50 protein-coding genes (1 of these 50 running past the window's edge) are annotated in these 57671 nt (G+C 70.4%); 32 read left to right on the top strand and 18 right to left on the bottom strand.

All coding sequences use genetic code 11. The annotated features are described in order from the left end of the window. From I004_RS0126040 to I004_RS0126015, 6 genes are all read right to left on the bottom strand, one after another. Positions 1-704, bottom strand: the 5' portion of a protein-coding gene (locus I004_RS0126040) for a lipase family protein (protein WP_037977854.1). It extends 487 nt beyond the left edge of the window; the window shows 704 of its 1191 coding nt (coding positions 1-704); it begins with the start codon at positions 702-704; its stop codon lies off the left edge, out of view. A 406-nt stretch (positions 705-1110) separates the two neighbouring features. Beyond that, positions 1111-2046, bottom strand: coding sequence for a TauD/TfdA family dioxygenase (locus tag I004_RS0126035; protein WP_028437904.1), 936 nt, complete (start codon positions 2044-2046; stop codon positions 1111-1113). A 289-nt stretch (positions 2047-2335) separates the two neighbouring features. Next, positions 2336-2788, bottom strand: a complete 453-nt coding sequence (locus tag I004_RS0126030) for a thioesterase family protein (protein WP_028437903.1) — start codon at positions 2786-2788, stop codon at positions 2336-2338. A gap of 143 nt (positions 2789-2931) precedes the next feature. Continuing rightward, complete coding sequence (locus tag I004_RS36110; protein WP_051345447.1) at positions 2932-3960, bottom strand: 3-hydroxyacyl-CoA dehydrogenase NAD-binding domain-containing protein; 1029 nt, start codon at positions 3958-3960, stop codon at positions 2932-2934. A 145-nt stretch (positions 3961-4105) separates the two neighbouring features. Further along, positions 4106-4999 carry a beta-keto acid cleavage family enzyme gene (locus tag I004_RS0126020; protein ID WP_028437902.1) on the bottom strand — a complete coding sequence of 298 codons (894 nt, stop codon included), beginning with the start codon at positions 4997-4999 and terminating at the stop codon, positions 4106-4108. A gap of 134 nt (positions 5000-5133) precedes the next feature. Continuing rightward, the gene (locus I004_RS0126015) at positions 5134-6072 is read right to left on the bottom strand and encodes a TetR/AcrR family transcriptional regulator (protein WP_028437901.1); all 939 of its coding nucleotides are present in this window, start codon (positions 6070-6072) and stop codon (positions 5134-5136) included. Between the two features lie 288 nt (positions 6073-6360). On the opposite strand from I004_RS0126015, the gene I004_RS0126010 reads away from it, so the two are divergent. Further along, complete coding sequence (locus I004_RS0126010; protein ID WP_028437900.1) at positions 6361-6846, top strand: hypothetical protein; 486 nt, start codon at positions 6361-6363, stop codon at positions 6844-6846. Between the two features lie 212 nt (positions 6847-7058). Here I004_RS0126010 and I004_RS0126005 read toward each other — a convergent pair whose 3' ends face one another. From I004_RS0126005 to I004_RS0125995, 3 genes are all read right to left on the bottom strand, one after another. Then, on the bottom strand, positions 7059-7772 hold the full coding sequence (locus I004_RS0126005) for a hypothetical protein (protein ID WP_028437899.1): 714 nt from the start codon (positions 7770-7772) through the stop codon (positions 7059-7061). A gap of 417 nt (positions 7773-8189) precedes the next feature. Beyond that, positions 8190-9578 (bottom strand): MFS transporter, encoded by a 1389-nt coding sequence (locus tag I004_RS36105; RefSeq protein ID WP_051345461.1) that lies wholly within the window; start codon positions 9576-9578, stop codon positions 8190-8192. 107 nt (positions 9579-9685) lie between these two features. Continuing rightward, the gene (locus I004_RS0125995; protein ID WP_028437898.1) at positions 9686-10471 is read right to left on the bottom strand and encodes a DeoR/GlpR family DNA-binding transcription regulator; all 786 of its coding nucleotides are present in this window, start codon (positions 10469-10471) and stop codon (positions 9686-9688) included. A 159-nt stretch (positions 10472-10630) separates the two neighbouring features. Here I004_RS0125995 and I004_RS0125990 point away from each other — a divergent pair, with 159 nt between their 5' ends. From I004_RS0125990 to I004_RS0125970, 5 genes are all read left to right on the top strand, one after another. After that, the gene (locus tag I004_RS0125990; RefSeq protein ID WP_028437897.1) at positions 10631-11302 is read left to right on the top strand and encodes an HAD-IA family hydrolase; all 672 of its coding nucleotides are present in this window, start codon (positions 10631-10633) and stop codon (positions 11300-11302) included. Then, positions 11299-12375 (top strand): 2-hydroxyacid dehydrogenase, encoded by a 1077-nt coding sequence (locus I004_RS0125985; protein ID WP_028437896.1) that lies wholly within the window; start codon positions 11299-11301, stop codon positions 12373-12375. Before I004_RS0125990 ends, I004_RS0125985 begins: the two co-directional genes overlap by 4 nt. After that, positions 12372-13835: an FGGY-family carbohydrate kinase gene (locus I004_RS0125980; RefSeq protein WP_028437895.1), complete on the top strand. Its 1464-nt coding sequence runs from the start codon at positions 12372-12374 to the stop codon at positions 13833-13835. The genes I004_RS0125985 and I004_RS0125980 overlap by 4 nt, the downstream gene beginning before the upstream one ends. Beyond that, a complete protein-coding gene (locus I004_RS36100; protein WP_051345446.1) occupies positions 13832-15682 on the top strand; it encodes a dihydroxyacetone kinase family protein in 1851 nt (616 codons plus the stop codon). Before I004_RS0125980 ends, I004_RS36100 begins: the two co-directional genes overlap by 4 nt. A gap of 80 nt (positions 15683-15762) precedes the next feature. Then, positions 15763-16251 (top strand): ribose-5-phosphate isomerase, encoded by a 489-nt coding sequence (locus tag I004_RS0125970; protein ID WP_051345445.1) that lies wholly within the window; start codon positions 15763-15765, stop codon positions 16249-16251. 88 nt (positions 16252-16339) lie between these two features. Here the strand turns inward: I004_RS0125970 and I004_RS0125965 are convergent, their stop codons facing one another. Continuing rightward, entirely contained in the window at positions 16340-16543 is a 204-nt protein-coding gene (locus tag I004_RS0125965) for a cold-shock protein (protein WP_028432886.1), read from the bottom strand. A gap of 301 nt (positions 16544-16844) precedes the next feature. Between I004_RS0125965 and I004_RS36095 the strand changes: the two genes are divergently transcribed. The 5 genes from I004_RS36095 to I004_RS0125940 all read left to right on the top strand — a co-directional run bounded on the left by I004_RS36095 (position 16845) and on the right by I004_RS0125940 (position 22527). Next, a complete protein-coding gene (locus tag I004_RS36095; protein ID WP_037977877.1) occupies positions 16845-17735 on the top strand; it encodes a menaquinone biosynthesis protein in 891 nt (296 codons plus the stop codon). Between the two features lie 93 nt (positions 17736-17828). Next, complete coding sequence (mqnC, locus tag I004_RS0125955; protein WP_028437893.1) at positions 17829-19025, top strand: cyclic dehypoxanthinyl futalosine synthase; 1197 nt, start codon at positions 17829-17831, stop codon at positions 19023-19025. 932 nt (positions 19026-19957) lie between these two features. Continuing rightward, the gene (locus tag I004_RS39665; protein ID WP_158677101.1) at positions 19958-20332 is read left to right on the top strand and encodes a hypothetical protein; all 375 of its coding nucleotides are present in this window, start codon (positions 19958-19960) and stop codon (positions 20330-20332) included. Between the two features lie 75 nt (positions 20333-20407). Continuing rightward, positions 20408-21100 (top strand): demethylmenaquinone methyltransferase, encoded by a 693-nt coding sequence (locus I004_RS0125945; protein WP_028437892.1) that lies wholly within the window; start codon positions 20408-20410, stop codon positions 21098-21100. A 143-nt stretch (positions 21101-21243) separates the two neighbouring features. Then, positions 21244-22527, top strand: a complete 1284-nt coding sequence (locus I004_RS0125940; RefSeq protein ID WP_028437891.1) for a geranylgeranyl reductase family protein — start codon at positions 21244-21246, stop codon at positions 22525-22527. 148 nt (positions 22528-22675) lie between these two features. On the opposite strand, the gene I004_RS0125935 is transcribed toward I004_RS0125940, so the two are convergent. Beyond that, a complete protein-coding gene (locus I004_RS0125935) occupies positions 22676-23440 on the bottom strand; it encodes a C40 family peptidase (protein WP_028437890.1) in 765 nt (254 codons plus the stop codon). 882 nt (positions 23441-24322) lie between these two features. Here I004_RS0125935 and I004_RS0125930 point away from each other — a divergent pair. The 15 genes from I004_RS0125930 (at position 24323) to I004_RS0125860 (ending at position 41490) form a co-directional block, all read left to right on the top strand. Then, positions 24323-24682 (top strand): NADH-quinone oxidoreductase subunit A, encoded by a 360-nt coding sequence (locus tag I004_RS0125930; RefSeq protein WP_028437889.1) that lies wholly within the window; start codon positions 24323-24325, stop codon positions 24680-24682. 13 nt (positions 24683-24695) lie between these two features. Further along, positions 24696-25250: a NuoB/complex I 20 kDa subunit family protein gene (locus tag I004_RS0125925; RefSeq protein ID WP_028437888.1), complete on the top strand. Its 555-nt coding sequence runs from the start codon at positions 24696-24698 to the stop codon at positions 25248-25250. Further along, complete coding sequence (locus I004_RS0125920; RefSeq protein WP_028437887.1) at positions 25247-26014, top strand: NADH-quinone oxidoreductase subunit C; 768 nt, start codon at positions 25247-25249, stop codon at positions 26012-26014. The genes I004_RS0125925 and I004_RS0125920 overlap by 4 nt, the downstream gene beginning before the upstream one ends. Then, entirely contained in the window at positions 26014-27345 is a 1332-nt protein-coding gene (locus I004_RS0125915) for an NADH-quinone oxidoreductase subunit D (RefSeq protein ID WP_028437886.1), read from the top strand. Before I004_RS0125920 ends, I004_RS0125915 begins: the two co-directional genes overlap by 1 nt. Continuing rightward, the gene (gene nuoE / locus I004_RS0125910) at positions 27342-28238 is read left to right on the top strand and encodes an NADH-quinone oxidoreductase subunit NuoE (protein WP_028437885.1); all 897 of its coding nucleotides are present in this window, start codon (positions 27342-27344) and stop codon (positions 28236-28238) included. The genes I004_RS0125915 and nuoE overlap by 4 nt, the downstream gene beginning before the upstream one ends. Continuing rightward, positions 28238-29587 carry an NADH-quinone oxidoreductase subunit NuoF gene (gene nuoF / locus I004_RS0125905; RefSeq protein WP_028437884.1) on the top strand — a complete coding sequence of 450 codons (1350 nt, stop codon included), beginning with the start codon at positions 28238-28240 and terminating at the stop codon, positions 29585-29587. Before nuoE ends, nuoF begins: the two co-directional genes overlap by 1 nt. Next, complete coding sequence (locus I004_RS0125900; protein ID WP_028437883.1) at positions 29584-32124, top strand: NADH-quinone oxidoreductase subunit G; 2541 nt, start codon at positions 29584-29586, stop codon at positions 32122-32124. Before nuoF ends, I004_RS0125900 begins: the two co-directional genes overlap by 4 nt. Before the next feature lie 29 nt (positions 32125-32153). Next, on the top strand, positions 32154-33551 hold the full coding sequence (nuoH, locus tag I004_RS0125895) for an NADH-quinone oxidoreductase subunit NuoH (protein WP_051345460.1): 1398 nt from the start codon (positions 32154-32156) through the stop codon (positions 33549-33551). A gap of 16 nt (positions 33552-33567) precedes the next feature. Next, positions 33568-34317 (top strand): NADH-quinone oxidoreductase subunit NuoI, encoded by a 750-nt coding sequence (nuoI, locus tag I004_RS36085; RefSeq protein WP_078511831.1) that lies wholly within the window; start codon positions 33568-33570, stop codon positions 34315-34317. Between the two features lie 2 nt (positions 34318-34319). Further along, entirely contained in the window at positions 34320-35270 is a 951-nt protein-coding gene (locus tag I004_RS0125885) for an NADH-quinone oxidoreductase subunit J (RefSeq protein WP_486580375.1), read from the top strand. After that, on the top strand, positions 35267-35566 hold the full coding sequence (gene nuoK, locus I004_RS0125880) for an NADH-quinone oxidoreductase subunit NuoK (protein WP_028437880.1): 300 nt from the start codon (positions 35267-35269) through the stop codon (positions 35564-35566). The genes I004_RS0125885 and nuoK overlap by 4 nt, the downstream gene beginning before the upstream one ends. 13 nt (positions 35567-35579) lie before the next feature. Next, positions 35580-37469, top strand: a complete 1890-nt coding sequence (gene nuoL, locus I004_RS0125875; protein WP_028437879.1) for an NADH-quinone oxidoreductase subunit L — start codon at positions 35580-35582, stop codon at positions 37467-37469. A gap of 5 nt (positions 37470-37474) precedes the next feature. Then, positions 37475-39139: an NADH-quinone oxidoreductase subunit M gene (locus I004_RS0125870; protein WP_037977849.1), complete on the top strand. Its 1665-nt coding sequence runs from the start codon at positions 37475-37477 to the stop codon at positions 39137-39139. A 5-nt stretch (positions 39140-39144) separates the two neighbouring features. Then, positions 39145-40803 (top strand): NADH-quinone oxidoreductase subunit NuoN, encoded by a 1659-nt coding sequence (gene nuoN, locus I004_RS0125865; protein WP_106965444.1) that lies wholly within the window; start codon positions 39145-39147, stop codon positions 40801-40803. A 144-nt stretch (positions 40804-40947) separates the two neighbouring features. Beyond that, positions 40948-41490: a hypothetical protein gene (locus I004_RS0125860; protein WP_158677100.1), complete on the top strand. Its 543-nt coding sequence runs from the start codon at positions 40948-40950 to the stop codon at positions 41488-41490. Positions 41491-41906: 416 nt separating this feature from the next. Here the strand turns inward: I004_RS0125860 and I004_RS0125855 are convergent, their stop codons facing one another. Next, on the bottom strand, positions 41907-42830 hold the full coding sequence (locus tag I004_RS0125855; RefSeq protein WP_028437875.1) for a fumarylacetoacetate hydrolase family protein: 924 nt from the start codon (positions 42828-42830) through the stop codon (positions 41907-41909). A 325-nt stretch (positions 42831-43155) separates the two neighbouring features. On the opposite strand from I004_RS0125855, the gene I004_RS0125850 reads away from it, so the two are divergent. Together I004_RS0125850 and I004_RS0125845 are read left to right on the top strand one after the other, a co-directional pair. Further along, positions 43156-44505: an enolase C-terminal domain-like protein gene (locus tag I004_RS0125850; protein ID WP_028437874.1), complete on the top strand. Its 1350-nt coding sequence runs from the start codon at positions 43156-43158 to the stop codon at positions 44503-44505. 5 nt (positions 44506-44510) lie between these two features. After that, positions 44511-45287, top strand: coding sequence for a FadR/GntR family transcriptional regulator (locus tag I004_RS0125845; RefSeq protein WP_158677099.1), 777 nt, complete (start codon positions 44511-44513; stop codon positions 45285-45287). A gap of 68 nt (positions 45288-45355) precedes the next feature. Here the strand turns inward: I004_RS0125845 and fahA are convergent, their stop codons facing one another. Then, a complete protein-coding gene (fahA, locus tag I004_RS0125840) occupies positions 45356-46564 on the bottom strand; it encodes a fumarylacetoacetase (protein ID WP_028437872.1) in 1209 nt (402 codons plus the stop codon). Positions 46565-46969: 405 nt separating this feature from the next. Between fahA and I004_RS0125830 the strand changes: the two genes are divergently transcribed. The 4 genes from I004_RS0125830 to I004_RS0125815 all read left to right on the top strand — a co-directional run bounded on the left by I004_RS0125830 (position 46970) and on the right by I004_RS0125815 (position 51692). Next, positions 46970-47983 carry a polyprenyl synthetase family protein gene (locus tag I004_RS0125830; RefSeq protein WP_028437871.1) on the top strand — a complete coding sequence of 338 codons (1014 nt, stop codon included), beginning with the start codon at positions 46970-46972 and terminating at the stop codon, positions 47981-47983. Positions 47984-48379: 396 nt separating this feature from the next. After that, positions 48380-49723 (top strand): outer membrane lipoprotein carrier protein LolA, encoded by a 1344-nt coding sequence (locus tag I004_RS0125825; protein ID WP_028437870.1) that lies wholly within the window; start codon positions 48380-48382, stop codon positions 49721-49723. Between the two features lie 108 nt (positions 49724-49831). Further along, the gene (locus I004_RS0125820) at positions 49832-50797 is read left to right on the top strand and encodes an ABC transporter ATP-binding protein (RefSeq protein ID WP_028437869.1); all 966 of its coding nucleotides are present in this window, start codon (positions 49832-49834) and stop codon (positions 50795-50797) included. Next, positions 50784-51692: an ABC transporter permease gene (locus tag I004_RS0125815; RefSeq protein ID WP_028437868.1), complete on the top strand. Its 909-nt coding sequence runs from the start codon at positions 50784-50786 to the stop codon at positions 51690-51692. The genes I004_RS0125820 and I004_RS0125815 overlap by 14 nt, the downstream gene beginning before the upstream one ends. On the opposite strand, the gene rarD is transcribed toward I004_RS0125815, so the two are convergent. The 5 genes from rarD to I004_RS0125790 form a co-directional block, all read right to left on the bottom strand. Further along, positions 51682-52731: an EamA family transporter RarD gene (rarD, locus tag I004_RS36075; RefSeq protein WP_051345443.1), complete on the bottom strand. Its 1050-nt coding sequence runs from the start codon at positions 52729-52731 to the stop codon at positions 51682-51684. The genes I004_RS0125815 and rarD overlap by 11 nt on opposite strands. 195 nt (positions 52732-52926) lie before the next feature. Beyond that, entirely contained in the window at positions 52927-54036 is a 1110-nt protein-coding gene (locus I004_RS0125805) for a 2-oxoacid:ferredoxin oxidoreductase subunit beta (RefSeq protein WP_028437867.1), read from the bottom strand. Continuing rightward, complete coding sequence (locus I004_RS0125800; RefSeq protein ID WP_028437866.1) at positions 54029-56011, bottom strand: 2-oxoacid:acceptor oxidoreductase subunit alpha; 1983 nt, start codon at positions 56009-56011, stop codon at positions 54029-54031. Before I004_RS0125800 ends, I004_RS0125805 begins: the two co-directional genes overlap by 8 nt. 236 nt (positions 56012-56247) lie before the next feature. Next, positions 56248-56931: a response regulator transcription factor gene (locus I004_RS0125795; protein WP_486580316.1), complete on the bottom strand. Its 684-nt coding sequence runs from the start codon at positions 56929-56931 to the stop codon at positions 56248-56250. Between the two features lie 140 nt (positions 56932-57071). After that, a partial coding sequence (locus I004_RS0125790) for a histidine kinase (RefSeq protein WP_028437864.1) occupies positions 57072-57671 on the bottom strand: 600 nt, incomplete at its 5' end.

Below are 57671 nucleotides of genomic sequence, written 5' to 3'. Positions count from 1 at the left end.
TCCGCGACCTTCGGCAGGTCCGCCGGGACGCCGCCGCTGGCGGTGCCCTTGACCTTCAGCTCGGGGGCGTAGGAGCCGGCGAGCTCCGCCGCCCAGCCGCTGGCCTGGCCGCCCTGCGAGTAGCCCATGATGCCGACGGGTGACTCCTGGGTGACCCCCTTCTCCTGCGCCCCGGGCAGGCGTTGGGCGGCGCGGGCCGCGTCCAGCACCGCGGTGCCCGCGGCCCGGCCGACGGTGTAGGTGTGCGTGCCGGGCGTCCCCAGCCCTTCGTAGTCGGTGACGGCGACGGCCCAGCCGCGCAGCAAGGCCCCCTCGATCAGCGGGGCTTCCTTCGTCTTGCCCACCGGGAAGTTGACGGACGGCGCGCACTGGTCGGCGATTCCGACGGTGCCCACCGCGTAGGTCAGCAGGGGGCGCGGGCCCTCACGGTCGTCCTGGGGGACGAGGACGGTGCCGGAGACGGTGTTGGACTTCCCGTTCGCGTCGGTCGAGTTGTACTTGATCGTCCAGGCGTGGGTGGGGATGGGCACGCCCGGAAAGACCTGGAACTCGCTCGGTTCGGCGCTGACGACGTCTCCGGGCTGCCCGGCCGCGGCGGTGCTCGTGCCCTTGCTCGCGGTGTGGGGAGCGGCTGCGTGACCGCCGGCGGCAGCGGCGGCGGGTGCCACCGCGCCTCCGGAAACACACAGAGCGGCCACCGCCATTGTTGCGGTGACCGCTCTGGTTCGGGCTCCTCCGGTACGAGGGCCGCTTCTTCGGATGGAGCTCTGCATGGGGGGTCTCCCAACGATTCAGAAATGCTGGGCTCGTTGGGATGGAACGTACTGACCCGTCAGTATCTCGTGAAGGGGTTGCGCCGCACTTGTGCACGCAGAGCACAACGTTGCGCCCCCTGCGTCGCACGGGCGCCGAGCACACCAGCGCTTCCTCGTCCCGCGGGCATCAGGCGTCCCGCGGGTGCGCTGCGCGAATGGCGTGAACGGGCCGTCGGCCGCGGCCCTTTCGACGCCGGCGGCACGCACGCGCTTCGGAAGCCGTCCCGCCCCCGTGTGTTCCGTCGCGGAACCCCGGGGGCGGGGCCGTGCCCGTTCCTCCCGGGGCCGGCTGCTCCTAGTAGGGCCGGTCGCCGGCGATCGCGACGCGCTCCGCGACCCGCCGGTGCGGGGCGTAGTCGTCGACCGCGTAGTGCTGCGTCGCGCGGTTGTCCCAGAACGCGATGTCGCCGGCCTGCCAGCGGAAGCGCACCTGGTACTCCGGCACGTGCGCCTGCCGGACGAGGAAGCTCAGCAGCCGGTCGCTCTCGTCGCGGTCCATGCCCACGATGTGCGTGGTGAAGGAGGTGTTCACGAAGAGCATCCGGCGGCCCGTCTCGGGGTGCGTGCGCACCACCGGGTGTTCGACGGGCGGGAACTCCTCCTGCATCGGGATCAGCCGCTCCGGGCCGTAGAACCGGGCGAATCCCGGGATGAAGTCGTGCACGGCGGTCGCACCGTCGATGCGTGCCTTCACCGTGTCGGGCAGGTTGTCGTACGCGGCGGCCATGTCCGCCCACATGGTGTCGCCGCCGACGGCCGGCACCTCGTGGAGCTGGAGCACGGCTCCGAGGGCCGGCCGTTCGCGGAAGGTGACGTCCGTGTGCCAGACGTTCTCGAAGGTCGGCGCGCCGCTGCCGCCCTTCTCGAAGCGGACGACCTCGGCGGAGGAGCCGCGTGCCAGCAGCGGGTTGGTCTCCAGCTCGCCCCAGTTCGCGGCGAAGTCGCGCTGCTGCTGCGAAGTGATGCCCTGGCCGCGGAAGAAGAGCACCTTCCACTCCAGGAGCGCCCTGTTCAGCTCCTCGCGCAGCTCGGGCGTGAGCGGACGCGACAGGTCGACGCCGCTGATCTCGGCGCCGATCAGGCGGCCCTGCGGCGCGATGTCGAAGAGCTCGTACGGGCGTTCACAAGTGCCCTCGGGCAGGCGGTTCAGGGTGCGGCGGCCCTCGTACATGCCGTCGGCGGGCACGCGGGCGTCGCGCAGGACAGGGGTGGCTGAGGGGGTGACGGTCATGGTGATGATCCTTCGAAGTCGACGGTCGGCTGAGGGAGTCGGCGTCGCACAGCTGCGTGTGCGACGCCCGCGTGCGCGATGCGACGCGCTATCGACCGGACCGCTCACACCCGCGCCGCCACGGCACGCTGAGGCGTCCGGCGGCGGTACAGGTGTGCTGGATCATGACCGCATTTTGCGGGTGGCGCCTCGGCCGCGTCAACGCATGACCGCGATGCGGACGGTCATGTGAGACGCCGCGTGGCGACGCGCTGGTCCTGTGGGGAGTGGGGCGGGGCGGCGTCCGGCCCTATGGCGTGGGCACCGGCCCGATCGAGCTGCCGGCCCACGGCGGTGCCTTCTCCGTCAGCGACGCGAAGCGTTCACGAACGGCGTCGGGGAAGGGTGCGGCGCGGCCCGCCGACTGATCGACATGGATCATCAGCAGCTCGGACGTTGCCACCGGGTCCTTCCTGTTCGCGGCCCGCATCTCCAGGACGAGCCGCACCTTCTTCGCGTCGACTCCCAGGATCCTTGTGCGCACGGTGAGTTCGGTGCCCTCCGAGACCTCGCGCAGATAGCGGACGTGGGCCTCCGCCGTGTACAGGGAACATCCGCTCTCGCCGCGGTACTGCTGGCCCATGCCGGTCTCGATCATCATGGCGTCCGTGGCGTGCCCGAAGACGAGCACGTAGAACGCCTCGTTCATGTGGCCGTTGTAGTCGATCCACTCCGGGCGCACGGTCGCCGTGTGGTCCGGGATGAGCCCGTCCTGTGCGGAACCGGAACCCGAGCCGGAAACGGGTCCGGAACCGGAGCCCGGCGTGGTCCCGTCGCTCCGCTGCTCGGCGGGCGGCTCGCTCCGCGCTGCGGCCTGCCCCTCGCTCGTCTCGCCCTGATCGGTGCTCACGTGCTCTCTCCTTCGGCTGTCGCGTCTCCTCGGTCCTTGTGCCCCCCACTGCTCTGCGGCAGGCGGCCCGTCGCCCGGAGCACGTCGATGACACCCTGATCGCGCTCGGCCACGAGCTGTGCGATGGAACGACCGGCGGCCGCCTCTTCGCACCCCTCGACCATGGCATCACGCAGCGGGGCGTCGAGCTCCGGCGCCTCCAGCCGCGTCCACGGCGACTTCAGCGACGGGCCGAAGTGGTCCAGCATGTGGGCCATTCCGCCCTCACCGCCGGCGAGCGCGAACGTGAGGCAGGGCCCCATGAACGCCCAGCGCAGCCCCGGGCCTTCGGTGATCGAGGCGTCGATGTCGCCTACCGACGCCTCGCCGTTGGCGACCATGTGCAGCGCCTCGCGCCACAGCGCCTCCTGGAGGCGGTTGGCGATGAAGCCTGGCAGTTCGCGGTCCATGGTGATGACGGACTTGCCCGCCACCTCGTAGAAGCGCGACGCCCACTCGACGGCGCCCGGGTCGGTCGACTCGCCGCCGACGACTTCGACGAGCGGGATGAGATACGGCGGATTGAAGGGATGGCCGACCAGCAGCCGCCCCGGGTCCGCGGCCTCGCCCTGCATGTCGGTCATGGGATAGCCGGACGTGGACGAGGCGATGACGACGCCCGGCCGGGCGGCGGCGTCCAGCTCGGCCAGCAGCGAGCGCTTGAGCTCCAGCTTCTCGGGCGCGCTCTCCTGTACGAACTCGGCGTCGGCGACGGCGTCACGGAGTTCGGGTACCACGGTGAGCCGTGCGGGAGAAGCGCCCTCGGCGAGGCCGAGCTGCTCCAGGGCGGGCCAGGCGGCGTCGACGAGCCGTCGGAGCTTCTGTTCGGCGTCGGGTGCCGGGTCCCAGGCGGTGACGTCGTAGCCACGGGCGAGGAAGTGAGCCGCCCAGCCGCCGCCGATCACGCCGGCTCCGACGCAGGCGACACGGCGCACGGCCTCGGGCGGGCAGGCAGCGGCGAAGGGGCCGGGGGAGGGTGCGGTCATTCTGGTGGTGTCCTCACGGTTGCTGCTGCGGGAGTGCGGGAGTGCGGGGTGCGGGAGTCCGGGGGTGCGGGGGTTCGGGTCTCAGGAGGCCGGGACTGCCCGCCGGGGAGGCGGCAGACCCGCTCAGGGGCCGCCGGACCGCCGCTCAGGCGCGGGGCTTCAGCCCGAGGCGTTCACGGGCCTGGTCGGGCGTGGCGACCTGGGCGCCCAGCAGCTCGGTGATCTGCACAGCGCGCTCGACGAGTTGGCCGTTGGTCGCCTTGACCCCCCTGCTGAGGTAGAGGTTGTCCTCCAGACCGACCCGCACGTTGCCGCCGAGCAGGATCGACTGCGCGACCCACGGCATCTGCATCCGTCCCAGCGCGAAGCTGGCCCACTGTGCGCCCTCCGGCAGCATGTCGACCATGGACTTCAGGACGCCCGGCTCAGCGGGCGCACCCCACGGGATGCCCATGCACAGCTGGAAGACGGTCGGGTCGTCCAGCAGTCCCTCGTCCCGGAGTTGCTTGGCGAACCACAGCTGACCGGTGTCGAAGATCTCCAGTTCCGGCCGTACGCCCAGCTCCTGGATGCGCTTGGCGCCCGCACGGAGCATGTCGGGTGTGGAGACGTAGAGGTTGCTGCCCTCACCGAAGTTGAGCGAGCCGCAGTCGAGGGTGCAGATGTCGGGGAGCAGGTCCTCGACGTGCGGCAGCCGTTCGATGCCGCTGACGAGGTCGGTGCCGGGCAGGTGCGTCAGCGGGTTCTCCGGATCGATGACGAGGTCGCCGCCCATGCCCGCGGTCAGGTTGATGACGACGTCGGTTCCGGTCTCCTTGATCCGCTCGACGACCTCCCGGTAGAGGCGGGGGTCGCGTGCCCCCGCGCCGGTCTCCGGGTCGCGCACGTGGATGTGCACCACTGCGGCGCCGGCGCCCGCGGCCTCGACGGCGGAGCGTGCGATCTGCTCGGGAGTCACCGGGACGTGCGGGCTGCGGCCGACGGTGTCGCCGGCGCCGGTGAGCGCGCACGTGATGATGACGGAGCTGTTCATGGGCATGGTCTTCCTCCGCTCTGACGGGCCTGACGGGCCTGACGGGACAGGGATACGGGACGGTTGAGGGTCGGACGGAGTAGGGATGCGACCGGCAGTCGGCTGTCCGGATGGCTGCGGCTGTGCGGTGCGTCGGTCGGCTACGGGGCGGGCGTCGCGGCGAGCTCCGTCTCGACATGGGCGAGGAGCGCGGTCCGCATGGTTTCGGCGCCATGGCCCTGGGGCTCCGTTTCGGGAGGTGTTCCCAGCCGGGCCGGGGCCGTGGCCAGTGCCTGGGCGGCGAGGCCGTCGATGAGCGCGGTGAGGTGCAGGGCGGCGAACTCCGGGTCCACTTCGCGGAAGACGCCTTGCGCGATGCCCCGCCGGATCACGTCGGCGACGGTCGCACGCCACTGCCGGTAGTAGTCGACGTGGAGTTGGCCTACCGCGGTGGAACGGGCCGCCTCCGCCCACAGGTCGAGCCAGACCAGCCACTGCTGGCGCTGCTGCGGGCCGGACGGGATCTGGAGGTCGATGAGCTGGCGGAGTTCGTCCGCCGCGTCGCCGGCTTCCGCGGTGCGGGCGGCCCGGCGTGCGGTGTCCTCGTCCATGCACCAGCGGATGGCGGCCTCGAGGAGTTCGGCCCGGCCGGGGAAGTGGTAGTGGATGGCGGCGGTGCTCGTCTCGCATGCCTCGGCGATGTCGGAGACGCGGACGGCGTGGAAGCCGGATTCGGCGATGAGGCGCACCGTCTCGCGGACGATCTGGAGTGGCCGGCCGCCCTCGGGCGCCGCGGACACGGCGCTCCCGGCCGCGTCGCCGTTGTCCCTCCGGGAGCCGGAGCGTCCACCCGCACCGGCTCCCGCGCCCGAACCCAGCAGCCACGCTGCGTCCACGTCGCCCGCGTCGGCGATGCGCGCCAGTTCGGCGACGGTGAAGCGGCGGCTGCCGCCCAGGGAGCGGGAGAGCTTCGAGGGGTCCATGACGATGCGCCGCGCGAACTCCCGTTGGCTGCAACCGACTTCGCCGATCACCTGCCGTACGCGTGCGGAGACGTCGCCGACGGCGTCCGCGATCCGGCTCCCTGACTCCTGCTGCATGGGCGTCACCGTACGAGCGCATTGAGGAAAACGCAACATCGATAGCGAAGATCCGACAGAAAATGCAGGTGAATGACCGTTGTAGTGCTGACTGGCGTGCCGGTCAGCACCGCAACACGTCCACCCCGAGTGGTCGGTGTCACCGACCGCCCGTCGGTTTGGCCGAGATCCGTGTACAACCCCCGCATCTGTTCGCCGGTCTCTTCTGGTGGACCGGCGGACGCCGCCGGTCCCGATCGACCGACCATCGACCGGGCACGACACATGACCATGACTGGGGGAACAGTTATGCGTTCGAAGAGTGCTGCGCTGGCAGCCGTCACCCTGTTCGCCGCGGGCACGGGCCTGATGGCCACCGCGGGCTCCGCCTCCGCGGCGACGACCGCCACCGGCGCGACGCCGGGTGCCGCCGCTGCCGCGAGTCCCGCACCGAAGGCCGCCTACAACGGGGCGTGCGGCGCCGGGTACTCGGTGGTGAACTCCGCCGGGATCGCCGACCTGGGCACCGTCTTCCTGACGTACAACTCGAGGAACGGCAAGAACTGCGTCGTCACCGTGCGCAACGCGAAGGACGACCCCGTCCACATGGCGGCCTCGGTCCGCGTGCTTCTCGACGACCAGGAGACCGAACCGGTCGTCGATGAGGGCGAGTTCACCACCTACGCGGGCCCCGTCTACGTGGAGGAGGGCGCCGGGCACTGCATCGAGTGGAGCGGTGTCATCGGGGACGAGGAGTACTTCAACAGCGGCTCGAACTGCGGCGTACGGAAGTAACACGCGGGCACTGTCCGGCGCCGTACGGGGCCCGCACACCAACGGGCGCCGTGCGGGGCCCGCACACGAGGGGTGTGCGACGCCCCGCGCGGCGCCCGGGCGGTGCTCAGACGTCAGGGGCGGTGGACCAGGGGGAAACGGTCGGCCGCCCCTGACCGTGAGGGACTTGAAACCCGCTCCCTTCAGCCGGCCGTCGTGCCCTCACCTGTCTTCTAGGGCTGCTTCCACGTGTCGAGAGCCGTGCTGAAGACCTGCTCCGTACCGGAGTCCCACAGGCGGTGCCTGGCCTCGACGTAGATCGTGTACTCGGTGCCCTCGTTGTCGATGTACGCCTGCTGCACGACGTGCATCTGCTCGCCCGACTCCGGCGTGTAGAGGAATTCCCAGCGCGCGCCCGGGTGCCCCTGGTATTCGACGTGCGACAGGCTGATGCGCTGGTAGCCGTTGGACGACTCCTGCATGGCCTGCTCCGTCTCCAGGTAGTTGATGAAGGAGGCCTTCGGTGCGCCCTCCACCTCGCTGATCTGGAGGTATTCGTCGCCGGTCGGCGGCATGTAGCCGACCTGGGTGGGGCTCAGCTCCCTGCGGTCCCAGCCCTTCATCACGGCAAGGGAGAAGCCCCTGTCGTCGACGACGGTGCGGAATCCGGCCGGCAGTCCGTTGCCGGGGGACGGGTTCTGGGGAGGCTTGGGCTTCGCGGGTGCGCTCGTGGCCGGTTTGCTCGTGGAGGGACTGGGAGACTTGGCCTTTTTCTTCTTCTTGAGCTTCGGCGATGCCGCCTCGGTGGTCGCCGAGGGCTCGGGGGACGCCCCCGTGTCGACCATCTTGTACTGCGAGACCTGATTGTCGGACGCACGGTTGTCCCGGGCGTCTTCACGGTTCATCAGGATGCCGGAGGACGTTCCCGCGCCGACCAGGAGGGCCATGACGCCCAGAGTGATCCCCAGCCGGACATAGTTGGTCCTGGTACGGAACTTGAAAGGTGGCGGCGGCGGTGGCGCCGTCAGTGGATACAAGGCGCGGTCGCATCCGGCGCAGGCGTCTGCCGTCGCAGGCGATCTGGTGCCGCAGTGCGGGCATGTGGTCAACATGAGCAGCTCCCGTGCTCCGAGCGTTTCCCGATGGTCCCCTTAACCCGGTGCATGACAGACGGTACTGCCGCGGCCACAAATTGACCCCACAGCGGATTCACTTTTAGCACACACGTACAGACCCTGAGCAGGGAATCTTCCCTATTTGCCGGGCTGTTCACAGTTTCAATCACCGCTCCTGCGCGGGCCCATGTACGCGCATACGCGCCGGGTCCGCACGTCTCCGTACGGGCCCGGCGCGCTGCGGCCGCTCTACGGTCCGCTCGTCGGCGCGGCGGCGGAGGCCTTCGCCGCCGCGGGCTCGGCGGCCCGCTCGGCGGGGCCGCCGCCGTCCGGGGTGCCGTCGGGGACCGAACCGCCCTTCTCCTCGGGCAGCTTGAGGACGAACGTCAGCGCCAGGGCCACGAGATACAGCGCCGTGAAGACGATGGTGACGCCGCCCGCACCGGCCAGCGGGAAGAAGAGGCTCGCCAGCGCCGGCCCCACGAACGCCGCGCCGCCCGCGCCCAGGTTGAGCAGAGCCATCGCGCCGCCCTTGTTCTCCGGGGCCATCGACGGGATGAGCGCCGAGATGGGTACGAACCCTGCGAGCGTGGCGCCGTAGAGCATGCCGGCCAGCACGGCCACCCAGTAGTAGTCGGGGCCCAGCCACGTCGGTACGAAGTAGAGGACGCTCACGCTGATCGCACAGCCCAGCGCGCCGAATCCCGCGATGGTGGTGCGCCAGCCGATCCTGTCGGACAGCGCCCCGAAGATGAGATTGAAGAAGATGTTCGTGCCGTAGATGATCGCGAGCAGCTGGAGCCACTTGTCGGTGCCGAAGCCGACGTCGTCGGAGAAGATCCGCGGCAGATACACGAGCATGCCGAACTCGGGTGCCGTGTTGATGATCCGTACGACGCAGCCCACCACGACGCGCGGGTGGGACTTCACGATGGAGACGCTGTTGAACAGGCTCTGCCCGGTGGTGAGTTCGGACGGAGCCAGCCTGTCACCGCCCGCTCGTGCACGCGCCCCGCACAGCGACAGCAGGCCGCCCGCGGCGATGAGCCCGAGCGCGGACCAGAGGGTGCCCAGCTCTCCGAGGGGCGGAATCGTCAGGCTCGCCCACAGGGAGCCGAGGGTGGGAAGGCCGCCGGTGAAGGCGAAGTAGAACCAGCCGACGGCCGTGCCCAGGCGGGCCTTCGGAGCCGTATCGGTGATCCACACGAGGAAGCCGAACGCGAAGAGCGGATAGCCGAAGCCTCGGATGCCGTAAGTCACCAGCATCATCGGGTAGTTCTCGGCGCCGAGGGCGACCAGCAGGTAGAGGGCGTCGAAGACGATCCAGATCCACAGCCCGAGCCACATCACCCGGCGTGGGCCCCAGACCTCGGCGAGCGCCCCGGAGAACCAGGAGGCCAGCATCACCGTCACGCCGTAGACGGTCATCACATAGCCGGCCCTGACGTCCGTGCCGGCGCCGTGATCCGCCATGTACGGCGCGATGTAGCCGGCCTCGACGCCGTCGCCGATCATGAAGAGCAGCACACCGGCGTAGCCCAGCAGCAGTGACTTGGGGATGCCGATCCGGTCCAGCAGACCTTCCCGCCCCTTTTCCGTCCCCGCGGTCGCGGGGGGTTCCGCAGCACGTCCCGGCATCACGGCCTCCAACCTGAGCTTCACACCTTGGTGCCGCAGATACTCAGGCCGCGTGAGAGAAATATCAATAGTTGTGTTAGAACTAACTGGAAGTGCTGTGAGATTACCTACGGCACGTCGACGACGCGGACGTCGGTCAGCTTGCCCATCGCGACGAGCAGGTCATCGTCGGCGGGGCCGGTCAGCAGGACATGGTCGAACGACTCCACGCCGGCCAGCCGGTGCAGCGCGCTGCGCCCTACCTTGCTGCCGTCCATCAGCAGCACGCTCACGCCTGCCGTCTCCCGCATCGCGCGCTTGACGGCGACGATCTCCTGCTCCTGGTGATAGGTCATGGCCGCGGTCATCGCGGACGTGGAGAGCACGGTGACGTCGACGGAGAAACCGCCGATCATCTCCAGGGCCGGCAGGCCGATCCAGGAGTCGTGCGTACGGGAGTACTCGCCGCCGATGCAGATCAGGCGAATGTCCTCGGCGCCGCGCAACTCCTCGAGGATGAGCCGGTAGTTGGTCACCACCGTCAGCGGTCCCACCTGCGGCAGCATCCTGGCCAGCGCCAGCGCCGTGGTCGAGTCGTCGAGCATCAGCGACATCCCGGGGGAGATGAGGGAGAGCGTCTCGCGTGCCAGCGCCTCCTTGGCCTCGGTGTGCGAGTGCAGCCGGAAGTCGGAGCTGGATTCGAAGACCGTGGAGGGCTGCGCGGAGACACCTCCGTGGTACTTGCGGAGGATGCCCTGGTCGGCGAGGTCCGCGATGTCGCGGTGCACCGTCATGAGGCTGACGCCGGTCAGTTCGGTGAGCGAGGCGACGGTGGCGTCGCCGTGGGTCAGCACGTGATCGATGATCCTCTGCTGTCGCTGTCGGCGTGTGGCGCGTGCTCCCTGGGCGGTCATGCGGACCATCCTGCCTCGTGGTGGACCCCTCGTCTGCCCGGCCCCGCACCGGGACCCACCCCGGAATCACGGCTCTGCCGAACTCTCTAACACTGTACTGGTGACAAGTAACAGGAGCGATGTTAATTTGCTGTCACCGCGACGTGAGGAGTGTCTGCCGTGGCTGCAGCAGTGGTGTTCGACATGGACGGAGTGCTCGTCGAGAGTGAGCACCTCTGGGAGGAGCTGTGGACCTCGTTCGCCGCCGAGCGCGGCGCACGGTGGGGAGCCGAGCAGACCAGGAGCTGCCAGGGCATGAGCGCCCCGGAGTGGGCGGCCTTTCTCACGGACTTCGCAGGCGCGGGGGACACTGCGCAGGAGACCGAACGAATGGTGGTGGACGGCATGATCACCGCTCTTGAGCAGGGCCGGATCGAACTGCTGCCCGGCGCACGGGAGATGGTGGCCGAGTCCGCCGCGCTTGCCCCGGTCGCCCTGGCGTCCTCCGCTCCGCGCCGCGTCATCGATGCCGTGCTCGTACGGCACGGGATCGACCACCACTTCAAGGCCACGGTCTCCAGTGCCGAGGTACCGCGCGGCAAGCCCAGCCCGGACGTCTATCTGGCCGCCGCACGCAGATTGGGCGTTCCGCCCGTGGACTGCCTGGCCGTGGAGGACTCCAGCAACGGGCTGCGGGCCGCCGCCGCTGCCGGGATGACCGTCGTCGCGATCCCCAACCCGCAGTACGCACCGGCAGAGGACGCACTGGCCCGGGCGTCCTTCGCCGCCCCCGACCACGCCGCCGTCAGCAGCTTCCTGACCGGCCGGCTCAGGGAAGGTGACCGGCCATGACCGCAGTCCTGGCAGCGGGCGACGAGTTCGTCGCCCCCGAGCTCTTCACCGACGCGCTGCGGGACGCCGCGCCAGGTGCCCCTCTCGACTTCCGCACCCTCCGCTCGTCCTGGCCGGTGGAACCCTTCGGCCCTGTCGGCGGACCGGACGGGGGAGTCGACGAGGCCAGCGGAACCGAGGACGCCGTCCTCGAAGCCCTCGGCGATGCCGAGATCGCGCTGACCCAGATGGCGCCCTTCACGGCGAAGGTCATCCGCGGCGCCCCCGCGCTGCGGTTGATCAGCGTCTGCCGGGGCGGTCCGGTCAACGTGGACCTGACCGCCGCCACCGAGGCAGGCGTCACCGTCTCCTACGCGCCGGGCCGGAACGCGGCGGCCGCCGCCGAATTCGCGGTCGGACTGATGCTGGCGGCACTGCGCCGCATACCCGCAGCAGACGCGGAAATGAAGCAGGGCGTCTGGCGCGGCGACTACTACGCGTACGACAACGCAGGGCTGGAACTGGACGGTTCGGTCGCCGGGCTCGTCGGCTACGGCGCCATAGGCTCGATCGTCGCCCGCGTCCTGCGTGCCTTCGGCGCCCACGTCCTCGTCGCCGACCCCTACACCGACAAGGCCAAGGCGGAGGCGGACGGCGTCGAACTCGTCACCCTCGAAGAGCTGCTCACCCGCAGCTCCCTCGTCAGCCTCCACGCCCGTCTCACTCCCGAGACGCGGCACCTCCTCGACGGCGGGAACCTCCGGCTCCTCCCGCAGGGCGCCGTGCTGGTCAACTCCGCACGCGGAGGGCTCCTCGACCACGAGCCGCTGCCCTCGATGCTCGCCTCGGGCCACCTCGGCGCACTCGCGCTCGACGTCTACGACATCGAACCCCCGCCCGCGGACTGGCCGTTGCACGAGAAGTCCGGCTGGGGCGGTCGCGTCATCACCACCCCTCATCTCGCGGGTGCCACGCGGCAGACCGCACACCGTGCCGCCGCCATCAGCGCGGGAGAAGCGGCCCGTTTCCTGCGGGGCGAGCCGCTGCGCTTCGTCGCCAACCCAGGAGCAGGTCCCGGGGGTGGGCCGTCATGATCGTCGGGGTGGACGTCGGAACCTCGCTCACCAAGGCCCAGTTGATCAGCCGGGACGGACGCGCCACGCGCCCCCACGAGGCACGCAGCACCCTTCACACGCTGCCCGGACAGCGCGTCGAACAGGACCTGGACGAGGTCGTGGGCACCGTCGTCACGGTCGTGCGCGAGGCCGTCGCCGAGGCTGCCGACCGCTTCCCCGGCGAACCCGTCGAAGCCCTCGCCCTGACCGGCCAGGGCGACGGGCTCTGGCTGCGCGACGCCGACGGCCGCCCCGTCGGCCGGGCCCTGTCCTGGATGGACGGCCGCGCCGCCGGGGTGCTGGAGAAGTGGACCGCCGAAGGCGTCGCGCACGGCGTGCATACCCGCACCGGTGCCGGGATGTTCCCCGGTTCGCCCGGCCCGCTGCTCGCGCATATCGCTCTCCACGAGCCGGAGCGCCTCTCGCGCGCCGCCGTCGCCGGATACTGCGTCGACGCGATCGTGCAGCGCTTCACCGGGGAGATCACGGTCGACGCGTCCGACGCCTCCCAGCCCTTCCTCGACGTCGCCTCCCGTACGTACGACGAGACGGCCCTGGAGATGTGCGGGCTCGGCGACCGGCGGCACCTGCTCGCCGAGCCGGCGCCGCCCGGCACCCTCTTCCGGCTGCTTCCCGACGTTGCCGCGGAACTTGGGCTGCCGGCCGGACTGCCCGTGTCCGGGGGCCCGTTCGACATCGCCGCCTGCGCCTTCGGCTCCGGACTCTCCTCACCCGGCGAGGGCAGCCTCATCATCGGCACCACGCTCGCCAGTCAGGTCCTCACCGACGACTCGGCGCCCCCGGTCCGCGACGACCCGGCCGGCATGATCGTCGCCACCCCGCGCCCGGACAGGTATCTGCGTGTCATGCCCGCGATGATCGGCACCGCCGGTCTCGACTGGCTGACCGACATGCTCGGAGTGCACGTCGACGACCTGGACACCCTGCTGGCACAGTCCCCGCGGGGCGCCTCCGGCGTGACCGCGCTGCCCTTCCTCTCGGCCAGCGGCGAGCGGGCCCCCTTTGTCGACGCCCGCGCCCGCGGCCGCCTCGACGGGCTGACCCCCGCGACGCAGCGGGCCGACCTGGTGCGGGCACTGTGCGAGTCGGTTGCCTACTCCGCCCGGCACTGCATGGAAACCCTGGGCGTCTCCGCGGCGGTCACCGCCTGCGGCGGCGGCGCCCGTTCCGCCGAGTGGGCCCGCATCTTCGCCGCCGTGCTCGGCACCGACCTGCACGTGTGCGACGAGGCCGTGGGCATCCGCGGCGCGGCCCAGATCTGCTGGGAGGCGCTCGGTGAACCCATCGACGCCGAACAGTGGCGCGCCCGGCGCCGGACCGTCACCGCGGACCTCGAGGCCACCGACTTCTACGCGGACGGCTACGCCTCCTATCTGCGTGGCCTCGCCGCCGCCCGCGAAGGCTGGAGTGCGACATGACCAGGCTCTTCAACGACCCGGCACGCTTCGCCGACGACATGGTGACCGGATTCGCCGCGGCACACCCCGAGCACGTACGTGCCGTTCCTGGCGGAGTGGTACGTGCAACGCGTCCGGCGTCGGGCAAGGTCGCCGTCCTGACGGGTGGCGGCTCCGGCCACTACCCGGCGTTCTGCGGCGTCGTCGGTCCCGGCTTCGCCGACGGCTCCGTCATCGGGAACGTCTTCACCTCGCCCTCCGCGGCACAGGCGCACTCGGTCGCCGCCGAGGCGGACAGCGGAGAAGGGGTGGTCTTCCTCTTCGGCAACTACGCCGGCGACGTGCTCAACTTCGGCCTCGCCGCACAGCAGTTGAGCGACGAGGGCATTCCGTCCCGCTGCTACGCCGTCACCGACGACATAGCAAGCGCCCCGCCCGCGGACCGCTCGCTGCGGCGAGGCATCGCCGGCGGCTTCGTCGTCTTCAAGACCGCGTCCGCGGCCGCCGAGGAAGGTGCCGATCTGGACGAGGTCGTCCGCGTCGCGGAACGCACCGACGCCCGCACCCGCACCCTCGGCGTGGCCTTCGACGGCTGCACGCTGCCGGGAGCGGACGCCCCGCTCTTCACGGTGCCCGAGGGAAAGCTGGGCCTCGGACTGGGCATCCACGGTGAACCCGGCGTGAGCGAGAGCGAGTTGAACACGGCGGAGGATCTGGCCCGCACGCTCGTGGACGGACTGCTGGCGGAACGGCCGGCGGCGGAGAACGGGAGCGACCGCGTGGCCGTCCTGCTCAACGGCCTGGGCGCCACCAAGTACGAGGAGCTGTACGTGCTGTGGGGCGCGGTGTCCCGGCTCCTGAACGAGGCGGGTCTGCGGCCCGTGCGCCCCGAGGTGGGGGAGCTGGTCACCAGCCTCGACATGGCCGGCTGCTCCCTCAGCCTCACCTGGCTCGACGACGAACTGGAGCGGCTGTGGCTGGCGTCCGCGGACACACCGGCCTTCCGCCGCGGAATCCGGGTGCAGGGGGCGGACGGCGCGCACCGTGCCGCAACGGGGCCAGCGGAGGCGGACGCCGGACGCGGCGGCGGACCCGGCGGCCGGCGGAACGAGCCGGACCACCGTCCCCGCCCCGCCGCGGCTCGCGCCGCTTCCGCCAGGCCCGTTCCCACCGCGAGCGGAGCTGCCGTCGGCACCTCGGAGGGCGCCGTCCGAGCGCTACGCGCCGCGCACACCGTGCTGCACGAGCAGGAGACCGAACTCGGCCGCCTCGACGCGATCGCGGGGGACGGAGACCACGGGCGCGGCATGTGCAACGGGGTCGACGCGGCACTCGCCGCAGCCGAGAGCGCCCACGCCCGGCACGCCGCCCCCGCGGCACTGCTGGCCGCAGCCGGAGACGCCTGGGCAGCCGATGCGGGCGGCACCTCGGGAGCCCTGTGGGGTGCGGGCCTGCGTGCCCTCGGCACCGCGCTGCCCGCCGAACGGGCAGCGAGTCCTGAGGAGTTGGTGAAGGCGGTGCGGTCCGCGCTCGACGCCGTCACCACGCTCGGCAAGGCGGCGCCCGGCGACAAGACGCTCGTCGACGCGCTCGAGCCGTTCGTCACCGAGTTCACCGGACGCGTCGGCAACGGCACGTCACCCGGCGAGGCGTTCGCGGCGGCGGTCGCAAAAGCCCGCACCGCGGCCCAGGACACGTCCCGGCTGCGCCCGCTGCTGGGACGGGCCCGCCCGCTCGCCGAGCGCAGCATCGGCACGCCGGACCCCGGAGCCGTCTCGCTTGCGGCGGTGCTCGGAGCGGTGCTCGACGCCGGGCCGGGCGCCGGCAGCGGTCCGCCCGGCCGCCCCTCCAGCGCCCGCACACGATGAGTTCGGCACGGGACCGGCCCGGCGCAATGAGCAGGTCAGCGCAGTCAGCAGGCCGGCGCAGTCATGAAGGAGCACACCACATGGACACCACGGCAACCCGGCAGCCGGAACACGGTCAGCTGCGCGTCGTCGTCGGCTGCGACGACGCCGGTCTCGACTACAAGGAGGTCATCAAGCGCGACCTCAGCGGCGACCCGCGGGTGGCCGAGGTCTCGGACGTGGGAGTCGGCAGCGACGAGCACACCGCGTACCCCCACGTCGCGGTGGAAGCCGCCCGCCGGGTCGCGGACGGCGGTGCCGACCGCGCGCTGCTCATCTGCGGCACCGGCCTGGGCGTGGCCATCAGCGCCAACAAGGTCCCGGGCATCCGTGCCGTCACGGCCCACGACAGCTACTCCGTACGACGCTCGGTGCTCAGCAACAACGCCCAGGTGCTCTGCTTCGGGCAGCGCGTCATCGGCCTGGAGCTGGCCCGCACGCTCGTCGACGAATGGCTCGGCCAGCACTTCGACGAGCGGTCGGCGTCCGCGGAGAAGGTCGCCGCGATCGGCGGCTACGAACGCTCCTGACCCGCGCTCGCCCCGTGCGCCGCCACCGCACGGCAGGAGCCCCCGCCGGACGATTCCGGCGGGGGCTCCTTGGGTGGTACGACTCAGGTCACTGAGGGGTGACGTTCTCCGCCTGCGGCCCCTTCGGACCCTGGGTCACGTCGAAGCTCACGAGCTGGTTCTCCTCCAGGGAGCGGAAGCCAGTCGCGTTGATCGCGGAGTAGTGGACGAAGACATCGGGACCGCCGCCGTCCTGGGCGATGAAGCCAAAGCCCTTTTCAGCGTTGAACCACTTGACGGTTCCGGTAGCCATAAGCCCTCCTTGGGCCTATAAGGGTCGCCCTGCTCCCAGAACCCCGCTAAGAAGTCTCTGAAAACGACGAGAGCCCGCGGTCACATGCTCCGCAGGCTCTGTACTGCAAGGAAACCAAACTGCAACTTGTCGGCGAGCCTAGCACGGTGCCGCGTGGGGCGGAAGGGTGAACGATCTCGGCCGTGCGCTGCTCGGTTTCCCCGGCGACCGCCCGCCGGGAATCGGGCCGGGGCCCCCGGGCCGGAGCCCCCGGGCCGGGGCTGTGACGGGCCGCCGGGGGTCGCGGCGTACGCTCCGGGGTGTGACTGAGTTTCCAAGGGTTCCCAGATCCCGTCCGCGTGTGGGGCACATCCAGTTCCTCAACTGCCTCCCGCTGTACTGGGGTCTTGTTCACACCGGCTCCCTGCTCGATCTGGAGCTCACAAGGGACACCCCTGAAAAGCTGAGCGACCAGTTGGTGAACGGGGATCTCGATATCGGACCCATCACGCTCGTCGAATTCCTCAGGAATGCCGATCAGCTCGTCGCCCTTCCGGATATCGCGGTGGGCTGTGACGGTCCGGTGATGTCCTGCGAGATCGTCTCGCGTGTGCCGCTGGACAGCCTGGACGGGGCGAAGGTCGCGCTGGGCTCCACTTCCCGCACGTCCGTACGGCTGGCCCGGCTGCTGCTCTCGGAGCGGTTCGGTGTGCGGCCCGACTACTTCACGTGCGAGCCGGACCTGGAGCGGATGATGGACGAGGCCGATGCCGCCGTCGTCATCGGTGACCTCGGGCTCCGCGCGTATCTGCGCAACCTGCCCGAGCCCGGCCTCGAGGTCCACGACCTGGGCCAGCTGTGGAAGGAATGGACGGGGCTGCCGTTCGTCATGGCGGTGTGGGCCGTGCGCCGGGACTACCTGGCGCAGCACCCGGAGACCGTGGACGAGGTCCACCGCGCCTTCCTCTCCTCCCGCGACCTGGCACTGGAGGAGGTCGCCAAGGTCGCCGAGCACGCGGCGCGCTGGGAGGTCTTCGAACCGCCGGTGCTGGAGCGGTACTTCACCACCCTCGACTTCCGCCTCGCCGGGCGGCAGTTGCAGGGCGTCGAGGAGTTCGTGCGCCGCACCGCCGCCACCGGTGACTACCCCGCCGACGTCCGGGTCGGGTTGCTGCACGAGCCCGTCGGGGACCGCGAGCCGGTCGGGGACTGACGCCAGGGGCGCTGGCCGAGTCCGCCGCGTGCCCCTGGCGTACGCTGGCCCGGCAAGGGAAATGCCGCCAGCCACCTCCGGAGGGACGCCCCGGTGTCCGAAACCGCCGACCGTCAGGCCGTTCTCGATCGCGCTGCCGAGGGCGGCCGTATCACCCCCGAGGAAGCGCTCGACCTGTACCGCTCAGCGCCGCTGCACGCCCTCGGCGCGGCGGCCGACGCCGCCCGGCGCAAGCGCTACACGGGCACCGAGCACATCGCGACGTACATCATCGAGCGGAACATCAACTACACCAACTCGTGTGTGACCGCCTGCAAGTTCTGCGCCTTCTACGCCTCACCGAAGAGCGAAGACGTATGGACGCGCGACCTGGACGACATCCTGCGCCGCTGCGCCGAGACCGTCGAACTGGGCGGCACCCAGATCATGTTCCAGGGCGGCCACCACCCGGACTACGGGGTGGAGTACTACGAGGAGCACTTCGCGGCCATCAAGGAGCGCTTCCCGCAGCTCGTGATCCACTCGCTCGGCGCGTCCGAGGTGCAGCACATGGCGAAGATCTCCGGTGTGACCCCCGAGGAGGCGATCCGCCGCATCAACGCTGCCGGCCTCGACTCCTTCGCGGGCGCGGGCGCCGAACTGCTTCCCGCACGGGCACGCAAGGCCATCGCGCCGCTCAAGGAATCCGGCGAGCGCTGGCTGGAGATCATGGAGACCGCGCACAACCTCGGTGTGGAGTCCACCTCGACGATGCTCATGGGCACCGGTGAGACCAACGCCGAGCGGATCGAGCACCTGCGGATGATCCGTGACGTGCAGGACCGCACGGGCGGCTTCCGCGCCTTCATCCCGTACACGTACCAGCCGGAGAACAACACCCTGAAGGGCCAGACGCAGGCCACGCTCTTCGAGTACCTGCGGATGATCGCCATCGCGCGGCTCTTCTTCGACAACGTGGCCCACATCCAGGGCTCCTGGCTCACGACGGGCAAGGAGGTCGGCCAGCTCTCCCTGCACTACGGGGCCGACGACCTCGGCTCGGTGATGCTGGAGGAGAACGTCGTCTCCATGGCGGGCGCCAAGCACCGCTCGAACCGGATGGAGCTGCTCGAACTGATCCGGTCCGCGGACCGGGTACCGGCGCAGCGCAGCACGACGTACGAGCACCTGGTCGTCCACGAGGACCCGGCGGACGACCCCGCCGACGACCGTGTCGTCTCGCACTTCTCCTCGACGGCGATCGAGGGCGGCAGCGCGCATCCGGAACTCAACCTGATCGAGGCGAAGTAGCCCCTGGCGGGGCAGGCCGGCCGCGTGTGTTCCGGCGGCCCCGCCGCCGCGTCCCGCAAGCTCCGGCCATGTGACGGCCGGAAGCTGACGCGCCCTCAGCTGTGGTGCGTATGACGCCCGTTGAAGGGGTAGACCCGCTCCTGCACGACATGTCCGACTCCGCCCGCCGCGGCCGGAGCGCGGGTGCAGCGGCTGGGGGGTGGGGACGGGTGGACGACGAGGACGCTCGGGAAGCGGTACGGCGTCACCTCCATGAGCGTGGCGAGCTGGCGAAGGCTGGTCCGCCGAACACGTGGACGGCCACCCTGATGACCCTGGTGAAGGGGCGGATCGTACGGAGTGTCGAGAATCGTGCGGAGCGGCCGGCGAGAAAGCCGGGGGACTTCGACCTGTCGGAGCGGCCGCGGTACGACGAGCTCGACGGATACCGCCTCGACCCGCCGCGGAACCCTTCGCAGCGGATGCAACTGCTGCTGGTCAAGCGCGACTCGGAGTCCGTGGGGCCCTGCTCACGTGACTGCGAGGGCGGCCGGGCCACGTGTCGTGGGTGCCGGGGCCGGAAGAGGGTGCGCTGTGAGCCGCGCACCGACTGCGAGGCGTGCGGCGGGGAGGACTCCTGCCTCAACTGTGCGGCACCCGGCCGCGCTGTGGGCACGGCAGCGCCCGGCGCGGAGCGACCCGCGCGTGCGGAGAAGCGCCTCACCTGCGTCAAGTGCCGGGAGCGGGGCGTCGCTTGCCGCTCGTGCCAGGGCAGGGGCGACGTCCCTTGTGCGCTGTGCGGGGAGACGGGGTTCCGGGGCTGTCCCACGTGCGGCGGCTCCGGCACGGTGCGCCACGACGACTGCGAAGGCACCGGGTCGTTCACGATCTGGACCGCGGGGACGATCACCCGGAAGCCGGAGAGGGGAACCATCCGTTGGGCGGAGCACGGCGTGTCCTGGCGCACCTGGAACAAGGCGCGCCGCCATGGCAGTTGGCGCCGGGAGGTGCTCAGGGGCGACGCCGGGACCGCGTCGGTCGCGGACCTGGACGACGTGGCCGCCAAGGGTTTGGCACCGGACCTGAAGAAGACGAGGGGTGAAGTCGCCCGCGAGGTCAGCCTGGAGATCCTCCGGATGGCCCGGGTCGAGGTGCCGCTGCTGCCGCACCGCGTCCACTACGCCCACCCCGCACCGGCGACCGATCCCGCGGGCCCCGCGTACGGGGTCTTCACCGTGCCGTCCCGGCAGAGGACCGCTCGGATCGCCGCGGCCGCCGTGGCAGCCCTGGCGGTCCTCACAGCGGTCTGGTGGCTGCTCACGGCCTGACCGCCCCGCCGCCCGGACAGACCCCTGCGGCGCCCCGGCGGCGCGTGGCCGCGTGGGACGGGACACAATGGGGATGTGACCCGCGCATCCCTGGACAAGCAGCCGCACGAAGTCGCCGCGATGTTCGACGACGTCGCCGCGCGGTACGACATCACCAACGACGTGCTCTCCCTCGGGCAGACACGGCTGTGGCGGCGTGCCGTCGCCAGGGCCGTCGACGTGCGGCCCGGTGAGCGCGTGCTCGATCTGGCAGCCGGTACGGGCACCTCGTCGCAGCCCTTCGTCGCGGCGGGTGCGTACACGGTGCCCTGCGACTTCAGCCTCGGGATGCTGAAGGAGGGCAAGAAGCGGCTTCCGTGGATGCCGTTCACCGCCGGCGACGCGACCCGACTGCCGTTCCGCGACGGCGTGTTCGACGCCGTGACGATCTCCTTCGGGCTGCGCAACGTGCATGACACCGACGACGCTCTGCGGGAGCTGCACCGCGTCACGGCACCGGGCGGCCGCATCGTCATCTGCGAGTTCAGCCACCCCACATGGGCGCCGTTCCGCACCGTCTACAGCGAGTACCTGATGCGGGCGCTGCCCCCGGTCGCCAGGGCGGTCTCCTCCAGTCCCGACGCGTACGTCTACCTTGCCGAGTCGATCCGCGCCTGGCCCGACCAGCCCGCTCTCGCGCGCCATCTCCAGCAGGCGGGCTGGGAGAAGGTGGCCTGGCGGGATCTGACGGGCGGCGTCGTGGCCCTGCACCGCGGCGTTCGCACGTGAAGCCGCGGTCCGCCGCCTCCCGATGAGCACGGACGCGCTGTTCCCCGGGTCCACGCCCTGCGTGGCACCAGGGGGTGCCCGGACGCCCGAGACCGTCCTCTTAGACTGCAACTGCCCAGTACCCAGCCTTTGCGGGAGTCCTTGTGACTGACACCGTCACCTCCGAGCGGACCGCCGATGTGATCGTCGTAGGTGCCGGCCCCGCCGGGGCCACCACCGCCTACCACTTGGCGCGCAGCGGCCTGGACGTGCTGCTGCTCGAGAAGACCGCCTTCCCCCGCGAGAAGGTGTGCGGCGACGGCCTCACGCCGCGCGCCGCGAAGCAGCTCGTCGCCATGGGCATCGACATCTCCGAGGAGGCCGGCTGGCTGCGCAACAGGGGGCTGCGCATCATCGGCGGCGGTCAGCGCCTCGAACTCGACTGGCCGGAGCTGGCCACGTATCCGGACTACGGACTCGTGCGCAAGCGCGACGACTTCGACGAGCAGCTGGCCCGGCAGGCCGAGAAGGCCGGTGCCCGCATGTACGAGCGCTGCAACGTCGGGGAGCCGATCCTGGACGCGGGAGGCCGCATCACCGGTGTCCACGCCAAGCTCGGCGAGGAGAAGACCCCGGTCACCTTCCATGCGCCGCTCGTCGTCGCCGCCGACGGCAACTCCACGCGTCTCTCCCTCAAGATGGGCCTGCACAGGCGTGAGGACCGTCCGATGGGCGTCGCCGTCCGCACGTACTTCACCTCCCCGCGCCACGACGACGACTACCTGGAGTCCTGGCTGGAGCTGTGGGACCGGCGCGGCGCACAGGACCGCCTGCTGCCCGGCTACGGCTGGGTGTTCGGCATGGGCGACGGCACCAGCAACGTCGGCCTGGGTGTCCTCAACACCTCGGACGACTTCAAGGAGCTGGACTGGCGCGAGATCCTCAAGGCGTGGACGGCGTCCATGCCGGAGGAGTGGGGCTACACCCCCGAGAACATGACGGGCCCCATCCGTGGGGCCGCGCTCCCCATGGCCTTCAACCGGCAGCCGCACTACACGCGCGGGTTGCTGCTCGTGGGTGACGCGGGCGGGCTGGTGAACCCGTTCAACGGCGAAGGCATCGCGTACGCCATGGAGTCGGGCGTCATCGCGGCGGAGACGATCGTCCAGGCGCACGCACGGGCCACGCCCGCACAGCGCGAACTGGCCCTGCGCCGCTACCCGAAGATCCTCAAGGAGACCTACGGGGGCTACTACACGCTGGGCCGCGCGTTCGTGAAGCTGATCGGCAACCCGAAGGTGATGAAGGTGGCGACGGAGCGCGGCCTCTCCCACCCGCTGCTGATGCGCTTCGCGCTGAAGATGCTGGCCAACCTCACCGACCCGTCGGGCGGCGACGCGATGGACCGAGTCATCAACGGCCTCAGCAAGGTCGCTCCGCGCGCCTAGCGGGCGCGAGCCGGGGGGCGGCCCGGTGAGATCCGGGGCGGCCCGCATCGGGCCGCACCGGATCGCTGTCCGCGCCCCGAGACGCAACACGAAGGGGCCCGCCGCGAACACGCGGCGGGCCCCTTCGTACGTCGTGAGCGGGTGGTTCTCAGGTGAGGCGGAGTGCGCCTGTCGGCGGGTCGTAGTCCAGGGGCTTCTCGACGACACCCGTCGAGGAGTTCTGCGCGCCGATGAACTTGCCGTCCCCGACGTAGACGCCGACGTGGTACGCGCTGCCGGCGCCGCCCCAGTAGAGGAGGTCGCCCTCCTGCAGGGAGTCCATGGAGACGGAGGTGCCCTCGGTGCTCTGCGCCTGGGAGGTGCGCGGCAGGCTCACGCCGAGCTGCTTGAAGGCGGCCTGCGTCAGTCCGGAGCAGTCGTAGGAGGAAGGCCCGCTGGCGCCCAGCACGTAGGACTTGCCGACCTGGGCCTTGAGGAAGCTGATGACACCGGCGACGTTGCCGCTGCCTGCCGAGAGACTCGTGCGCTCGCTGGTGCGCGAAGCGCGCTCCTCGGCGGCCTTCTTGCGCGCGGCCTCGGCCTTGCGTTCGGCGGCCTGTTCGGCCTTGCGCGCGTTGTCCTGCGCGCGGTCCGCGGCCTTGGCCTCGGCCTGTTTCACCTGTCGCTGGAGTGCGTTGGTCTTGAGAGAGTCGGCTGCTTCGGAGGTGGACCCCTCCACGGTGTTGCTGACCGCAGCCATTTCGACTGTCTCGGTGGCTTCATCCTGCTTCTCGGCCGCCGAGGACGCCGGGGAGATCGCCGTGGTGAGGGCGACTGCTCCCAAGACGCCACCCGTCGCCCCTGCACGCAGCGCCTTGTTCACGTTGCTGGTGCGGGGTTTCCGGTGTCTGGGTACGTGAGCGTTCCGGGACATGAGGCATGGATAGCAGCCCCGGGATGATCCGTTCAAAGAAGGTGCGATGCGCCACAGTGGGCCCGTATTCGCCCAGTTGAGGACGAGTTGATCTTCCAGGGTCTCGGTCCGGTCACGGCGGCCGCCCAACTACGGAACTGTGACCACGCACTTGTCCGTATTGCGTGCATTGATCTGGCGCATATCACCTCCTGCATCCTGTGAGCAAAGGTGGCAGGGGCTGTCAAGGATGTGTGTGGTGCGGGTCACACTTCTACTGTCAATTCTGTTCATGAATGGGTGATTGAAGCCTCGTCATCCCTTTTGAACAGGGGGGAGACGATGTGTGGAGGGTGAAGAAAGTGGTCAGGCGGAGGCCGATTGTTCCGACGTTCACAAACGGCCTGCTACTGACGCCCACTGGCGTTCGGAGGGCCTTCCCGGCCGAATCCGAGGAGTGCTTTCCGGTCGGCGTCCGGGGGTCCCAGCTCGCGCTGCGCGCGGACCTCTTCCGGGTATCGGTCCACGGGTGCCGGGGCGGAGTCGCCGGGTGCGACTTCGACCCCGCGAGGAGGCGGGTGCGCTGCCCCGACGCCCGCTTTCACGCGGGTTCGGCGAAAGGGCTTTCGCCCCCGCGCACTTGAAGATCGACATCCCTCTGACGTGCGGCTTCGACTCCGGGTGGTGGAGATCACAAACTCCTAACCGGACCCCGTGTCGCAGATCACAAGGCCCGGGCATAAGATGCCTCCCGCAAGGGCTTGTGAACTGCCTCACATAGAAGCGATCTTCATGGGAGGCGGACCATTCGCCCGGCGGACAGCCGGCAGTCAGCGTCGACGGTCCCACTGGACCCACCGGTCCGGGAGGGTCCCCAGGGTCGACTGGAAGGAGCGGGGAGCGGTGAACGCCTACACGCCAATCCTTGTACTGGGAGCCATCGCGGCGGGCTTTGCGATCTTCTCGGTGGTCGCGGCATCGGTCATCGGCCCCAAGCGCTACAACAGGGCCAAGCTGGAGGCGTACGAGTGCGGCATCGAGCCGACTCCGCAGCCGGCCGGCGGCGGGCGATTCCCGGTCAAGTACTACCTGACGGCGATGCTCTTCATCGTCTTCGACATCGAAATCGTCTTTCTCTACCCGTGGGCGGTCCACTTCGACTCCCTCGGGATCTTCGGCCTCGCCGAAATGCTGGTCTTCGTCGCCCTCATCGGCGTCGCGTACGCCTACGACTGGCGGCGCGGCGGCCTGGAATGGGATTAGGGGCAGGTACGCAATGGGACTCGAAGAGAAGCTGCCGAGCGGCTTCCTGCTGACCACCGTCGAGCAGGCCGCGGGCTGGGTGCGTAAGTCGTCCATGTTCCCGGCGACCTTCGGACTCGCCTGCTGCGCCATCGAGATGATGACGACGGGCGCGGGCCGCTACGACCTCGCCCGCTTCGGCATGGAGGTCTTCCGCGGGTCGCCCCGCCAGGCCGACCTCATGATCGTGGCCGGCCGCGTCAGCCAGAAGATGGCTCCGGTGCTGCGGCAGGTCTACGACCAGATGCCGAACCCGAAGTGGGTCATCTCCATGGGCGTCTGCGCCTCGTCCGGCGGGATGTTCAACAACTACGCGATCGTGCAGGGCGTCGACCACATCGTTCCGGTCGACATCTACCTGCCCGGCTGCCCGCCGCGCCCCGAGATGCTCCTGGACTCGATCCTCAAGCTGCACAAGCACGTGCAGGGCGAGAAGCTCGGCGTGAACCGCGAAGAGGCCGCCCGCGAGGCGGAGGAGGCGGCGCGCAAGGCGCTCCCGACGATCGAGATGAAGGGGCTCCTGCGTTGACGGACCAGAACAACAAAGACGACAGCAACGCCAACGGGGAGAACGGGAACGGCTCCGTGCCCGCGCCCCGTCAGGATCCCGGCGAGGCCATCGGAGTCCGCCGCGGGATGTTCGGCGCCAGCACCGGTGGTGACACCTCGGGTTACGGCGGCCTCGTCCGTACGGTCCGTCTGCCCGGTGCGAGCCGGCGTCCCTACGGGGGCCCACGCGGCGGAGCCGCATATGGAAGCTTCGACGAGGTGGCGGACGAGCTCGAAGGCGCCCTGGAGGAGCAGGGACTTGCTCCCGAGGAGGCCATCGAGAAGACAGTCGTCGACCGCGGTGAGATCACCTTCCACATCGCGCGCGAGCACCTCGTCCAGGTCGTACGGACGCTCCGCGACGACCCGGCGCTGCGCTTCGAGCTGTGCACCGGGGTCAGCGGCGTGCACTTCCCCGGCGACAAGGGCCGGGAGCTGCACGCGGTCAACCACCTGCGTTCGATCACTCACAACCGGATGATCCGGATCGAGGTCAGCGCGCCGGACAGCGATCCGCACATCCCGTCGATCGTCGAGGTCTATCCGACCAACGACTGGCACGAGCGCGAGACGTACGACTTCTTCGGCATCGTCTTCGACGGCCACCCCGCGCTGACGCGGATCATGATGCCCGACGACTGGCAGGGCCATCCGCAGCGCAAGGACTACCCGCTCGGCGGCATCCCCGTCGAGTACAAGGGCGCCCAGATCCCGGCTCCCGACCAGCGGAGGTCGTACAGCTGATGAGCACTTCCACGCACGCACCCGCGGGCATCCGCGAGACCACCGAGGGCACCGTCTACGACGTCACCGGGGGCGACTGGGACGAGGTCGCAGCCGCTGCCGCCAGGAGCGACGACGAGCGGATCATCGTCAACATGGGCCCGCAGCACCCCTCCACGCACGGCGTGCTGCGGCTCATCCTCGAGATCGACGGTGAGACGGTCACCGAGGCCCGCTGCGGCATCGGCTACCTGCACACCGGCATCGAGAAGAACCTCGAGTACCGGACGTGGACGCAGGGCACGACGTTCGTGACGCGCATGGACTACCTGACGCCGTTCTTCAACGAGACGGCGTACTGCATGGCGGTCGAGAAGCTGCTCGGCATCGAGGACGACATCCCCGACCGCGCCAACGTCATCCGCGTCCTGCTGATGGAGCTGAACAGGCTCTCCTCGCACTTGGTGGCCATCGCCACCGGCGGCATGGAGCTCGGCGCGACGACCGTCATGATCTTCGGCTTCCGCGACCGCGAACTGGTCCTGGACCTGTACGAGTTGATCACCGGCCTGCGGATGAACCACGCCTACATCCGCCCCGGAGGCCTCTCCCAGGACCTTCCGCCCGGCACGGTCGACGCGCTGCGCGAATTCCTGAAGAAGATGAAGAAGAACCTGCCCGAGTACGACGCGCTGTGCTCCGGCAACCCGGTCTTCAAGGCCCGCCTCCAGGACATCGGCTACCTCGACCTGGCCGGGTGCATGGCGCTCGGCGCCACCGGCCCGATCCTGCGCTCCGCGGGTCTCCCGCACGACCTGCGCAAGTCGCAGCCGTACTGCGGCTACGAGACGTACGACTTCGAGGTGCCGACGCTCGACACCTGCGACTCCTACGGGCGCTTCCTGCTCCGGCTGGAGGAGATGCGCCAGTCCCTGCACATCATCGAGCAGTGCATCGACCGCCTGGAGCCCGGACCGGTCATGGTCGGCGACAAGAAGATCGCCTGGCCCGCGCAGCTCGCGCTCGGCCCGGACGGTCTCGGCAACTCGCTGGACCACATCAAGAACATCATGGGCACCTCCATGGAGGCCCTGATCCACCACTTCAAGCTGGTCACCGAGGGCTTCCGGGTCCCGCCGGGCCAGACCTACGCGGCGGTGGAGTCCCCGAAGGGCGAACTCGGCGTGCACGCCGTGAGTGACGGCGGCACCCGTCCGTACCGCGTGCACTTCCGTGACCCCTCCTTCACCAACCTCGAAGCCATGGCGGCGATGTGCGAAGGCGGCCAGGTCGCCGACGTGATCGTGGCCGTGGCGTCCATCGACCCCGTGATGGGAGGCGTCGACCGATGACCACCGCGCCCGACCGGGGCAGCGCCCCCGAAGCACCGATGCTCGGTATCCCCGCGATGCCGGCGCCGGACTATCCGGCGGACGTGCGCGAGCGGCTGGAGCCGGACGCACGGGAGATCATCGCCCGCTACCCCAACAGCCGCTCCGCACTGCTGCCCCTGCTGCACCTCGTGCAGTCCGAGGAGGGGCACGTCACGCCCACCGGGCAGCGCTTCTGCGCCGAGATGCTGGACCTGACGACGGCGGAGGTGAACGCCGTCGCGACGTTCTACTCCATGTACCGGCGCAAGCCCTCCGGCGACTACCAGGTCGGTGTCTGCACCAACACGCTGTGCGCGGTGATGGGCGGCGACGCCATCTTCGACGACCTCAAGCAGCACCTGGGCGTGGGCAACAACGAGACCACCGAGGACGGCAAGGTCACGCTGGAGCACATCGAGTGCAATGCGGCCTGCGACTACGCGCCCGTCGTGATGGTCAACTGGGAGTTCTTCGACAACCAGACGCCCGAATCCGCCCGCCGGCTCGTCGACGATCTGCGCGCCGGACGTGAGGTCCTGCCGACCCGAGGTGCGTCGATGTGCACCTTCAAGGAGACGGCCCGCATCCTCGCCGGCTTCCCCGACCAGCGCCCCGGCGCCGTCGAGGCGACCGGCGGCGGCGGTGAACCGTCCATCGCCGGACTGCGGTTGGCCAGGGGCGAAGCGCCCGCCGGCAGGCTCGCGCATCCGCGGGGCCCGGCCGGTCCCGCCGAGCAGCCCATGCCGCTCCCGGGTGAGGAAGCCCCGCAGAGCCACCCCAGTTCGCACGATCTGCCCCAGTCGACGTCCGCGTCCGATCCGGCCAGCGAAGCCAACCCGGTGCGGCCGGAGTCGGGGGAGGAGAGCGAATAATGGCGACCGAATCCCCCAAGACGCTGCTCACCCCGGTCCTCTCCGCGCACTGGGACGACCCCGAGGCGTGGACGCTGGAGACGTACAAGAAGCGCCACGACGGATACGCCGGTCTGGCCAAGGCCCTCGCCATGCCGCCGGACGACGTGATCGCGTACGTGAAGGACTCCGGCCTGCGCGGCCGCGGCGGCGCGGGCTTCCCGACGGGCATGAAGTGGCAGTTCATCCCGCAGGGCGACGACAAGCCTCACTACCTGGTCGTCAACGCCGACGAGTCGGAGCCGGGCACCTGCAAGGACATCCCGCTGATGTTCGCCAACCCGCACTCCCTCATCGAGGGCATCATCATCGCCTGCCACGCGATCCGCTCCTCCCACGCGTTCATCTACCTGCGCGGCGAAGTCGTCCCCGTACTGCGGCGGCTGCACCTGGCCGTGCGCGAGGCGTACGAGGCGGGCCTCCTCGGCCGGAACGCACTGGGTGAGGGCAAGCACCTCGAACTCACCGTGCACGCGGGCGCGGGCGCGTACATCTGCGGCGAGGAGACGGCGCTGCTCGACTCCCTGGAGGGGCGCCGGGGCCAGCCGAGGCTGCGGCCGCCGTTCCCGGCAGTCGCCGGTCTCTACGCGTGCCCGACCGTCGTGAACAACGTCGAGTCCATCGCCTCGGTCCCCGCCCTGATGAACAAGGGCAAGGAGTGGTTCCGCTCCATGGGCAGCGAGAAGTCCCCGGGCTTCACGCTCTACTCGCTCAGTGGCCACGTCGCGGGCCCCGGCCAGTACGAGGCGCCGCTCGGCATCACGCTCCGCCAACTGCTGGAGATGAGCGGCGGCATGCGGCCCGGCCACCGGCTGAAGTTCTGGACGCCGGGCGGCTCCTCGACGCCGATCCTCACCGACGAGCACCTCGATGTGCCGCTCGACTACGAGGGCGTCGGCGCCGCCGGCTCCATGCTCGGCACCAAGGCGCTGCAGTGCTTCGACGAGACGACCTGTGTCGTACGGGCCGTCACACGCTGGACCGAGTTCTACGCCCACGAGTCCTGCGGAAAGTGCACGCCCTGCCGGGAAGGCACGTACTGGCTCGTCCAGTTGCTGCGCGACTTCGAGGCCGGCAAGGCCACCAAGGCCGACATCGACAAGATCGACGACATCCAGGACAACATCAACGGCAAGTCGTTCTGCGCACTGGGTGACGGCGCGGCCTCCCCGATCTTCTCGTCGCTGCAGTACTTCCGCGAGGAGTACGAGCAGCACATCGAGGAGGGCGGCTGCCCCTTCGACCCGGCGAAGTCGGTCATCTGGGCCGACGGCCACCACGACAGCGCTCACCCGGAGGTGAAGGCGTGACAGTCACCACAGACGCGAAGACCTCCTCGGGGGGCGACGGACCACCGCCGGAGGACCTGGTCTCGCTCACCATCGACGGCGCCGAGATCTCCGTGCCCAAGGGCACGCTGGTCATCCGGGCCGCCGAGCAACTGGGCATCGAGATCCCGCGCTTCTGCGACCACCCGCTCCTCGACCCGGTCGGCGCCTGCCGGCAGTGCATCGTCGAGGTCGAGGGCCAGCGCAAGCCGATGGCGTCCTGCACCATCACCTGCACCGACGGCATGGTCGTCAAGACGCAGCTGTCGTCGCCGGTCGCTGAGAAGGCCCAGCGCGGTGTGATGGAGCTGCTCCTCATCAACCACCCGCTGGACTGCCCCGTCTGCGACAAGGGCGGCGAGTGCCCGCTGCAGAACCAGGCGATGTCGACCGGCGAGTCGGACACGCGCTTCGAGGGCGCCAAGCGCACCTTCGCCAAGCCGGTGCCGATCTCCGACCAGGTGCTGCTGGACCGCGAGCGCTGCGTGCTGTGCGCGCGCTGCACCCGCTTCTCCAACCAGATCGCCGGCGACCCGATGATCGAGATGCTCGAGCGCGGCGCGCTCCAGCAGATCGGCACCGGCGAGGGCGACCCCTTCCAGTCGTACTTCTCCGGCAACACGATCCAGATCTGCCCGGTCGGCGCGCTGACCTCGGCGGCGTACCGCTTCCGTTCGCGCCCGTTCGACCTGGTCTCCTCGCCTTCCGTGTGCGAGCACTGCTCGGGCGGCTGCGCGACCCGTACCGACCACAGGCGCGGCAAGGTCATGCGGCGCATGGCCGGCTTCGACCCCGAGGTCAACGAGGAGTGGCTCTGCGACAAGGGCCGCTTCGGGTTCCGCTACGCGCAGCGTTCCGACCGCCTCACCACGCCGCTCGTGCGCGGCGACGACGGCGAACTGGCCCCGGCCAGCTGGCCGGAGGCGCTGGAGGCGGCGGCCCGCGGGCTGGCCGGTGCGCGTGGACGTGCGGGTGTGCTGACCGGTGGCCGCGTCACCGTCGAGGACGCCTACGCGTACGCGAAGTTCGCCCGCGTCGCCCTGGGGACGAACGACATCGACTTCCGCGCACGCGTCCACTCCCGCGAGGAGGCCGAGTTCCTGGCCTCCCGGGTCGCCGGCCACGGCCGCGACCTGGACGGCGCGGGCATCACCAACAGCGCCCTCGAGGCCGCGCCCGCGGTACTGCTCGTCGGGTTCGAGGCCGAGGAGGAGGCGCCCGGCGTCTTCCTGCGGCTGCGCAAGGCCATGCGCAAGTACGGCCAGCGCACCTTCTCCCTCGCCTCGTACGCGACTCGCGGTCTGGAGAAGGCGGGCGGCACGCTGCTCCCGGCCGCACCGGGCACCGAGACCGAGTGGCTGGACGCGCTGTCCGGACGGGTCGGGCTCGAGGAGTCCGGCGAGGCCGCGGCCGACGCGCTGCGCGCCGACGGTTCGCTGATCATCGTCGGTGAGCGGCTGGCGGCCGTGCCCGGTGCGCTGACCGCGGCGGTGCGTACGAGCGCCGCGACCGGCGCCCGGCTGGTGTGGGTCCCGCGCCGCGCCGGCGAGCGCGGCGCCATCGAGGCGGGCGCGCTGCCGACGCTGCTGCCCGGCGCACGTCCCGCCTCCGACGCACGCGCCCGCCACGAGGTCGCGCGAGCCTGGGGCCTGGCCGAACTGCCCGCCGGAACGGGCCGGGACACGGCAGGCATCATCGATGCCGCCGTGGACGGTGAGCTCGCCGCGCTCGTCGTCGGCGGCGTCGAACTCGCCGACCTGCCCGACCCGGCGCGTGCCGCACAGGCGCTGGACGAGGTGGGCTTCCTCGTCAGCCTGGAGCTGCGGCCGAGCGACGTCACCTCACGGGCGGACGTCGTCCTCCCGGTCTCCGCCGTCGTGGAGAAGTCCGGCACCTTCCTCAACTGGGAAGGCCGGGCACGGCCGTTCGAGGCGTCGCTCAAGGCGGACCAGATGACGCGCCGCCACGTGCAGCCCGACGCGCGGGTGCTGCACATGCTCGCCGACGCTCTCGACGTGCACCTGGGCCTGCCCGACGTCCGCACGATCCGCGGCGAGATCGACAGGCTCGGCCAGTGGGACAGGCAGGCGGCGGACCCGCACGGCGTGCCCGGCCAGGCCTCCTCGGCAACGTCGTCCAGCGGGTCCTCGACACCGCAGGCCGGCAAGGGTGAGGCGGTGCTCGCCGGACACCGGCTGCTGCTGGACCAGGGGCGGCTCCAGGACGGCGACGAGGCACTGGCCGGCACCAGGCATCCCGCACGCGCGAGGCTCTCCAGGGCCACCGCGGCCGAGGCGGGCGTCGCCGACGGCGAAGTGCTGTCGGTCTCCGGGCCGCTGGGCAGCGTCCAGCTCCCGCTAGAGATCACGCAGATGCCGGACCGCGTCGTGTGGCTTCCGCTGAACTCGGTGGGCGGCGGCGTCCAGGCGGACACGGGCGCCCTCCCGGGTGAGCTGGTCCGCATCGCGGCGGCACCGGCAGCGCGCGATCGCGCCGTAGACGAGGAGGTGGGCGCGTGAGCGCGCTCTCGCACATCCATCAGTCCGGCATGTTCCTTGCCGAGGAGGACCTGTCCTTCTTCGGCAAGGACCCGATCTGGCTGATCGCGCTCAAGGCCGTCTTCTGCTTCGCGTTCCTGATGCTGACGGTCCTGATCTCCATCGTCATGGAGCGCAAGGTCGTGGGCTGGATGCAGCTGCGCATCGGTCCCAACAGGCACGGCCCCTGGGGCATGCTCCAGTCGCTGGCCGACGGCATCAAGCTGATGCTCAAGGAAGACGTCGTCGTCAAGGGAGCCGACAAGGTCGTCTACCTGCTGGCGCCGGTCCTCGCGGCCATTCCCGCCTTCCTGGCGATCGCGGTCATCCCGTTCGGGCCCCCGGGCAACGAGGTCTCCATCTTCGGCACCCGTACCGCGATGCAGCTCACAGACCTTCCGGTGGCCGCGCTGTACATCCTCGCCACCGCCTCCATCGGCGCGTACGGCGTCGTCCTCGCGGGCTGGTCGTCGAACTCGACGTACCCGCTGCTCGGAGCCGTCCGCGCCACCGCGCAGGTCATCAGCTACGAGATCGCGATGGGGCTCAGCTTCGCCGCCGTCTTCCTCTACTCCGGCTCGATGTCGACGTCGGCGATCGTGGACGCGCAGCAGGACACCTGGTTCGCGGCGCTGTTGCCGGTGTCGTTCCTCATCTACATGGTCTCGATGGTCGGCGAGGCGCACCGCGCCCCGTTCGACATGCCGGAGTCCGAGGGCGACCTGGTCGCCGGCTACCAGACCGAGTACAGCTCGATCAAGTTCGCGCTGTTCATGATGGCCGAGTACGTGCACATCGTGACGCTCTCCGCCCTCGCGGCCACCCTGTTCCTGGGCGGCTGGCGGGCGCCGGCGCCGATCTCCACGTACTGGGAGGGCGCCAACCACGGTTGGTGGCCGCTGCTCTGGTTCTTCCTCAAGGTCTGCGCCCTGATCTTCTTCTTCGTCTGGATCCGCGGCACGCTCCCGCGTGTGCGCTACGACCAGTTCATGAAGCTGGGCTGGAAGGTCCTCATCCCTGTCTCCCTGGTGTGGCTGATGCTCGTCGCCACCGTGCGGGCGATGCGCAACGAGGGTTACGACTTCGCGGGGATCGTCTACTGGGTCGCCGGCGCGGCCCTGGCGATCCTGCTGATCTCCTTCGTCATCGACGTCTTCCGCGGACGCAAGGAGGAGGCCGAGGACGAGGCCGCCAAGAAGGAGGCGGACTCCGAGGTCTTCGATCCGATGGCGGGCGGCTTCCCCGTACCGCCGCTGCCCGGGCAGACCCTGCCGCCGGTGCCGCGTCGCCGCTCGCGCCACGACCGTGCGCTGGTCGGGCCGTCCGGTGCGTCCGAGCCCGCGGACGGTACGGACCGGGACGGGCAGTCCGCCCAGAAAACTGACGGAAAGGAGGCCGACGGTGCCTGACAACGACCCCGAGGGGATGCACCCCGAGACCCCCCGCAGCTCCGTGGCCGGCTTCGGCGTGACCTTCAAGGGCATGTTCAAGAAGCGGCTGACCGAGCAGTACCCGGAGTACAAGAAGCCGACGGCACCGCGCTTCCACGGCCGCCACCAGCTCAACCGGCACCCCGACGGGCTCGAGAAGTGCGTCGGCTGCGAGCTGTGCGCATGGGCCTGCCCGGCGGACGCCATCTACGTCGAGGGCGCGGACAACACAGATGAGGAGCGTTACTCGCCGGGTGAGCGCTACGGCCGCGTCTACCAGATCAACTATCTGCGCTGCATCCTGTGCGGCCTGTGCGTCGAGGCGTGCCCGACCCGCGCGCTGACGATGACGAACGAGTACGAACTCGCCGACTCCTCCCGCGAATCGCTCATCTACACCAAGAAGGAGCTGCTCGCGGGCCTGGAGGAGGGCATGGTCGACTCCCCGCACGCCATCTTCCCGGGCATGACGGAGAAGGACTACTACCGCGGGCTCGTGACCGAGGCGGCAGCCGGCACCGAACGGCAGCCGGTGACCGACACGGGCGACCCGCAGGAGTCGGCCGGGACCTTCGGCTCGTCCGAGCCGGCAGCCCAGCCCGTGGTCACCGAGGCCCCCGTCTCCCACGCCGACGGTGTCGACCCCTCCTCGCGCGACGCCGCCGAGGCGGACGTCGCCCTGCAGGGCGCTGCCGCGCGGGCCGAGGGCAACCGCTCCGGGAACGACTCGAAGGAGGGTCGGTGACCATGCCCGCCATGGCGGCCATGCCGCATTCCGCCGCCGCGTTCGAACTCGCGGCCACGTCCACCTCGCCGGGTGAGACAGGGGCGTTCTGGGTTCTGGGCACCGTGGCCGTGCTCGGCGCGCTCGGCACCGTGCTGCTGCGCCGCGCCGTCCACTCGGCGCTGTGCCTCGCGGGCACCATGGTGATCCTGGCGCTCTTCTACCTCGCCAACGGCGCGTACTTCCTGGGCATCGTGCAGATCGTCGTCTACACCGGCGCCGTCATGATGCTCTTCCTCTTCGTGCTGATGCTGGTGGGCGTGAGCACCGCCGACTCGCTCAAGGAGACCCTCAAGGGCCAGCGCTGGCTCGCGGCCGCCTGCGGACTCGGGCTGGGCATCCTGCTCGTCTCCGGCATCGGCCAGGCCTCGGTGCACTCCTTCGAAGGGCTCGCCTCGGCCAACGCGGGCGGGAACGTACCGGCGCTGGCCAGCCTGCTCTTCACCAAGTACGTGGTGGCGTTCGAGGTGGTGGGCGCCCTGCTCACCGTGGCCGCCGTCGGCGCGACGCTGCTGACGCACCGGGAGCGCATCGAGACGAGCAAGTCGCAGCGCGAGCAGGCCGAGGAGCGCGTCAGGCGGGGCACGCAGCTGCCGCCGCTGCCCGCGCCCGGCGTGTACGCGCGGCACAACGCCGTCGACCGTCCCGGCCTGCTCCCCGACGGCACGCCCTCCGAGCTGACCATCAGCGCGACGCTGCGCCAGCGCGGCCAGGTGCGCGAGGTCGGCAAGGAGGCGCTGCACCGGGTCGCCGCGCTCGAGCAGCGCACGGCCGACAGCCATGGTCAGACCGAGCACACCGGACGGATGTACGGCGAACCTCACGACCCGGAGCGGGACGTGCAGGACGCCGACGACGCGGGAGAAGGCGGCCCTGAGGCCCGCAAGGCCCGGGAAGGGGAGGCCGCGAAGTGAGCCCCGTCAACTACGTCTATCTCGCCGCGGTGCTGTTCACCATCGGCGCCGCCGGTGTGCTGATCAGGCGGAACGCGATCGTGGTGTTCATGTGCATCGAACTGATGCTGAACGCGGCGAACTTGACCCTGGTCGCCTTCTCCCGCATCCACGGCAATCTCGACGGCCAGATCATGGCGTTCTTCGTCATGGTCGTCGCGGCCGCCGAGGTCGTGGTCGGGCTGGCGATCATCGTGATGATGTACCGCTCCCGCCACTCGGCCTCGGTCGACGACGCCAGCCTGATGAAGCTGTAAGGGGTACGAACCAGTGGAGTCATTGATCGGACTGCTCGTCGGCTTCCCGCTGCTGGGCGCGGCGGTGCTGCTGTGCGGCGGCAGGAAACTCGACCGGAGCGGGCACTGGCTGGGCGTGCTGCTCTCCGGGGCCTCGTTCGTGATCGGCGTCGTCCTCTTCGCCGGAATGCTGGGCAAGCCGGCCGAGGAACGGTCCCTGCACCAGCACCTGTTCAGCTGGGTGCCGGTGGAGAGCTTCCAGGCGGACGTCGCCTTCCAGCTCGACCAGCTGGCCATGACGTTCGTGCTGCTGATCACCGGTGTGGGCACGCTGATCCACATCTACTCGGTCGGCTACATGGAGCACGACGTCGGCCGCCGCCGCTTCTTCGGCTATCTCAACCTGTTCCTCGCGGCGATGCTGCTGCTCGTCCTCGCCGACAACTACCTTCTGCTGTACGTCGGCTGGGAGGGCGTCGGCCTCGCCTCGTACCTGCTCATCGGCTTCTGGCAGTTCAAGCCGAGTGCGGCGGTGGCGGCGAAGAAGGCGTTCCTGGTCAACCGCGTCGGTGACGCGGGCCTGGCCATCGCCATCTTCCTGATGTTCACGACCTTCGGCACCTTCAGCTTCGCGCCCGTGCTCGGCAACGCTACGGACGCCGGCGAGGGCAAGCTGACCGCGATCGGGCTGATGCTGCTGCTCGCCGCGTGCGGCAAGTCCGCACAGGTGCCGCTGCAGTCCTGGCTCGGTGACGCGATGGAGGGCCCGACGCCGGTCTCCGCCCTCATCCACGCCGCGACGATGGTGACCGCGGGCGTCTACCTCATCACCCGCTCCGGGGCCATCTTCAACGGGGCGCCGGACGCGCAGACCGCGGTCGTCGTGGTCGGCGCGGTCACGCTCCTCTACGGTGCGATCGTCGGTTGCGCGAAGGACGACATCAAGAAGGCGCTGGCCGGTTCGACGATGTCGCAGATCGGCTACATGGTGCTGGCGGCCGGACTCGGCCCGATCGGCTACGCGTTCGCCATCATGCACCTCGTCACGCACGGCTTCTTCAAGGCGGGCCTCTTCCTCGGCGCCGGTTCCGTGATGCACGGGATGAACGACGAGGTCGACATGCGCAAGTACGGTGGCCTGCGCAAGTACATGCCGGTCACGTTCGTGACGTTCGGGCTCGGCTACCTCGCCATCATCGGCTTCCCCGGCCTGTCCGGCTTCTTCTCCAAGGATCAGATCATCGAGGCCGCGTTCGCCAAGGGCGGTACGCAGGGCCTGATCCTCGGGGCGGTCACGCTGGTCGGCGCCGCGATCACCGCGTACTACATGACGCGCGTGATGCTGATGACCTTCTTCGGCGAGGAGCGCTGGCGCGGGCAGGAGAACGAGCCGCACCCGCACGAGTCCCCGAAGGTCATGACGATCCCGATGATCGTGCTCGCCTTCGGATCGGTCTTCGCGGGCGGCCTGTTCAAGGCCGGCGAGTCCTTCGTCCACTGGCTGGAGCCGGTCACGCAGTTCGAGCACGGCCACTCGCCGTTCTCCGCGGCAGCGGTGACGGGCGCGACGGTCGTGGCGCTTCTCCTCGGCGTCGCCGGGGCCTGGCTGCAGTACGGGCGCCGGCCCGTGCCGTCGGTGGCCCCGCGCGGCAGCCTGCTGACGCGTGCGGCCCGTCGGGACCTGCTCCAGGACGACATCAACCACGTCGTTCTGGTCAAGCCCGGCGAGTACCTGACGCGCGGGCTGGTCTACGCCGACAACAAGGTGGTCGACGGAGCCGTCAACGGCACCGCCGCGGCCTTCGGCGGCCTGTCCGGCCGCACGCGCCGGATCCAGAACGGTTTCGTCCGCTCGTACGCGGTCTCGATGTTCGGCGGCGCGGCGATCCTGGTCGCCGCGACCCTGCTGATGAGGGCGGTCTGAGTCTCATGTCTGTAGCAAGCGCAGGATTTCCCCTGCTGACGGTCACGGCCGCGCTGCCCGCGGTCGGCGCGGTCGCCACGGCGGCCGTGCCCGCCGCCAAGAGGAACGCCGCGAAGTGGGTGGCGCTGCTCTTCTCCGTGGCGACGCTCGTCTCGTCGCTGGTCGTGCTGGCCCGCTTCGACCCGGGCGGTGCGCGGTACCAGCTCACCGAGTCGCACGCGTGGATCGCGGACTTCGGCGTGCGGTACGAGGTCGGTGTCGACGGCATCGCGGCCGTACTGATCGCGCTCACCGCCCTGCTGCTGCCGTTCATCATCGGGGCGGCCTGGCACGACGCCGACGAGCTGGAGCCCGCGCGGCCCAACCGGCGGTGGCGTCCCACCCAGGGCTTCTTCGCGCTGATGCTCGCCACCGAGGCGATGGTGATCATCTCCTTCGCGGCGACGGACGTCTTCCTCTTCTACGTCTTCTTCGAAGCGATGCTCATCCCGATGTACTTCCTCATCGGAGGCTTCGGGGACCGCGCGCACGCGGCGGGCGAGGAGGAGGCCGCGAAGCAGCGCTCCTACGCGGCCGTGAAGTTCCTGCTCTACAACCTCGTCGGCGGCCTGATCATGCTGGCCGCGGTGGTCGGCCTCTTCGTCGCCACCTCAGACCAGCTCGGCGAGGGCACGTTCTCGCTGCAGAGGATCCTGGAGGCCCGCGCGGACGGCGGCTTCCAACTCGACACGAACATCGAGCGGTTGCTCTTCCTGGGCTTCTTCTTCGCCTTCGCGGTGAAGGCGCCACTGTGGCCGCTGCACACGTGGCTGCCCAACGCGATGGGCGAGGCGACGGCGCCGGTGGCCGTGCTGATCACCGCGGTCGTCGACAAGGTCGGCACCTTCGCGATGCTCCGCTTCTGCCTCGGCCTCTTCCCGGAGGCGAGCAAGTGGGCGACGCCGGTGGTGCTCGTGCTGGCGCTGGTGAGCATCCTCTACGGTGCGCTGCTGGCCGTGGGCCAGCGGGACATGAAGCGGCTGATCGCCTACGCGTCCATCTCCCACTTCGGCTTCATCATCCTCGGCGTCTTCGCGATGACCAGCCAGGGCCAGAGCGGCGCCACGCTCTACATGGTCTTCCACGGCGTCTCCACCGCCGCGCTGATGCTGGTGGCCGGCTTCCTCATCAGCCGCCGGGGCTCGCGTCTCATCGCGGATTACGGCGGCGTGCAGAAGGTCGCGCCCGTGCTCGCGGGGACGTTCCTCGTCGGAGGCCTGGCGACGCTGTCGCTGCCGGGGCTGGCACCATTCATCAGCGAATTCCTGGTGCTGGTGGGCACGTTCAGCCGCTACCCGGTGGCGGGCGTCGTCGCGACGGTGGGCATCGTCCTCGCCGCGCTGTACGTACTGCTGATGTACCAGCGCACGATGACGGGGCCGGTGGAGAAGCCCGAGGTACGGGCCATGCCGGACCTGCGGGTGCGTGAACTTGCCGTGGCGGCACCGCTCGTCGCGCTGCTGATCTTCCTCGGGGTCTTTCCGCAGCCCCTGACCCAGATCGTGAACCCGGCCGTCGAGCACACGCTCTCGGACGTGCAGAATAAGGACCCGGAACCGGACCACCCCGTCGCCGAGACGGGCCGGTCCGACAACAAGCCGGCTGAGCACGCCGGAGGTGACCACGAGTGAGCGCGGTGGTAACGGCGGGGACGGCAGCGACTGTCCCCAGCCTGTGGACACTGGGGGCCGAGCAACTCCAGGCCCCGAAGATCGAGTACGCGCAGCTGTCCCCGACGCTGATCGTGCTGGGGGCGGCCGTCATCGGCATCGTCCTCGAGGCCTTCCTTCCCCGGAAGCTGCGCTACGGCGCGCAGTTGATCCTCACGGCGCTCGGCCTCGCCGCCGCCTTCGCGGCGGTGCTGGGCCTCGCGGTGACGGGGCACGCGACGACCAAGGCCGCGATCGCGGGCATGGGCGCCATCGCCGTCGACGGGCCGACTCTCTTCCTGCAGGGCACGATCCTGCTGGTCGGGCTGGTCTCGGTCTTCGTCTTCGCCGAGCGCCGGCTCGAGCCGCGCTCGCACAAGGGTCAGGCCCACGTCGACTCCTTCGCCGCGCAGCCCGCGTCGGTGCCGGGCGGCGAGGGCGAGCGGGAGGCCACCAAGGCGGGCTGGACGACCACAGAGGTCTATCCGCTGCTGCTCTTCGCGGTCGGCGGCATGCTCATCTTCCCCGCAGCCAACGATCTGCTGACCCTCTTCATCGCGCTCGAGGTCTTCTCCCTCCCGCTCTACCTGCTGTGCGCGCTGGCCCGCCGCCGGCGGCTGCTCTCGCAGGAGGCGGCGGTCAAGTACTTCCTGCTGGGCGCCTTCTCCTCGGCGTTCCTGCTCTTCGGTGCGGCACTGCTGTACGGATACGCAGGCACCGTCAGCTACTCGGGCATCGCCCGCGTCATCGGCAACGCCGACCGGGCCACGAGCGCGATCCTCGCCGAGACCACCGGGAACGACGCGCTGCTGCTGATCGGCGGCGCCATGGTCGTCATGGGCCTGCTGTTCAAGGTCGGCGCCGTGCCGTTCCACATGTGGACCCCGGACGTCTACCAGGGCGCCCCGACACCGGTCACCGGCTTCATGGCGGCCGCGACGAAGGTGGCCGCGTTCGGCGCGCTGCTGCGTCTGCTGTACGTGGTGCTGCCGGGCCTGCGCTGGGACTGGCGTCCCGTGATGTGGGGTGTCGCGATCCTCACGATGCTGGCGGGCGCGGTCGTGGCCATCACGCAGACCGACATCAAGCGGCTGCTGGCCTACTCGTCGATCGCGCACGCGGGCTTCCTGCTCGCCGGTGTCATCGCCACGTCGCGGGACGGGGTCTCCTCGGTGCTGTTCTACCTGGGCGCCTACTCGTTCGTGACGCTGGGCGCCTTCGCCGTTGTGACGCTCGTACGGGACGCGGGCGGTGAGGCGACGCACCTGTCCAAGTGGGCCGGGCTGGGCCGCCGTTCGCCGCTGCTGGCGACGGTCTTCGCGGTGTTCCTGCTGGCGTTCGCGGGCATTCCGATGACGTCCGGATTCGCGGGCAAGTTCGCGGTGTTCAAGGCGGCCGCGGAGGGCGGCGCGGGCGCGCTCGTCGTCGTCGGTGTGATCGCCTCGGCGATCGCGGCCTTCTTCTACATCCGCGTGATCGTGCTGATGTTCCTCAGCGAGCCGAAGACGGACGGGCCGACGGTCGCCGTCCCCAGCGTATGGACGACATCGGCCATCACCGTCGGCGTGCTGGTGACGATCGTGCTGGGCGTCGCACCGCAGTACTTCCTGGACCTGGCGAACCAGGCGGGTGTCTTCGTCCGTTAGCCGCGGTCACCTTCACGCCACGCCGCTGCCCGGCACCCCCAACGGGGGCCGGGCAGCGGCGTTTTCAGCGGACCGGGCGCCTGCTAGCTTGACGTGGCCCTGCTAAATGGCGGGCCGGAGCCGGAGAACTGCGAAGGAGTACGCGTGCGCACGACAGCGCGGAGGGCAGCGGGGACGGTGGCCGTGATCGCGGTCGGCGCGCTGCTGGTGAGCGGCTGCGGAAGCAGCGACGACGACGGCGCCAAGAGCGACAAGGGACAGGGCGGGGGTGGCAAGCCGGAGGCGTCCGCGTCCGAGTCAGCGCAGAAGCCGGACAAGCCGTCCGGCGAGGCCTCCGAGCAGGCCCCCGACGACGCAACGGACGACGGCAACAGCGGCGGGTCCGGCAAGTCCGGGAAGCTGACGGGCATCTGGAAGGCGAAGGGCAAGCAGTACGTGCTCACTTTCGTCGGCGACAAGGTGACGCTGCTGCGCGAGCGGGGGAGGAACTGCACGGGCTCCCTCGGTGACGCTGCCGGGCAGAAGAGCCTGACGCTCAAGTGCCCCGACGGCGGGGACCAGAGCCGTACGAACGGCACGGTCGGCGCGGTCGAGTCCAAGTCGATCAAGGTGACCTGGAAGGGCGGGACGACGGAGGTCTACGCCCGCGTCTCCGACGTCCCGGTGAAGCTGCCCGAGGAGAACTGACAGACACCGAGCGGCCGGTTCCGGCGCCGACCCGTTGTCGGCGGGACCGGCCGCCAACGGGTCGCGACCGGGTCCGCGTTGGGCGCGCTGGGTGCAGTGGCCCGCCGTGGCCCCCCGGCTCCGGCCCTCCACGGCCGCACGGCGGAGAGAGCTCTCGTTCCCCGGGATGTGCCGCGTGCTCCCGTTCCCGCCGCGCGGCGGGAACGGAGGACCGCCCCGGCGGCCGACGACATGACCCCGGCCGGCACCGCACTTCGTCGGACTGCTCTACCTGCCGTTGGTCGCCTGGGGCCCAATGCTGACCGCACTGGCCGCTTCGTACCACCGGCGGCGCCGCGGTGCACGCCGGCCGGACCTGCGAGCGGCGGTGGCCGGCGGGCCCGCCGCGGGGGCGAGCCGGCCGGCCTGCCCGCCGGCTAACCCTGCCGGTCCCGCCGCACCAGCGGCCTCTCCGCCGCTTCGACGAGCCAGTCCAGCATGGCCTGGTCACCGACGACCGGGTTGGACAGCACGCCCACACCCTCGACCTCGATGCGTGCCGTGTCGCCGCCCTTCAGCGTGAAGTCCATGCCGGGGACGATGCCGGTGCCTGTCGCCAACACGGCGCCGTCGGGGAACGGCTGGGCGTGCCACAGGTACTTGGCCAGGCCGTGCGGGTCGCGGTGGAAGGCGGCCGTCGAGGTCTCGCCCTCGAAGGCGACGGCACCGTCGCGGCTGATGGTGAGGGTGATCCGCAGCGCGGACACGTCCTTGAGCTCCCAGGCGGGCACGATGCCGGAGGAGACCGCGGCGCTCCCGCCGTAGATCTTGGCCTGGGGCAGATAGAGGGGATTTTCGCCCTCGATGGAGCGGGAGCTGACGTCGTCCGTGACCACGTAACCCACGGTCTCGCCCTGCCTGTTGAGGACGAGCCCGAGTTCGGGCTCGGGCACGTTCAGCTCGGAGTCGTCCCGTACGGCGATCGGCTCGCCGTCGGTGACGATCCGCCAGGGCTGCGCCTTGAAGAAGAGTTCGGGGCGCTCGGCCTCGTAGACACGCTCGTAGATGGACTGCTCGGTGCTCTCGGCGACGCGCGCCTCGCGTGAGCGCTCGTAGGTGACGCCGGCCGCCCACAGCTCCATCATTCCGTCCAGAGGCGGCAGCAACACCACGTCCCCCTCGGCGAAGACGGCGGGCGTGCCGGCGGCACTCTCGACCAGGGAGCGCAGCTCCCCGGCGGACAGCCGCAGCAGGTCGGCGATGCGCCGTGTGCCGTCGAACGTGCGGATGGCTCCGGTGCCGTCCGCGACGCCGGTACGTACGGTGCCGCCCTCGTCGGCGAAGCGCACTATGCGTGTCATCGGTGCTCCTCTCTGCCGGGGGCTGCTGGCAGCGTCCGCGGCCGGGGTGGTGCTCGGTTTCTGCGCTTCGACTTCATCCACGCCCTGCCGACGGCAAGACGTCTGACCGGTGGAACGTAAACCCCTCTCCATCTCGCTGACAAGGGGTCGTCTGCCTCCGGTCACACGCGCCGGGATCTGGCGTTACATGGCTCTGTGGCGTTAGTTGAGGGTCTGGCGGGTGGGCGAGACATCTGACATCTTTGCCACTGGGGTTCGTTGTGCCCGCAGCGTGTCCCATGCGCACCCTTCGCCGCCCTCTCGCACGTATCAGGAGTGAGTGCCGATGACCGCCCGCATCGTCGACATCGAGACGATCGATGTCCGCTTCCCCACCTCGCAGGCCCTCGACGGCTCCGACGCCATGAACGAGGCGCCCGACTATTCCGCCGCCTACGTGATCCTGCACGTCGGCGACGACGGCGACGGAACGGCAGGCGACGGGGAGCAGGTGTCCGAGGGGCACGGGTTCACGTTCACCATCGGCCGGGGAACGGATCTGGCGGTCGGCGCCGCCGAGGCGATCGGCCGCCGCGCCATCGGCATGTCCGTCGACGAGATCACGGGCGACCTCGGCGGCTTCTCGCGCCACCTCCTCGGCGACAGCCAGCTGCGCTGGCTCGGCCCCGACAAGGGCGCCATCCACCTCGGGGCGGCCGCGGTCATCAACGCCGGCTGGGACCTGGCGGCCAAGCGCGCGGGCAAGCCCGTGTGGAAGCTGCTGGCCGACTTCACCCCGCGCCAGATCGTCGACCTCGTCGACTGGCGCTACCTCAAGGACGCGCTCACACCCGAGGCGGCCCTGGAGCTTCTGGACTCGCGGGTGCCCGGTCGCGCCGAGCGCGAGGCGTACGTCCGCGAGCACGGCTACCCCGCCTACACCACCAGTGCGGGCTGGCTCGGCTACGACGACGAGAAGCTGGCGCGCCTGTGCCGTGAGGCCGTCGAGCAGGGCTGGGACTCGGTCAAGCTGAAGGTCGGCGCCAACATCGACGACGACGTGCGCCGCTGCCGCATCGCCCGCGAGATCATCGGCCCCGACCGCCGTCTGATGATCGACGCGAACCAGACGCTCGGCGTCGACGAGGCCATCGAATGGGCCGACGCGCTCAAGGAGTTCGACATCTGGTGGTTCGAGGAGCCGACCAGCCCGGACGACGTGCTCGGGCACGCCGCCATCCAGCGCCGCATCGCCCCCGTCCACGTCGCCACCGGCGAACACGCCCACAACGCCGTGATGTTCAAGCAGTTCCTCCAGGCGGAGGCGATCGGCATCTGCCAGATCGACGCGTGCCGGCTCGGCGGAGTCAACGAGGCGGTCGCCTCCCTCTTGCTGGCCGCCGCGCACGGCGTACCGGTGTGCCCGCACGCCGGCGGCGTCGGCCTGTGCGAACTGGTGCAGCACCTTTCGGTCTTCGACTACGTGGCGGTCAGCGGCTCCATGGAGGACCGCGTCGTGGAGTACGTCGACCACCTGCACGAGCACTTCCACGACCCGGTACGGGTCGAGGGCTCCCGCTACCGCGTCCCCGAAGCCCCGGGCTACAGCGCGCAGATCCGCCGCGAGACGCTGGAGGCCCACCGCTTCCCGGACGGACCGGTGTGGAGCGACGCCGCGGCCACGGTGACATCCTGACCGGCATGACTTCCGACAGAGCCGGCGAGGACGGCGACGTGAGCGGAGCCGGCCATCCGGGTGCGAACGGCGTCGGCAGCGTCGTCGACGTGGCGATCAGCCGCCTGAAACAGCGCATCGGGAGCGGCGAGTTCGCCCCCGGGCACCGGCTGCCTCCCGAGTCGGTGCTCGCCGGTGAACTGGAGCTGTCCCGTCCCTCGCTGCGCGAGGCCGTGCGGGCGCTCGCCATGGCCGGAGTCCTCGAAGTGCGGCGCGGCGACGGCACGTTCGTCACCGACCTGCGTCCCGAACGGCTCATGAGCGCCATCGGCAGCTTCCTCGATCTCGCCCAGGACACCGCACTGGACGAGATGCTCGAGTGCCGCAAGGTGCTGGAGCCCGGAGCCACCGCCATCGCCGCGACCCGCATCGACGACGCCGCACTCGACGGGCTGCTGGAGCGCATCGAGCGCATGCGGACGATGCAGGATCCTCGCGAACTCGTCCGCGAGGACCTGGCGTTCCACGCCGAGATCGTCGCGGCGACGGGCAACCGCACCCTTCAGTCGCTGGTCTCGTCCGTGAGCAACAGGACGGCCAGGGCCCGCACTTGGCGGGCGCTGGTCAAGTCCGACGTCCTCGCCTGGACACATCAGCAGCACATGGATATCCATGGCGCACTGCGTGCCCGTGACAGCCTCGGCGCCTATGCGGCGGCGAGCCGCCACGTCAACGACGTGGAGGCGTGGGTGCGCGAGCGCCTCGACGCGGTGCGGGAGGCCCCCGGAGAACCCCTGGGCTGAGGCCCGCGAAGTCCGGGCGGCAGGGAGCGCGCACCGGGGCGGGACCCCGGCGCGCCACGCCTGAGCCCCTACCGCGCGGGACGCACCGTGCCGGTGACCTCGCCCAGCCCGATGCGGCTGCCGCCGGGTCCGGGTGCCCATGCGGAGAGCGTCACTTCGTCCCCGTCCTCCAGGAACCCCCGGTTCCCGTCGGGCAGTTCGAGGGGTTCCTTTCCGCCCCACGTCAGCTCCAGCAGGCAGCCGCGCTGCGAGCGCTCCGGCCCGCTCACGGTGCCCGAGGCGTAGAGGTCGCCGGTGCGGAGCGAGGCCCCGTTCACGGTCATGTGCGCGAGCTGCTGCGCGGCCGTCCAGTACATCGCGGAGAACGGCGGCTCGGAGACGGCGTGACCGTTGATGCTCACGGTGATGCGCAGATCGATGCCGCCGGGCTCCGGCTCGGCCGAGTCGTCCAGGTAGGGCAGCACTGGCACGTCGCGGGCGGGCGGTGCCGTCCGGGCGGCGTCCAGGGCGTCGAGCGGAGTGATCCACGCGGAGACGGACGTCGCGAAGGACTTGCCGAGGAAAGGACCGAGCGGCACGTACTCCCAGCCCTGGATGTCGCGCGCCGACCAGTCGTTGAGGAGCGTCACGCCGAAGACGTGGTCGCGGAATCCGGAGAGCGGAACGCTGTCGGTGTGCGCGGACGGCGTGCCGACGACGAAGCCGACCTCGGCCTCGATGTCGAGCCGCCGCGAGGCGCCGAAGACCGGTGCGTCCTCGGTGGGCGGCTTGCGCTGGCCCTTGGGCCGTACGACCGGGGTGCCGGAGACGACGACGGTGCCGGCGCGGCCGTGGTAGCCGATGGGCAGGTGCTTCCAATTGGCGGGCAGTGCGGCGCTGTCGGGCCGGAAGATCTTTCCGACGTTGGTGGCGTGGTGCTCGCTGGCGTAGAAGTCGACGTAGTCGGAGACCTCGAAGGGCAGACGCATCGTCACGTCCGCCAAAGGCCGCAGGAACCGGCTCGCGGTCTCCCGGTGCCCGGGCGCGGTCAGCCACTCGCGCAGTTCCCCGCGCACCGCCTGCCACACGGGACGTCCCGCCGCCATCAGGGGCCCCAGCAGCGGCTGCCGCAGGAGACCCGTGTGCGGCGAGCCGAAGGCCTCCGCAGCACCGCCCGCGTCCAGGACGTGGTCGCCGTAGCGCACGACTATGTGCGGCCGGTGCGGGTCTTCGGGGGTGGTGCACACGCCGTACGGGAGGTTGTCCGGGCCGAAGGGGTCGCCCTCGGGCAGGTCGATGGGGGTACTTCCCCTGGCTTCGCCGGGGAGACCCCACCCCACGCGTGGCTGTGGGGGAGGGCTCGCGTCTGTCACAGTGCCTCGCCTTCGAGATCGTCGCCGGTCACGGGCGAGCTCAGCGTACGGGCACCGCCGCGGCGCCGTTCGCCCAAGGGCTCCCGTACGGCGGAGGGCGTCGAGGGCCCGGCGGGACCCGGTGCGAACGCGAGCGGCGGACCGGGGAGAACGGCGCACCGCCGGACCCGGGGACGCTCCGCCGCGGGCCCATGTGCGTCAGGGCATACGCGCCCACGGAGATCGACACGTGACCGGATACGCTGCCCGTGATGGCGACGACCGGAAAGTGAAAGCAGTGAGCGTTCCCGTGTTCGCTCCTTCGTCGTATGCAGACAGGAGAACCCCCTCGTGACCGAAGTCGGGCCCTTCGGACTGACCGTGCGGGACAAGGCTCTCGAAGCCGATGTCCAGGCGGGGTTGGCTGCTGTCGAAGAAGGCCTCTTCGAGGCCACGAAGAGCGACGTCCCGTTCATAACGGGCGCCGCGCAGCACCTGGTTCGCGCCGGCGGGAAACGCTTCCGGCCTCTTCTGGTGATGCTCGGCGCACAGTTCGGCGACCCGCACGCGCCCGGCGTGGTGCCCTCGGCCGTCGTCGTGGAGCTGACCCATCTTGCGACGCTGTACCACGACGACGTGATGGACGAGGCGGACGTGAGGCGCGGAGTCCCCAGCGCCAACGTCAACTGGACCAACTCGGTGGCGGTGCTCACCGGTGACTATCTCTTCGCCCGCGCCTCCCACATCCTCGCCGACCTCGGCCCCGAGGCCGTCCGCATCCAGGCGGAGGCGTTCGAGCGGCTCGTAACCGGCCAGATCATGGAGACCGCCGGTCCCGGCGAGGGCCGCGACCCGGTGCAGCACTATCTGGACGTCATCGCGGGCAAGACGGGCTCGCTGATCGCGGTCGCCGGACGCTTCGGGGCGCTGATGGCCGGGGCGGACGAGAGAGTCGTCTCCATCCTCACCCAGTACGGGGAGCGGGTCGGCACCGCCTTCCAACTCGCGGACGACGTACTCGACATCGCCAGCGATTCCCACGAGTCCGGCAAGACGCCCGGCACGGACCTGCGCGAGGGCATCCCCACCCTCCCCGTGCTCCACCTCCAGGCACGTGCCGCCTCGCCGGAGGCCACGGCCGAGGACCGGGCGCTGCTCGAACTGCTCGAGGGTGATCTGACGGACGACGCCCGTCACGCCGAGGCCCTGACGGGGCTGCGGGCGCACCCCGCGCTGGCGCAGGCCCGACAGGACACCATCCGGTACGCGAACGAGGCGCGCCAGACGCTGATGCCGCTGCCCGACTGCGCGGCCAAGGCGGCCCTTTCGCAGCTGTGCGACGCCGTCGTGCACCGCGCCGCCTGAGGGTCCGCCCCACCCGGGTACGACGCCGCGTCAACCTCTGCGCAAAGGCTGCGTCACCTGCGGCGTTTGTGTCCGCACGCCGGTCGGCCGTTCACCGTGCGCCGCCTGAACGGTTCAGGGATGACCCCCATCGGAGGGCCTCCGCACGGGGGACATGCGCCGCCGCCTCTCCACCCGCAGGAGTACGCGGACTTGCCTCCCCGGGGGGACGCCAATCGCTCACCGGTTTGGTGCCATTGAGACTCCACCCCGCACGTTCCCGTGGAATTCGGGGACAATGGCCGAACAGGAGTGGGGTCTCCCCGCCGAAGGCAGGCGTGGGGTCTCCCCGCCGAAGGCAGGGGACGGACGAGTGCACGTACAGGACCGGCCACCGACCCGGAGGTAGGGCACGACATGGCACAGATCCAACCGAGGACATCCGGCAGGAAGGCCGTCCGGTACGGGATACCGGTCGGCGTCGCGGGAATCGCCGCGGTGACCATCGGACTCGTCCCGGCGCTCGCGGACGTCGGTGCCCCCGATCTGCCGAAGATCTCGGCGGAGGAGCTGGTGGCGAAGATGGCCGCGTCCGACACCCAGCACATGTCCGGCACCGTGAAGATCAGCACCGACCTGGGCCTCCCCGAGCTGCCCGGCTCCGCCGGCGGCAGCGGAAAGCAGGGCGGCGGCCTCTTCGGCGGCGGCCCGCACGGTGACGGCGAGCGCGGCGGCAAGGGCGGGGTGGCCGAACCCCAGGAGAAGCTGATGGAGCTCGCCTCCGGCGAGCACACCCTCCGCGTCGCCGCGGACGGTCCGGACAAGCAGCGCGTCTCCGTCGTCGAGGACGCGTCCGAGTACAGCGTCATCCACAACGGCGACGAGGTGTGGACGTACGACAGCGGTTCCGACTCCGCCTTCCACGCGAAGGCACCGAAGGGCGCCGCCGACAAGCACGGCAAGCACGGCAAGCACGGCAAGGGCCATGGCGGGATGCCGGGCGGTGACGGGATCGGCGACGTCACACCGCAGGAGGCGGCCAAGCAGGCGCTGAAGGCGGCGGACGACTCCACCTCCGTGACCGTCGACGGTACGGCGCAGGTAGCCGGCCGTGACGCATACCAGCTCGTGATCAAGCCGAAGGGTGCCCAGCACTCGACCGTCGACTCCATCCGGATCGCGGTCGACGCGGAGAACGGCACACCACTGACATTCACCCTCGCCCCGAAGGGCGGTGGCGAGCCGGTCGTCGATGTGCGCTACACCAAGGTCGACTTCGGCAAGCCGGACGCCGGAACCTTCGACTTCAAGCCGCCGAAGGGCACCGACGTCACCGAGGCGCCGCACGGAAAGGCACAGCGCGAGCACCCGGGCGAGCCGGGAGCCGCCGAGAGGTTCGACAAGCTCCAGAAGCACGGCAAGGGCGAGAAGTTCAAGGACTTCGAGAAGGGCGAGGGGCTCGGCCTCTCCGGGCTGAAGACGCTCGGCAAGGGCTGGGGCTCCGTCGCCGAGATCGACATGGGGAAGGGCGGGGCGAGCGGAATGCCCGGCGCCCCGGCGCCCGGCGGCGAGGACAGCAAGTCGCCGCAGGCCGGCCAGCTCCTCGACAGTTTCACCGAGAAGGCCAAGGGCGACTTCGGTACCGGACGGATCTTCCACACCCGGCTCGTCAACGCCCTGATGACGGACGACGGAAAGGTCTACGTGGGCGCCGTGACGAAGGAGGGCCTGATCAAGGCCGCCGACGCCGCTGCCAAGTGACCTCCTCCTTCGGTAAGTCGTGAACGGCGGTCCGTCCCCATCGCCCGTACCGGGTGGTGGGGACGGACCGCCGCGGAGGCAGGTACACCGACAGACCACGGGAGCGCCATGGCTCAGCCGTCCCACGCAGCGGTCATCGAGACGCGCGGGCTCAGCAAGCGCTACCGGGGTGGTCAACTCGCGGTCGACGGGCTGGATCTGGCCGTGCCGCGCGGCAGCGTCTTCGGCTTCCTCGGGCCCAACGGCTCGGGGAAGACCACCACGATCCGCATGCTGCTCGGCCTCATCGACGCCACCCGGGGCGCCGTACACGTGCTGGGCGAGCCGATGCCGTCAACGGCCCGGCGGGTGCTGCCGCGCGTCGGTGCGCTCATCGAGGGTCCCGCGCTCTACGGCTTCCTCTCCGGGCGCGCCAATCTCCACCGCTACGACGCCGCTGACCCCACGGCCGACCCCCGTACCCGCAAGGCCAGGGTCGAGGGCGCGCTGGAGCGTGTGGGGCTCTCGGCGGCGGCGGGCAAGAAGGCGAAGGCGTACTCACTCGGTATGAAGCAGCGCCTGGGCATCGCCGCTGCTCTGCTGAAGCCGCGCGACCTGCTGGTGCTGGACGAGCCGACCAACGGTCTCGACCCACAGGGCATGCGTGAAATCCGTTCACTCGTACGGGCGTTGGCGCAGGACGGCACCACCGTCTTCCTCTCCTCCCACCTCCTGGACGAGATCGAGCAGGTCTGCACCCACACGGCGGTGATGAACCGCGGACGGCTCGTCACGCAGGGCACCGTCGCCGAGATGTCGGCGGACGCCCGCGGACGGCTCACCGTGACCACACCGGACGGCGCCGATGCCGCGCGCGTACTGAAGGAGCACGGCGTGGTCGACCTGACGGTGCTCGGCGACGAGGTCACAGGCGAACTTCCGCTGACGGAGGCGGCCGGCGTGCCGGATCTCGCCGAACTGAACGCGGCGCTCGTACGGTCCGGGGTCCGCGTGCGGGGCTTCGGCGTGAGGCGCGCGTCGCTGGAGGACGTCTTCGTCTCGCTCACCGGGGAGGGCTTCGATGTCGCGGGCTGATCTCATCGGCGGTGTCTCCGGCTCTCCCCGGACGATTGCGCCGCAGGAGGAGAAGGGCCGCCTGCGCACGTCCGGTCTGCTGCGCAGCGAACTGCTCACGACCTTCCGCCGCTGGCGCACCGTCGCGCTGCTGGGTGTGCTCGCGGTGATCCCGGTGCTGGTGGGCATCGCGGTCAAGATCGAGACGGGGGACGGGGGTTCGGGCGGCGGAGGCGACGGCGGCGGACCGGCGTTCATCTCGCAGATCACCAACAACGGCCTGTTCCTCGTCTTCACCTCGCTCGCCGCCACGCTGCCCTTCTTCCTGCCGATGACCGTCGGCGTCGTCGCGGGCGACTCGGTGGCGGGCGAGGCCAACGCGGGAACGCTGCGCTATCTCCTGGTGGCTCCGGCGGGACGCACGCGGCTGCTGCTGGTGAAGTACGCGGGCACGATGGTCTTCTGCTTCGCCGCGACCCTCGTCGTCGCGGTCTTCGCCCTGGCCACGGGCGCGGTCCTCTTCCCGCTCGGGGAGGTCACGCTGCTGTCGGGGACGACTGTCTCCCTCTCGGACGGCCTGCTGCGGGCGCTGGCGATCGCGGTGGCCGTCGCCGTCTCACTGGCCGGGCTGGCCGCTCTCGGCCTGTTCATCTCGACGCTCACGAACAGTGGGATCGCCGCGATGGCCGCCACCGTGGGCCTGCTGCTCATGGTTCAGATCGTCGACACCATCCCGCAGTTGCACGCCGTGCAGCCCTACCTCTTCCCGCACTACTGGCTGAGCTTCGCGGACCTGCTGCGCGACCCCGTCTACTGGGACGAACTGGTGAAGAACGTCGGCCTCCAGGCGCTGTACACGGCCGTGTTCGGCTCCGCGGCCTGGGCGCGGTTCACCATCCGCGACATCACTGCTTAGAGCAGGGCTGCGAGGACGGGGACGAGGGCGCCGCCGGGGAGGACGCGGGGGCGGCCTTCGAGGAAGACGGGGAAGACGGGTAAGGGGCCGGGGTCCGGTCCCCGGTCGCCGCGGACTCCTCCGCGCGCGCCGCGGCCTTCCGCAGCTCCTCGCGGGCCCGGCGCCTGGTGCGCAGGGCGTCCCAGGTGAGCACGCACAGCGCGAACCAGACCAGAACGAATCCGGCCCAGCGCTCCGGCGGCATCTCCTCGTGGAAGGCCAGCAGCCCCAGTACGAACATCAGCGCCGGCGCCACGTACTGGAGCAGCCCGACCGTGGAGAGCGGCAGCCGCACGGCCGCGCTCCCGAAGAAGATCAGCGGAACCGCCGTGACCACACCGGAGACGGCGAGCAGCAAGGCGTGGCCCACGCCGCCGGAGATGAAGGAGCCCTCACCCCTGGCGCCGAGGTAGATCAGGAAGCCCATGGCGGGCAGGAACTGGACGGCGGTCTCGGCGCTGAAACTGTCGACACCGTCCAGCAGGATGCGCTTCTTGACGAGCCCGTACGTGGCGAAGCAGAGGGCGAGCGCGATCGACAGCCACGGCACCTCCCCGTACCCGACGCTGAGGACGGCCACCGCGACGGCGCCGATGCCCACGGCGGTCCACTGCGCGGGGCGCAGCCGCTCACGCAGCAGCAGCACGCCGAAGGCGATGGAGACCAGCGGGTTGATGAAGTAGCCGAGTGAGGACTCCAGGACCCTGCCGACGCTCACCGACCAGATGAACAGCCCCCAGTTCACGGAGATCGCCGCGGCGGCGACGACGACGAGGCCGAGCCGCTTGGGCTGCCGCAGCAGCGGACGAATCCATGCCCAGCGCCGCAGCACGGCGAGCAGCACCAGTGCCGTCGGCAGGGACCACACCATCCGGTGGGCGAGGACCTCGCCGGGGTTGGTGGATTCCAGCAGGTGCCAGTAGAGCGGGAGGATCCCCCAGAGGCCATAGGCCGCGAAGCCGTGGAGAAGGCCGGTGCGCTGGTCGCCTGGGGTTCCCACGAACCGTCCTCCTCGGGTCTCGGAAGGGCCGCCGATGCCGCATCGACGGTAACGCCCACGGAAAGCAACTGTCATCTCCGTTTCACATGACGGTACTGACAGTGCGGTAGGGCCGGGCAGCGGCACGGCCGCACAGCGAGACGCGGCCCCTCCGGACGGAATCCGGAAGGGCCGCGCCCGAGTTGAACGCTCGCGTCAGCCGGCGACCGTCCAGGTGTCGTTGCCCGCGAGCAGCGCCCCGAGGTCTCCCTTGCCCTGGTTCTCCACGGCCGCCTCGAGCTGCGTGTTCATGTCCGCGTCGTACACGGGCCGGTTCACGTCCCTGAGTACGCCGATCGGCGTGCGGTGCAGGGTCTCCGGGTCGGCCAGCCGTGAGAGGGCGAACGCCGTCGTCGGGGACTCCGCGTACGCGTCGTGCACGAGCACACCGTCGCCGCCCTCCTCCGTGACGTCGATGATGCGCAGGTCACCGGTTGCCGGGTCGCGCACGACGCCCTTCGAGCCCAGGCCGTCCTCGCCGGGAGCCCCGAAGCGGATCGGTTCGCCGTGCTCCAGGCGGATCACCGCCTCCTGGGCCTGCTGCCCCGCTTTTGGATCAGACGCAGCCTTGAGGACCTCGAACGCACCGTCGTTGAAGATGTTGCAGTTCTGGTAGATCTCGACCAGCGCGGTGCCGTGGTGGTCGGCCGCCGCCCGCAGCGTGCTCGTGAGGTGCTTGCGGTCCGAGTCGACCGTGCGCGCCACGAAGGACGCCTCCGCGCCCAGCGCCAGCGAGACGGGATTGAACGGGGAGTCCAGCGATCCCATCGGCGTCGACTTGGTGATCTTGCCCGTTTCCGAGGTGGGGCTGTACTGGCCCTTGGTGAGCCCGTAGATCCGGTTGTTGAAGAGCAGGATCTTCAGGTTCACGTTGCGCCGCAGCGCGTGGATGAGGTGGTTGCCGCCGATGGACAGCGCGTCGCCGTCGCCCGTGACGACCCACACCGACAGGTCGCGCCGCGTGCTCGCGAGGCCGGTGGCGATGGCGGGCGCACGGCCGTGGATGGAGTGCATCCCGTAGGTGTTCATGTAGTACGGGAAGCGGGAGGAGCAGCCGATCCCGGAGACGAAGACGATGTTCTCCTTGGCCAGGCCGAGCTGCGGCATGAAGCCCTGCACGGCGGCCAGCACGGCGTAGTCACCGCAGCCGGGGCACCAGCGCACCTCCTGGTCGGACTTGAAGTCCTTCATGCTCTGCTCGGCTTCGGCCTTCGGCACCAGCGAGAGAGCCTGGCTCTCCCGGGGCGTCCCGGTCGTCTCAGTCATCGAGGGAGGCCTCCTTCAGTGCGGTCGCGAGCTGTTCGGCCTTGAAGGGCATGCCGTTGACCTGGGTGTAGGAGTGGGCGTCGACGAGGAATTCGGCGCGGATGAGGGTGGCCAGCTGGCCCAGGTTCATCTCGGGGATGATCACCCTCTCGTAACGCCTCAGCACAGCGCCGAGGTTGGACGGGAACGGGTTGAGATGGCGCAGGTGTGCCTGCGCGATGTGCTGACCGTCCTTGCGCAGCCGGCGTACGGCCGCGGTGACCGGCCCGTAGGTCGAGCCCCAGCCCAGCACGAGCGTGGTCGCGAGGCCGTCAGGGTCGTCGGCGACGACGTCGGGGACGTCGATGCCGTCGATCTTGGCCTGACGCGTACGCACCATCAGGTCGTGGTTGGCCGGGTCGTAGGAGATGTTGCCGGTGCCGTCCTGCTTCTCGATGCCGCCGATGCGGTGTTCGAGGCCGGGCGTGCCCGGGACGGCCCAGGGCCGCGCCAGGGTCTGCGGGTCGCGCTTGTACGGCCAGAAGGCCTCGGTGCCGTCGTCGAGACGGTGGTTCGGCACCTGGGCGAACTGCACGCGCAGATCCGGCAGTTCACCGGTCTCCGGTACGCGCCACGGTTCGGAGCCGTTGGCGAGGTAGCCGTCGGAGAGCAGGAAGACCGGAGTGCGGTAGGCCAGCGCGATGCGCGCCGCCTCCAGGGCCGCGGTGAAGCAGTCGGCCGGCGTGGACGGCGCGATGACCGGCACGGGAGCCTCGCCGTTGCGTCCGTACATGGCCTGAAGCAGGTCGGCCTGCTCGGTCTTGGTGGGCAGACCCGTTGAGGGGCCGCCGCGCTGGATGTCGACGATCAGCAGCGGCAGCTCCAGCGAGACCGCAAGGCCGATGGTCTCCGACTTGAGCGCCACGCCCGGCCCCGAGGTCGTCGTCACGCCGAGCGCGCCGCCGAAGGCCGCGCCCAGTGCGGCGCCGATGCCGGCGATCTCGTCCTCGGCCTGGAAGGTGCGCACCCCGAAGTTCTTGTGCCTGGACAGCTCGTGCAGCACGTCCGAGGCGGGGGTGATGGGGTACGAGCCGAGGAAGAGCGGCAGTTCGGACTGCTGGGAGGCGGCGATCAGCCCGTACGCGAGGGCCAGGTTGCCGGAGATGTTCCGGTACGTCCCGGGCGGGAAGGCGGTGGTGGCCGGCGCCACCTCGTAGGAGACGGCGAAGTCCTCGGTGGTCTCGCCGAAGTTCCAGCCGGCCCGGTAGGCGGCGATGTTGGCCTGGGCCACCTGCGGCTTCTTGGCGAACTTGGTCCGCAGGAAGTGCTCGGTCTGCTCGGTCGGACGGTTGTACATCCACGACAGCAGGCCCAGGGCGAACATGTTCTTCGAGCGGCCCGCGTCCTTGCGACCGAGGTCGAACTCCTTGAGTGCCTCCACGGTCAGCGTGGTGAGCGGCACCTCGTGCACCCGGTAGCCGTCGAGCGAGCCGTCCTCGAGCGGGCTGACGTCGTAGCCGACCTTGGCCATGGCGCGCTTGGTGAACTCGTCGGTGTTGACGATGATCTCCGCGCCGCGCGGCACGTCGCCGATGTTCGCCTTCAGCGCCGCGGGGTTCATGGCGACGAGGACGTTGGGCGCGTCGCCCGGCGTGAGGATGTCGTGGTCGGCGAAGTGCAGCTGGAAGGAGGAGACGCCGGGGAGCGTGCCCGCGGGGGCGCGGATCTCCGCCGGGAAGTTCGGCAGCGTCGAGAGGTCGTTGCCGAAGGAGGCCGTCTCCGAGGTGAAGCGGTCTCCGGTCAGCTGCATGCCGTCGCCCGAGTCACCGGCGAAGCGGATGATCACGCGTTCCAGGCGCCGCACCTCTTTGCCGGAAGCAGGGCGGGCGCCCCCGTTCACGCCGACGGCATCGACGGCGTCGGAGCCGTTCGTCCCGGCGACGGGTTCATCGGCGCCCGGGCGCTGTCCGGCCGGGCTGTTGACCTGGTTGGTCACGGTGGATCGGACCTCCTCGAGGCGGCGTGCTCGCCAGCCATCGTACGTCGGTAAGGGTTACCTTCCCTGGAGTGACCACATCGCGGACGAGCCCTTGAGACGCCCGATGGCCTCCGGATCCGTACCCTGTGCGACTCTCCTCCTCCTTTGCGCCTGCCGCCGTACGCCCTGCTCAGGGCGCCGCCGGCCGGATGCCGGTCCTGCCGGGGGCCTGCGGCGGCCCGCGGCCGGCGCGACTAGGAGTTGATGTACGTCAGCACCGCCAACACGCGGCGGTGATCAGCGTCACTCTGTGACAGACCCAGCTTCATGAAGATGTTGCTCACGTGCTTCTCGACGGCGCCGTGGCTGACCACGAGCTGCTGTGCGATCGCGGAGTTCGTACGGCCCTCCGCCATCAGCCCCAGCACTTCCCGCTCGCGCGGGGTCAGCGCCGCCAGTACGTCCTGCTTGCGGCTGCGGCCCAGCAGCTGGGCCACCACCTCCGGGTCGAGCGCCGTGCCGCCACGGGCGACCCGGACCACCGCGTCCACGAACTCCCGCACCTCGGCCACGCGGTCCTTGAGCAGGTAGCCCACTCCGCTGCTGGAGCCAGCGAGCAGCTCCGTCGCGTACTGCTCCTCCACGTACTGCGAAAGCACCAGGACACCCAGGTCGGCGTGGGCCTCGCGGAGTGCGATGGCGGCCCGTACGCCCTCGTCCGTGTGGGTCGGCGGCATCCGTACGTCCGCGACCACCACGTCCGGCGGCGAGCCCGCGGCGGCGAGGTCGGCGACGGTCTTGACCAGGGCGTCGCCGTCCCCGACGCCCGCGACGACCTCGTGGCCCCGGTCGGTGAGCAGCCGGGTCAGGCCCTCGCGCAGCAGCACCGAGTCCTCGGCGATGACCACGCGCACCCTGTCCTCCACGTCCTTCGCCATTCACGGCCCCCCGGTTTCTCGCTGCGGACTGCTCTTTAAGACGCCTGCGACGCGCTCAGCATTCCAGAAGCCGGGCCGCTGGACGGGGGGACGCGGCAGCGGGGCGGCAGGTTGCCGCCCCGCTCCGGTACGGGCGCGGGTCAGTCACGCCAGGGGAGTTCGGCGGTGATGGTGGTGGGGCCGCCGGTGGGGGAGTTGATGATGAGGAGGCCGTCGACGGCGGTGAGGCGTTCGGTGAGTCCGGCGAGTCCGGTGCCGGTGGTGGTGTTGGCGCCGCCGTGTCCGTCGTCGGTGACGTGGAGGAGGAGTCGGTCGTGGGTGCGCCAGAGGTCGATGCGTGCGGTGTGGGCGGCGGAGTGTTTGCTGATGTTCTGGAGGAGTTCGGAGACGGTGAAGTAGGTGATGCCTTCGATGGCTTGGGCGGGGCGGGTGTCGAGGTCGACGGTGACGGTGACGTCGGCGGTGCAGCGTGCGGCGAGTGCTGAGAGGGCGGGGCCCAGGCCGCGGTCGGTGAGGATGGCGGGGTGGATTCCGCGGGCGAGGTCGCGGAGTTCTTGGAGGGCGAGTTTCACTTCGCCGTGTGCTTCGCCGACCATGGCGGCGGCTGTTTCGGGGTCTTCGAGGAGTTTTTCCTTGGCGAGGCCGAGGTCCATGGCGAGGGCGACGAGGCGTGCTTGGGCGCCGTCGTGGAGGTCGCGTTCGATGCGGCGCAGGTCCGCGGCCGCGGTGTCGACCACCGA

The sequence above is a fragment of the Streptomyces sp. TAA486 genome, from assembly GCF_000426165.1.
This window is presented reverse-complemented; position numbering and strand designations above follow the sequence as displayed.

What these genes read in the sequence shown, in the direction of transcription:
- I004_RS0126035 (WP_028437904.1), bottom strand. Translation starts at nt 2,046, where the DNA reads ATGACCGTCACCCCCTCAGCCACCCCTGTCCTGCGCGACGCCCGCGTG.
- I004_RS36110 (WP_051345447.1), bottom strand. Translation starts at nt 3,960, where the DNA reads ATGACCGCACCCTCCCCCGGCCCCTTCGCCGCTGCCTGCCCGCCCGAG.
- I004_RS0126020 (WP_028437902.1), bottom strand. Translation starts at nt 4,999, where the DNA reads ATGCCCATGAACAGCTCCGTCATCATCACGTGCGCGCTCACCGGCGCC.
- I004_RS0126015 (WP_028437901.1), bottom strand. Translation starts at nt 6,072, where the DNA reads ATGCAGCAGGAGTCAGGGAGCCGGATCGCGGACGCCGTCGGCGACGTC.
- I004_RS0126010 (WP_028437900.1), top strand. Translation starts at nt 6,361, where the DNA reads ATGCGTTCGAAGAGTGCTGCGCTGGCAGCCGTCACCCTGTTCGCCGCG.
- I004_RS0126005 (WP_028437899.1), bottom strand. Translation starts at nt 7,772, where the DNA reads ATGGCCCTCCTGGTCGGCGCGGGAACGTCCTCCGGCATCCTGATGAAC.
- I004_RS36105 (WP_051345461.1), bottom strand. Translation starts at nt 9,578, where the DNA reads ATGCCGGGACGTGCTGCGGAACCCCCCGCGACCGCGGGGACGGAAAAG.
- I004_RS0125995 (WP_028437898.1), bottom strand. Translation starts at nt 10,471, where the DNA reads ATGACCGCCCAGGGAGCACGCGCCACACGCCGACAGCGACAGCAGAGG.
- I004_RS0125985 (WP_028437896.1), top strand. Translation starts at nt 11,299, where the DNA reads ATGACCGCAGTCCTGGCAGCGGGCGACGAGTTCGTCGCCCCCGAGCTC.
- I004_RS0125980 (WP_028437895.1), top strand. Translation starts at nt 12,372, where the DNA reads ATGATCGTCGGGGTGGACGTCGGAACCTCGCTCACCAAGGCCCAGTTG.
- I004_RS36100 (WP_051345446.1), top strand. Translation starts at nt 13,832, where the DNA reads ATGACCAGGCTCTTCAACGACCCGGCACGCTTCGCCGACGACATGGTG.
- I004_RS0125970 (WP_051345445.1), top strand. Translation starts at nt 15,763, where the DNA reads ATGGACACCACGGCAACCCGGCAGCCGGAACACGGTCAGCTGCGCGTC.
- I004_RS0125965 (WP_028432886.1), bottom strand. Translation starts at nt 16,543, where the DNA reads ATGGCTACCGGAACCGTCAAGTGGTTCAACGCTGAAAAGGGCTTTGGC.
- I004_RS0125935 (WP_028437890.1), bottom strand. Translation starts at nt 23,440, where the DNA reads ATGTCCCGGAACGCTCACGTACCCAGACACCGGAAACCCCGCACCAGC.
- I004_RS0125925 (WP_028437888.1), top strand. Translation starts at nt 24,696, where the DNA reads ATGGGACTCGAAGAGAAGCTGCCGAGCGGCTTCCTGCTGACCACCGTC.
- I004_RS0125915 (WP_028437886.1), top strand. Translation starts at nt 26,014, where the DNA reads ATGAGCACTTCCACGCACGCACCCGCGGGCATCCGCGAGACCACCGAG.
- nuoE (WP_028437885.1), top strand. Translation starts at nt 27,342, where the DNA reads ATGACCACCGCGCCCGACCGGGGCAGCGCCCCCGAAGCACCGATGCTC.
- nuoF (WP_028437884.1), top strand. Translation starts at nt 28,238, where the DNA reads ATGGCGACCGAATCCCCCAAGACGCTGCTCACCCCGGTCCTCTCCGCG.
- nuoH (WP_051345460.1), top strand. Translation starts at nt 32,154, where the DNA reads ATGTTCCTTGCCGAGGAGGACCTGTCCTTCTTCGGCAAGGACCCGATC.
- nuoI (WP_078511831.1), top strand. Translation starts at nt 33,568, where the DNA reads ATGCACCCCGAGACCCCCCGCAGCTCCGTGGCCGGCTTCGGCGTGACC.
- I004_RS0125885 (WP_486580375.1), top strand. Translation starts at nt 34,320, where the DNA reads ATGCCCGCCATGGCGGCCATGCCGCATTCCGCCGCCGCGTTCGAACTC.
- I004_RS0125870 (WP_037977849.1), top strand. Translation starts at nt 37,475, where the DNA reads ATGTCTGTAGCAAGCGCAGGATTTCCCCTGCTGACGGTCACGGCCGCG.
- I004_RS0125855 (WP_028437875.1), bottom strand. Translation starts at nt 42,830, where the DNA reads ATGACACGCATAGTGCGCTTCGCCGACGAGGGCGGCACCGTACGTACC.
- I004_RS0125850 (WP_028437874.1), top strand. Translation starts at nt 43,156, where the DNA reads ATGACCGCCCGCATCGTCGACATCGAGACGATCGATGTCCGCTTCCCC.
- I004_RS0125845 (WP_158677099.1), top strand. Translation starts at nt 44,511, where the DNA reads ATGACTTCCGACAGAGCCGGCGAGGACGGCGACGTGAGCGGAGCCGGC.
- I004_RS0125825 (WP_028437870.1), top strand. Translation starts at nt 48,380, where the DNA reads ATGGCACAGATCCAACCGAGGACATCCGGCAGGAAGGCCGTCCGGTAC.
- I004_RS0125820 (WP_028437869.1), top strand. Translation starts at nt 49,832, where the DNA reads ATGGCTCAGCCGTCCCACGCAGCGGTCATCGAGACGCGCGGGCTCAGC.
- I004_RS0125815 (WP_028437868.1), top strand. Translation starts at nt 50,784, where the DNA reads ATGTCGCGGGCTGATCTCATCGGCGGTGTCTCCGGCTCTCCCCGGACG.
- I004_RS0125805 (WP_028437867.1), bottom strand. Translation starts at nt 54,036, where the DNA reads ATGACTGAGACGACCGGGACGCCCCGGGAGAGCCAGGCTCTCTCGCTG.
- I004_RS0125795 (WP_486580316.1), bottom strand. Translation starts at nt 56,931, where the DNA reads ATGGCGAAGGACGTGGAGGACAGGGTGCGCGTGGTCATCGCCGAGGAC.